Here is a 57671-nt window from a genome sequence, read left to right as displayed (position 1 = left end):
CGCCCTGCAAGGCAACCCCGAGCACTTCGACGAGCGCCTGTTCGCCACCAAACCGCATCCTGGGCAAATGCAAGTCGCCGCGTGGTTGCGCAAGGATCTGGCGATCGACGCGCCGACCGCGCCGCTGCATCGCCTGCAAGACCGCTATTCCCTGCGTTGCGCGCCCCATGTCCTCGGCGTATTGGCCGACAGCCTGAACTGGCTGCGCTCGTTCATCGAGATCGAGCTCAACAGCGCCAACGACAACCCGATCATCGACGCCGAAGCCGAACGCGTGCTGCACGGCGGGCACTTCTATGGCGGCCACATTGCGTTCGCCATGGACAGCCTGAAAAACCTGGTGGCCAACGTCGCCGACCTGCTTGATCGACAACTCGCCTTGCTGGTGGACGAGCGTTACAACCACGGTTTACCGAGCAACCTGTCCGGCGCCACCGCTGACCGGGCGATGCTCAATCACGGCTTCAAAGCCGTGCAGATCGGCACCAGTGCCTGGACCGCCGAAGCGCTGAAAAACACCATGCCGGCCAGCGTCTTCTCGCGTTCCACCGAGTGCCACAACCAGGACAAAGTGAGTATGGGCACCATCGCCGCCCGCGATGCGATTCGCGTGCTGGAGCTGACCGAACAGGTTGCCGCTGCCACCCTGCTGGCCGCCAACCAAGGCGTCTGGCTGCGCAGCAAGGCCGAGGATGCCCGTCCATTGCCGCCCGCCCTGGCCGCCATGCACGAAGAGCTCGCGAAAGACTTCCCGCCGGTCATCGAAGACCGTGCGCTGGAAGGCGAGTTGCGCCTGTGCCTGAAGCGAATTGCCGAGCAACACTGGAGGCTGCATGCGTAGCAAGGGAGTGCTTCACACCGATACGGAAATCCTCGTGCCGTTCTTTGATGTCGACACCATGAACGTTGTCTGGCACGGCCATTACATCAAATACCTGGAAGTCGCCCGCTGCGCGCTGCTGGACAAGATCGGCCACAACTACACGGCGATGGTCGAGTCGGGTTACGCGTGGCCAGTGATCGATCTGCAATTGCGTTATGTGCGCGGCGCCGTGTTCGGCCAAAAGCTGAACGTGCGCGCCAATCTGGTGGAATGGGAGAACCGTCTGAAGATCAGCTACCTGATCAGCGATCTGGACACCGGCGAACGCTTGACCCGCGCCAGTTCCGTGCAGGTCGCCGTCGACATGAGCAGCCGCGAAATGCAGTTGGCCTCACCCAAGGTCTTCACCGATGCTGTTGAAAGGATGCTCGCATGACCCTGCTGAAAACCGTCTGTAGCAGCTGCCGAGCCCGCGAGGCTGCGTTCGGCGGCGAAGCCGTCGCAAAACCTGCACATGCGGTACATCAGAAGAAACCCAGGGCGACTGCTGCGCAGCCGAACGCAGGCTTCGCCAGCTGCTACAGGATCGTGGCGGCGCTGGTATTAGCGCTGGGGTTTTCTTCGCTGGCGCAGGCTTTTGACTTGCAGCAGTTGAGCGATCAACTGGCCAAGCCAGACGTGATCCACGGCAATTTCATCCAGGAAAAACACCTGCGCGCCCTGCCTCAGCCGCTGACCAGCAAGGGCACTTTCGTCCTCGCTAAAAACCACGGTTTGCTCTGGCTGTTGAAAACCCCGCTGCAACAGGACTACCGCATCAGCGCCAAAGGCATTGCCCGGCGTGACGCCAACGGTTGGCAAATGCTGCCGAGCAAGAGTGCCGGCGCCGAGCAGAACCGCTTGTTCCTCGCCGTACTGCAAGGCGACAGCAGCGGGCTGCAACGGGATTTCGAGCTTTCACTGAGCGGCGACGCACAGAACTGGAAGCTGACGCTGACCCCGCGCTCCATGTTGCTCAAGCAGGTGTTCACTCAGATCAACATTGCCGGCGGCGAACTGGTGCACAGCATCGAGCTGCTCGAAACCCAGGGCGACAGTACGCTTTTGCGCATGCAGGACAGCACCAGCGCCCAACCGTTGAGCGACGCGGAGCAACATGACTTTGCCGAGTGAACGGAGACTTCCACGGCTGTTTCTGATCCTGCTGCTGGCGGTGCTCGCGCTCGCCGGTTGGCAATGGCGTGACGGCGCCCCGCTGTCGGCCAACCTGATGGAACTGGTGCCGGGCACGGCGCCAGACGCGCTGGAACTGCGCGCCGAACAACGCATGCAAGAACCGCTGAACCGCGAAATGCTGGTGCTGGTCGGCCACACCGATCGCCAGCAAGCCGTCGCGATGGCGCAGAAACTAAGTGAACAGTGGCAGGCCAGCGGTTTGTTCGAAAAGGTCCAATGGAACCTCCAAGCTGACCTTCCGGCGCTGCGCACACAATTGCTGCAAGGCCGTCTGGCAATGCTCTCGGCGGCTGACCGACAGCAACTGATCGAGCATCCCGACGCCTTTATCCAGCAGCGAGTACAAGCGCTGTTCGACCCCTTCACCGGGTTCAGTCTGGTGCCAAGCCAGGATGACTGGCTGGGCCTGACCGGGCGCATCCAGAACAGTCAGCCGCAGCATGGTTCGGTGCAACTGGACATCGGCAGCGGTGCGCTGGTCGCCGATGCCGACGGCAAGAGTTGGGTGCTGCTGCGCTCGCGCACCACGGGCAACGCCTTCGACATGAACCTGCCGCTGCAAGTGGCCGACCTGCTCCAGCACAGCCGTGAAGAAGCCGCCCAGGCAAACGTTCAACTGCTTGCCGCCAGCGGCTTGCTCTATGCGGCCAGTGGGCAAAAGCAAGCCACCCGGGAAATGACCTGGGTCGGTGGCGGCGCCACGGCGGGCATTCTATTGCTGTTGCTGCTGGCCTTCCGGCGCTGGCGGGTGTTGCTGGCCTTCGTCCCGGTGCTGGTCGGCATGCTCTTCGGTGCGGTGGCCTGTGTGGCGGTGTTCGGCCATATGCATGTGATGACGCTGGTGCTCGGTTCGAGTCTGATCGGCGTGGCGGTCGATTACCCGCTGCATTACCTGTCCAAGAGCTGGAGCCTGAAACCCTGGCACAGCTGGCCGGCCCTGCGCCTGACGTTGCCGGGCCTGACGCTGAGCCTGATCACCAGTTGCATCGGTTACCTGGCCCTGGCCTGGACACCGTTCCCGGCGCTGACCCAGATCGCCGTGTTCTCTGCCGCCGGTCTGCTCGGCGCTTATTTGTCCGCGGTGTGCCTGCTGCCGGCACTGCTCAAGGGCACAGACCTGCGTCCAGCGCAGTGGCCGCTGCGGGTGTGCGAGTTTTTGCTGGGGCGCCGTGAAGCGTTGCTCAAACTCGCGAGTACGCCGGTGCTGCTGGCGCTGCTGATTGCCTTTTATGTGGGCGGTCTGCTGCAGCTCGACACCAAAAACGACATTCGCCAGTGGGTCGGTGCACCGCAGCAACTGACTGACGAAGCGCAAACCATTGCACGCATCACCGGCTATCAACCTACCAGCCAGTTCTTCCTGGTGCGCGCCGCCAATCAACAGCAACTGCTGGAACGCCAAACCGCGCTGAACGAGCGGCTGGATCAGTTGGTCAACCTGGAAAAACTCCAGGGTTATCTGTCGCTCAATCAATTGGTCAGCCAACCCACCGAACAGCGGCAAGTGCGCGAAGCCCTGAACAAGTTGCCGCAGTTCTGGCAACCGCTGCTCGATGTCGGCGTGCCGGCGGAGGCACTGCAGGCAGAGCTCACGAAGTTGCAGGCACTGCCCAGCGAAGACGTCGACGCGGCGCTGGTCGGTCCGTTGGCAGAACCCTATCGCGCGCTGTGGCTGGGCCCGACCGATAACGGCGTAGCGGCGATGGTCAGTCTGCAAGGCCTGAACAACCCCTCTCTGCTGCGAGTCCAGGCACTGGATTTGCCGGGCGTAGAACTGGTGGACCGCCTCGGTGAGTTGAACAAGGTGTTCGCCGACACCCAGATCAGCGCCGCAGAGTTGAAACTCGCTTCCAGTGTGCTGATCGTGCTGGTGCTAATCCTGCCGTTCGGCTTCGGCGGCGCGCTGCGGATCGTCGCCCTGCCGCTGCTGGCTGCGCTGTGCAGCCTGGCCAGTCTCGGCTGGATGGGGCAACCGCTGACGCTGTTCAGTCTGTTCGGCCTGCTGCTGGTGACGGCCATCAGCGTCGATTACGCGATCCTCATGCGTGAACAGGTCGGCGGCGCTGCCGTGAGCCTGCTGGGCACCTTGCTGGCGGCGCTGACCACGTGGCTGTCGTTCGGTTTGCTGGCGGTGTCCAGCACGCCGGCGGTGAGCAATTTCGGTCTGTCGGTGAGCCTGGGGCTGGCCTTCAGCTTCATTCTTGCGCCGTGGGCCGGACACCAGGTTCACGCCGCCCCGGTCACGGAGTCAGCCACATGATGATCGCCGTGTTCTGGGTCATGGCCCTGGCGCTGTTCGCCGTGGCCACCCGTGTCGGTCGTCACTTCGGCGTGATCCCGATCGTCAGCCAGTTGTTGCTGGCGACCTTCGGCCTGCCGCTGCTGATGTACTTCTGGATCGAACCCCAATGGCAATTGAGCGGCGCCGCGCTGGTCGCGCCGGCCTGGCTGAAAAATGTCTACAGCCTGAGTTTTGCCTTGTTGCTGGGGCACATTCTCAGTGACGTGATCGACCTGCGACTCGACCGTCAAAGCCTGAAAATCGCCCTGCCGAGTTTCTGCATTCCGTTTGCCTGCGGACTCGCGACAGCGGTGTGGCTGTTACCGCCGCAACCCTGGATCAGTTCGCTGGCGGTCGGCCTGCTGTTCGCCATCACGGCGATTCCGGTGTTGTATCTGTACCTGCGGCACATCAAATACCCGCCTGCCGCTACCCGGCGACTGGTGCAGACCGCGATCCTCATCGACCTCACTTGCTGGACCCTGTTCGCCATCGCCCAGGGCAGCCTGCACCTGAGCAGCCTCCTGCTGCCGCTGGCCGGCGCCTGCCTGCCGTTGCTGCTGCGTCTGCTCCGATTGCGCCAACCGCTGCTGCACAGCGGTTGCTTCTTCGCACTGCTGATCGTGGCGGAACACTTCAAGCTCAATGCGCTGATTTTCGGCATCGGTTACCTGCTGTGGATGGCCGCGCTCAAAGTGCCGCTGGTGCTGCCGTTGCCGGTGATCTGGATGAGTCACTTGCAGACGTATATCGCGATCCCGCTGATCCTCACGTTCGGCATCGTGCAAATCAACGTCCACGCAGCCATGGCCAGCCTCGACTGGGTGCAACTGACGGCACTGCTGCTGTTCCCGATTGCCAGTAAGCTGCTGGGCAACTGGCTGGGCCTCGGTTGGGCCGGCGCCTCGTTTGAAGGCGCCAGTCGCTGGCGGGAAAGCGTCTTGCTGAATATTCGTGGCTTGAGCGAGATCGTCTTTCTCAACCTGCTGCTGCAACAACAACTCATCAGCCCGGCGCTGTACTTCGCGCTGATGGTGATGGGCCTGATCGCGACACTGCTGCCGGCACTCGCCGGCATGCACCGAACCCCTTTGAACATCGCCGTCCCGGCAAGGAGCCCCCGTGGCAACAGTTGAAATGGAACATCGCCAGGTCGTGGTTATCGGTGCAGGTCCATCGGGCGCCATCGCCGCCGCGCTGCTCAAGCGCAAGGGTCACGACGTATTGATGATCGAACGCCAGCATTTCCCACGGTTTTCCATCGGTGAAAGCCTGCTGTCCCACTGCCTGGATTTCGTCGAAGAAGCCGGCATGCTCGAGGCGGTGAACGCCGCCGGATTCCAGTTGAAAAACGGTGCGGCATTCGCTTGGGGCGAGCAGTACAGCGCCTTTGATTTCGGCGAGACTTTCAGTAACGGCAAGCCGACCACCTTCCAGGTCCAGCGTGCCGATTTCGACAAGCTGCTGGCTGATCAAGCCGCGCTGCAAGGCGTGGAGGTTCGCTACGGCGAAGCCATCGTCAGTGTCGATTTCACCCTGCCGAAACCGCAGCTCGACGTGCTTCGCGAAGACGGCAGCCAGTACCGCGTCGAAGCCGATTTCGTGCTGGATGCCAGCGGCTACGGGCGAGTGTTGCCGCGCTTACTCGACCTTGAAGCGCCGTCGGATTTCCCGGTGCGCCAGGCCGTGTTCACCCACGTCGAAGACCACATCGACAACCCGGCCTTCGAGCGGGAAAAAATCCTCATCACCACCCATCCGATCCACCGCGATATCTGGTTCTGGACCATCCCGTTCAGCAAAGGCCGTTGCTCGGTGGGCGTGGTCGCGGCAGCCGAACACTTCGAAGGCCGCATGGAGAATCTGGACGATTGCCTGCGAGGGTTTATCGCTGAGACCCCAAGTCTGGCCAGCGTGTTGAACAACGCCGTGTGGGATACGCCTGCTCGAACCATCGGCGGCTACTCGGCCAACGTCAAAACCCTCCACGGGCCAGGCTTTGCCCTGCTCGGCAACGCAGCGGAATTCCTCGACCCGGTGTTCTCCTCCGGCGTGACCATTGCCATGCGCTCGGCGAGCATGGCCGCTGGGGTTCTGCATCGCCAACTGCAAGGCGAAAGTGTCGATTGGCAGACTGAATTCGCCATCCCGCTCAAGCGCGGCGTCGACACGTTCCGTTGCTACGTCGAGGGCTGGTACGCCGGGACGTTCCAGGATGTGATTTACCATGAGGGCGGCTCGCCCGATATTCGCCGCATGATCAGCTCGATCCTCGCCGGTTATGCCTGGGACGAGCGTAATCCGTTCGTCGCCGAACCCAAACGCCGGCTGCGGATGCTCTCGGAGCTCTGTGCAAGGGACGCCACATGAGCTACTTGAGCGACACCTACGTCGAAGAAACCCGCTTTGGTTTCTGGTTCCTGCGCAGCCACACCTGGCAGCACCATGTTCTGCGAGTGGCAATCGCCGATTTGCGCAGCCTGTTCAGCGAAGCACCGCCGAGCAACCCGGTGCTGCTGGATGCCGGTTGCGGTCAGGGCAAGTCGTTTCAGTACTTGCGCCAGACCTTTGCCCCCCAGCACCTGATCGGTCTGGACGCCGACCCTCACAGCCTGAACCTGGCCGGCGAAGAAGCCGTTCGTCAGGGCATGGCGGTGGAGTTGATCGGCAGCGACTGCGCGAGCATCAACGTCCCGGACGCCAGCGTCGATTTGCTGTTCTGTCACCAGACCTTCCATCATCTGGTGCAGCAGGAACAGGCACTGGCCGAGTTCTACCGCGTGCTCAAGCCGGGTGGTTATCTGCTGTTCGCCGAATCCACCGAGGCTTACATTGATACCTGGGTGATCCGCTGGTTGTTCCGCCATCCGATGCACGTGCAGAAGAGCGCCGCCGGGTATCTGGACATGATTCGCCAGCAGGGTTTCGAACTCGGCCCGCAAAACGTGTCTTATCCATACTTGTGGTGGAGCCGCGCCAAGGATTTCGGCCTGTTTGAACGCTTGGGTCTGCGCCGGCCAAAGCCCTTTGGCCAACGGGAAGAAACCCTGGTCAATGTGGTCGCGCGCAAACCCCTTGAAGGTGCTGTGTGATGTTTACTCACGCTAAACCCTGTGGGAGCGGGCTTGCTCGCGAAAGCGGTGTGTCAGTCAACAATAGTGTTGGATGTGCCGACGCATTCGCGAGCAAGCCCGCTCCCACAGGGACTGCAAACATTCTGCGATTTTTGCTCCTCGGTGCAGTCCTGTTGCTGAGCGCCTGCGCCAGCCGGGCGCCGCTGCCCGAGCACACCCCGAACCTGTCGTTGCCGCTGCAATTGCACATCCAGCGCCTGGTGGCCGATCAACGGCAGGACTGGGTGCTGGTGATCCAGCGTGAAGGCCCTGGCATTCGCTGGTCGATGATGGACTTGCTGGGCATTCCACAGGCACGCCAGAAACTGGTCGATGGCGAGTGGCAGGCTGATGGTCTGCTGCCGCCCAATCCGGAAGCGCGGGAGCTGTTCGCCGCGCTGCTGTTTGCGCTGACCCCCAAAGATGAACTGTCGGGCAACTATCCCGCCGCGTGGCAGCATGGCTCGCAACGGTCCTTGCCAGCGCACTGGGAAGTCCGATATTCACAACCCATGAGTTTTGAATTGAACCTGCCCAAAGGCCCGAAATATCAAGTCACGCCGCTCAGCGGGGACGCGCCATGACCGCCTACCTGAATGCCCTCGGGGTGATCTGCGCCCTGGGCCGTGACAAGTCCGAAGTCACCCGCCACCTGTTTGCCGGTGACTGTTCGGGTATGCGCAATGAGGCTGGCTGGGTGGCGGAACGGTCGTTGCCCGTGGCCGCGGTCCGCGGCGAACTGGCGCCAATCCCGGCTGAGCTTGCGCCGCAAGGCACCCGTAATAATCAATTGCTGCTGGAAGCCGCGCTGCAAATTCGCGAAGACATCGACCAGGCGATCCAGACCTACGGCCGCGACCGCATCGGTATCGTTCTGGGCACCAGCACCTCGGGCATCGACGAAGCCAGTCGCGGCCTGGCCCATTACATCCGCGAACATCAGTTCCCGGCCGATTACGACTACCAGCAACAGGAGCTCGGCGCGCCGGCGAACTTCCTTGCCGACTGGCTGCAACTGAGCGGCCCGGCCTATGTGATCTCCACGGCCTGCACTTCCAGCGCCCGAGCGCTGATGAGTGCTCAGCGACTGCTGGAGCTGGGCATTTGCGACGCGGTGCTGTGTGGCGGTGTCGACAGCCTGTGCAAGTTGACTCTCAATGGGTTCTCGGCGCTCGAAGCAGTGTCCGGGCAACGTTGCAACCCGTTTTCGGTGAACCGTAACGGCATCAACATTGGTGAAGCAGCGGCGCTGTTTTTGATGAGCAAACGTGTCGGCGACAGCCAGCCGATTGCCCTGCTCGGCAGTGGCGCCAGCTCCGATGCACATCACATTTCCGCACCGGAACCCAGCGGCCGCGGCGCCCTGCAAGCGATGCGCAAAGCCTTGAGCCGAGCACAACTGCAACCGCAACAGATCGATTACCTGAACCTGCACGGCACCGCCACCCAACACAATGACGCCATGGAAAGCCTGGCGGTGGCGACGCTGTTCCCGGCGGGGGTGCCGTGTTCGTCGACCAAACCCATGACCGGCCACACCCTCGGCGCTGCAGGCGCTCTGGAAGCGGCGTTCTGCTGGTTGAGCCTGAGTGCAGGCAATCGCGAGCACGCCCTGCCGCCCCACGTCTGGGACGGCCAACCGGATCCCCAATTGCCAGCCCTGAATTGGGTGACCCCGGCCGATCGCCTGACGTCCATTGCACCTCGCTATCTGATGAGCAATTCCTTTGCCTTCGGTGGTAACAACGTCAGCCTGATTATCGGAGACGCCCCATGATTGACTGGCCGATCGCCGAACTGCTGCCGCACGCTGGCGACATGATCTTCATCGAGCAGATCCTGTCGTTCGATGACGAGCAGATTTACACCCGCCTCACGGTCAAACCCGATGGCCTGTTCAACCGCCCGGACGGCAGCCTGCCGGCCTGGGTCGGCATCGAACTGATGGCCCAGAGCGTCGCCGCCTACGCCGGTTGCCATGCGCGCCAGCGTGGCGATGCGGTGGAGCTGGGGTTTCTGCTCGGCACCCGCAAATTCGAATGCAACGTCGAGCACTTCCCTGCTGGCACTGAGCTGACCATCCACGGCATCCGCTCGCTGGAAGACGACAACGGCATGGGCGTGTTCGAATGCCACATCACCGCGCCCGGCATTCACGCCACCGCTCGTCTGAACGTGTTCCGTCCGCCTCAGGCCGCTCAATACCTTCATGAAACCCAAGGAACCCAGCCATGACTGAATCCGTACTGATCACCGGTTCCAGCCGTGGCATCGGCCGCGCCATCGCTTTGCGTCTGGCTCAGGCCGGGCATGACATCGTGCTGCATTGCCGCAGCGGCCTGGCGGACGCTGAAGCCGTGAAGGCCGAAATCGAAGCCTTGGGGCGCAACGTGCGCATTCTGCAATTCGACGTGTCCGATCGCGCCAACTGCAAAGCCATTCTCGAAGCCGACGTGGAAACCCACGGCGCCTATTACGGCGTGGTGCTGAACGCCGGCCTGACGCGCGACGGTGCTTTTCCAGCCCTGAGCGAGGATGATTGGGATGTAGTAATGCGCACCAACCTCGACGGTTTCTACAACGTGCTGCACCCGGTGATGATGCCGATGATTCGTCGTCGCGCCGCTGGACGGATTGTTTGCATCACCTCGGTTTCCGGGTTGATCGGCAACCGTGGCCAGGTCAACTACAGCGCTTCCAAGGCCGGTTTGATCGGCGCGGCGAAGGCGTTGGCGATTGAATTGGGCAAGCGCAAAATTACCGTTAACTGTGTCGCACCCGGCTTGATCGACACCGCGATGCTCGATGAAAACGTGCCGGTGGAAGAACTGATGAAAATGATCCCCGCACAACGCATGGGCACCCCGGAAGAGGTGGCCAGCGCGGTGAATTTCCTGATGTCGGCGGAAGCGTCGTACATCACCCGGCAGGTTCTGGCCGTCAACGGAGGCCTGTGCTGATGAAGCGCGTCGTCGTCACCGGCATGGCCGGCATCACCTCGCTGGGTAGCGATTGGGACACCATCGCCGCTAATTTCGCAGCCAACCGCAGCGGCATACGCCGCATGGACGAGTGGGATCGTTTCACCGAACTCAACACCCGACTGGCGGGCCCCATCGATGACTTCAAGGTCCCGAGCCACTGGACCCGCAAGCAATTGCGCAGCATGGGCCGGGTCTCGCGCCTGGCGGTCGGCGCGGCAGAACAGGCATTGGCCGATGCCGGTCTGTTGGGTGACCCGTCGATCAAGGACGGGCGCATGGGCGTTTCCTGCGGCTCATCCACCGGCAGTACCGACGAGATCAAGGCGTTCGGCAACATGCTGCTCAACTCGGTGGCCGAGGGCCTGAACGCCAACTCCTATGTGCGCATGATGCCGCACACCACGGCGGCGAATATCAGCATCTTCTTCGGCCTCACCGGCCGGCTGATCCCGACCTCCAGCGCTTGCACCAGCGGCAGTCAGGGCATCGGTTATGCCTACGAGTCGGTCAAGTTTGGTCGCCTGCCGTTGATGCTCGCCGGCGGTGCCGAAGAACTGTGCCCCACCGAAGCGATGGTCTTCGATGCGCTCTACGCCACCAGCCTGAAAAACGATGCACCGCAGACTTCCCCACGCCCGTACGACAGCGGCCGCGATGGCCTGGTGATCGGCGAAGGCAGCGGCATGCTGGTGCTCGAAGAACTCGAACACGCATTGGCTCGCGGTGCGCACATCCACGCCGAACTCGTCGGTTTCGGCAGCAACGCCGACGGCCAGCACGCCACCCGTCCAGAACAGGTCACCATGCGCCGGGCCATGGAACTGGCCCTGGAAGACGCCGGGCTGCAACCTTCTGACATTGGCTACGTGAATGGTCACGGCACAGCCACTGAACAGGGCGACATTGCCGAAACACTGGCAACGAGCGCGTTGTTCGGTGAGCACATGCCAATCAGCTCGCAGAAGAGCTTCCTCGGTCACACCCTCGGAGCCTGCGGTGCGCTGGAATCCTGGTTCAGCATCGAAATGATGAACCGCGACCTGTACGTCCACACCCTCAACCTCGACGACGTCGACCCGCACTGCGGCAAACTCGATTACCTGCGCGGCGAGTTCCGGCAGATGAGCAACCAGTACGTGATGAACAACAACTTTGCGTTTGGTGGGGTTAATACTTCGCTGATCTTCCGCCGCTGGTCGTAAAACACATCAAGATCTTTTGATTTTCAAGGTTTTCACTAGGCCAGGTCGAGGTTATCCAACACTCGGTTTACTGCGAGTTCTCCCAACATGATCGACTGTTGAATCCCTAGCAGTGTGTTGCTTTGCGATCCTTCCTGATACCTCGCGAAATCGCTCGCCATGACATTTGCTGATGCCAGCGATTCACAGGCGTATTCCAGCAAAGTTTGGTTGTCGATATCGGGGGCGATGAGGAAGATTTTGCTTGGTTGGCGTGGGGCATCCGGATCGGTGCCCGGTGGGTTTGTTGTTGTATTCGTCATGTTTCGGCTACCTACAAAGTGGAGCCACCGAGTCGCTACTAATCAAAAGGGTGGCAGCCGTACGCAGGTTAGTAGACCGGGAAACACGAACCGGCGCGCCCGAGAGCGCCCTACGCACAGCTACCATCAAAGTGCAGGCATGAAATTACCTGACTGTCCGGCATGCAAATGCGCATCGTGTAAACACGGGCTACTAAACCCGATCACTGGGAATCAGTGACGCGAATCAAGTTACCGATGGCCCCCAAAGCGTACAAGCCGGCGGATTCTGGAGTAGTTGTAGGCAATGCCGCAAGGCGCTGTGGCCTGTTCAAGGTAGTCCGGAAATGTCCTACACCTTTCAGCGAAGCGTCCTCTATGGCATAGACAACTGCACCTTTTTTGGTGGACTTTCGGACGCTTTCGCGAGCAAGCCCGCTCCCACAGGGATTTGCGGTGTGAACCGTTTTTTGTTCCACCACCCATTCACTGTGGGAGCGGGCTTGCTCGCGAATGACTGCGAAGCAGTCACGCCTTCAACGGCTCAACCTTACGCGTCAACAACTCCACAAACGCCTTGGCCATCGGCGACTTCTGATCCTTGCGCTGCACCAGCCACACCGCCGACACAGCCTCAGGATCGAGCAGAGGCCGATAGACCACCCCTTCGATTCGCATCCGCTGATAAGACGCCGGCAGCACGGATACACCCAACCCCGCCGCCACTAACCCGATAATCGTCATCGCCTCGCCAGCCTCTTGGGCGAAGTGCGGACTGAAACCGGCATCCCGCGCCAGGCTGAGCAATTGTGCGTACAGGCCACTGCCATAACTGCGTGGGAAAAATACGAAGGGCTCGAGGGCCAGGGACGACAGAAACAAGCCTTCCTCACTATCGGTCACTAATGGATGCTTGGAACTGAGCACCGCCACCAGCGGCTCACGCATCAGTTCTACCACGCTGAGCGAGTCCGGCAACCCAAGCGGCCGCATGATCCCGACTTCAATCGACTCATCCACCAACGCATCGGCGACCTGGGTGCTGCTCATCTCCCGCAGGTTCAGGTGCACCGCCGGGAATCGCTGGCGGAACGAAAAAATCGCCTGGGGAATGGTCGAGTTGAATGGCGCCGACGAGGTGAAGCCGATCTTCAACTCGCCCAGCTCACCAAGTTGTGCACGGCGGGCTACATCCGCTGCTTTATCAACCTGCGCCAGCACCAACCGCGCCTCTTCCAGAAACAGCCGGCCGGCTTCACTGAGCTCGACCCGTCGATTGGTGCGTTCGAACAACCGCGCGCCCACCTCCTGCTCCAGCGCCTGAATCTGCTGACTCAGCGGCGGTTGCGAGATGCCCAGCACCTGGGCGGCGCGGCCAAAGTGCAGTTCTTCGGCAACAGCAATGAAGTAGCGCAGGTGACGCAATTCCATGAAAACTCCATTAGGTCGTTAAACCTATCAATCAGGTCGAACAATATATTGGATTGAATCATTAGGCAGCTATATGCTTTTTTCATTGCCTGACCGGCTGCGTCCTCCGAGGTCCGAAGTGAAAACTGCTGTCGCTCCACTTGCCCATGAAGTTCCGCCCGCAGCGGTGGACGATGTTGTCGCCGAACTAAAGGAGATCTACATCGAAAAAGGCACACCGATGTTCATGCGCACGGTGCTGGCGCTGTTCTCCGGCGGCTTCGCGACCTTCGCTCTGCTCTATTGCGTGCAGCCGATGATGCCGCTGCTGTCCCATGAGTACTCCATCAACGCGGCCCAGAGCAGCCTGATCCTGTCGGTCGCCACCGGTATGCTCGCCATTGGTCTGCTGATCACCGGCCCGATCTCTGATCGCATCGGGCGCAAACCGGTGATGGTCGCCGCGCTGTTCGCCGCCGCGCTCTGCACAATCGCCAGTTCAATGATGCCGAGCTGGCACGGCGTATTGGTCATGCGGGCGCTGATAGGGTTGTCGTTGAGCGGTCTGGCAGCAGTCGCCATGACTTACCTGAGCGAAGAAATCCACCCGCAGCACATCGGCCTTGCCATGGGCTTGTACATTGGCGGCAACGCGATTGGCGGGATGTGCGGACGCTTGATCACTGGCGTGTTGATCGACTTCGTCAGCTGGCACACGGCGATGCTGGTGATCGGTGGTCTGGCGCTGATCGCGGCGGCGGTGTTCTGGAAAATCCTCCCCGAGTCCCGTAACTTCCGCGCCCGCTCATTGCACCCGCGCAGCCTGCTCGATGGCTTCACCATGCACTTTCGCGACGCCGGTCTGCCGCTGCTGTTCCTTGAAGCCTTCGTGCTGATGGGCTCGTTCGTCACGCTGTTCAACTACATCGGTTATCGCCTGCTGGCCGAGCCGTACCACATGGATCAGGCCTTCGTCGGGCTGCTCTCGGTGGTGTATCTGTCGGGTATCTACAGCTCAGCGAAAATCGGCGCCCTGGCCGACCAGCTCGGTCGTCGCAAAGTACTCTGGGCAACCATCGTGCTGATGATCGCCGGCCTCGCCCTGACCATGCTCACGCCGCTGCCAGTGGTGATCATCGGCATGCTGATCTTCACCTTCGGCTTTTTCGGCGCCCATTCGGTGGCGAGTAGCTGGATTGGGCGTCGTGCGATCAAAGCCAAGGGGCAGGCGTCGTCGCTTTATCTGTTCAGCTACTACGCCGGTTCGAGCATCGCCGGGACAGCGGGCGGGGTGTTCTGGCACATGGGGGGGTGGAACGGGATCGGGTTGTTCATTGGCGGGTTGCTGGTGATTGCGCTGCTGGTGGCGTTGAAACTGGCGAAGTTGCCACCGCTGGAAAATGTGAAGGCGTGACGCACAACCCTGTGGGAGCGGCGGTGCGACGATTCGACTGTCTCGCGAAAGCGGTGGGTCAGTCGGCATCGATGTTGAATGATCAACCGCTTTCGCGAGCAAGCCCGCTCCCACATTGACCGTGTACGATCTGGTACCTCATACAAAAACGCCCGGCACAAGCCGGGCGTTTTTTATTGGGCGACGATTACTCGTGGTACTGCGCCGACAGTTCATGCACCGCACGCAGGAAAGCGCCGGCGTGTTCCGGGTCGACTTCCGGGGTGATGCCATGGCCCAGGTTGAACACGTGACCGCTGCCTTTGCCGTAGCTGGCGAGGATCCGGCCAACTTCGGTGCGAATGGCTTCTGGCTTGGCGTAGAGCACGGTTGGGTCCATGTTGCCTTGCAGCGCGACTTTGCTGCCGACGCGATCACGGGCGCTGCCGATGTCGCAGGTCCAGTCCAGGCCCAATGCATCAGCGCCAGCGTCGGCAATGCTTTCGAGCCACAGGCCGCCGTTCTTGGTGAACAGGATGACCGGCACTTTGCGGCCTTCATGTTCGCGGATCAGGCCGCTGACGATTTTGCGCATGTAGGCCAGGGAGAATTCCTGGTACGCCGCCGCCGAAAGGCTGCCGCCCCAACTATCGAAGATCTGCACCGCTTGTGCGCCGGCCATGATCTGGCCGTTGAGGTAGCTGGTGACCGTCTGCGCGAGCTTGTCCAGCAGCAGGTGCAAGGCTTGCGGGTTGTCGTAGAGCATGGTTTTGGTCTTGCGGTAGTCTTTCGACGAGCCGCCTTCGACCATGTAGGTGGCCAGGGTCCATGGGCTGCCGGCGAAGCCGATCAGCGGCACGCGGCCGTTCAGTTCGCGGCGGATGGTGCTGACCGCGTCCATGACGTAGCCGAGGTCTTTGTGCGGATCAGGAATCGGCAGCGCTTCGATGTCGGCCAGGGTACTGATGACTTTCTTGAAGCGCGGACCCTCACCGGTTTCGAAGTACAGGCCTTGGCCCATGGCATCGGGGATGGTGAGGATGTCGGAGAACAGGATCGCCGCGTCCAGTTGTGGGTAGCGGTCGAGCGGCTGCATCGTGACTTCGCAAGCGAACTCCGGGTTCATGCACAGGCTCATGAAGTCGCCGGCCTTGGCACGGCTGGCGCGGTACTCCGGCAGGTAGCGACCGGCCTGACGCATCATCCAGACAGGCGTGACGTCTACGGGTTGCTTGAGCAGGGCGCGAAGGAAACGGTCGTTCTTCAGGGCAGTCATGTCGGCATCCGGAAAAAAAGTGCGGGCATTTTCTCAGAGCGTGACGCAAAAGGCACGGCAAGAGCCGTGCCTTTTGTCTATCGGGTCAATTTGTCGCGGTGGAACACGGTCTTTGCAACACCGAAAAACCAATGTGGGAGCGGGCTTGCTCGCGAATGCGGTGTGTCAGTCGACATCAATATTGACTGTTACACCGTCTTCGCGAGCAAGCCCGCTCCCACATTTTGATCGCATTCCAGTTCTGGAAAGTGATTAGACGCCCAGGTAATCCAGGATCCCTTCGGCGGCGTTGCGGCCTTCGAAGATCGCTGTTACCACCAGGTCAGAACCGCGAACCATGTCGCCACCGGCGAAGATTTTCGGGTTGCTGGTCTGGTGCTTGTACTGACCTTGTTCCGGCGCCACAACGCGGCCCTGGCTGTCGGTCTGGATGCTGTGCTGTTCGAACCACGACGCCGGGCTCGGACGGAAACCGAACGCGATGACCACGGCATCAGCCGGGATGATCTCTTCGGAACCCGGAATCGGCTCGGGGCTGCGACGGCCACGGGCGTCCGGTTCGCCGAGACGGGTCTCGACCACCTTCACGCCTTCGACGCGGTCTTCGCCGACGATCGCGATTGGCTGGCGGTTGTAGAGGAATTTCACCCCTTCTTCCTTGGCGTTCTTCACTTCTTTGCGCGAGCCCGGCATGTTCGCTTCGTCACGACGATAAGCGCAGGTCACCGACTTGGCGCCCTGGCGAATCGACGTACGGTTGCAGTCCATCGCCGTGTCGCCGCCACCCAGCACCACCACCTTCTTGCCTTTCATGTCGACGAAATCTTCCGGCGACTTTTCAAAGCCCAGGTTGCGATTGACGTTGGCGATCAGGAAGTCCAGCGCGTCGTGCACACCCGGCAAATCTTCACCGGCAAAGCCGCCCTTCATGTAGGTGTAGGTGCCCATGCCCATGAACACGGCATCGTATTCTTCGAGCAGTTGCTCGACGGTCACGTCCTTGCCCACTTCGGTGTTCAGACGAAACTCGATGCCCATGCCGGTGAAGACTTCGCGACGATTGCTCAGCACGGTCTTTTCCAGCTTGAACTCGGGGATGCCGAAGGTCAGCAGACCACCGATTTCCGGGTTCTTGTCGAACACCACCGGGGTCACGCCGCCGCGTACCAGCACGTCCGCACAGCCCAGGCCTGCCGGGCCTGCGCCGATCACCGCAACACGCTTGCCGGTCGGTATGACCTTGGACATGTCCGGGCGCCAGCCCATGGCGAACGCGGTGTCGGTGATGTACTTCTCGACCGAACCGATGGTCACCGCGCCGAAGCCGTCGTTGAGGGTGCAGGCACCCTCGCACAGACGATCCTGCGGGCACACCCGGCCGCACACTTCCGGCAGGGTGTTGGTCTGGTGCGACAGCTCGGCGGCCTGAAGGATGTTGCCCTCGGCCACCAGCTTCAGCCAGTTCGGAATGAAGTTGTGCACCGGGCACTTCCATTCGCAATACGGGTTACCGCAACCCAGGCAGCGGTGGGCCTGATCGGCCGAATGCTGGGGTTTGAAGGGTTCGTAGATCTCCACGAACTCTTTCTTGCGTTGACGCAACAGTTTCTTCTTCGGATCCTTGCGCCCGACATCGATGAACTGGAAGTCGTTATTCAGACGTTCAGCCATTGTTAAAACCTCATCAAACTCTTCAGGCGCATATCACTGCGGGTTGGCACGGGTGCTGGAAAGCAACGATTTCAGGTTGGCAGCCTTGGGCTTGACCAGCCAGAAACGACGCAGATAGTCATCGAGGTTTTCAGCGAGGTTACGACCCCACTCGCTGTCGGTTTCCTCGACGTATTCGTTCAGCACGCGTTGCAGGTGGCTGCGATAGGCTTCCATCGCCTCACCGCTGATCCGCTGGATTTCCACCAGTTCGTGGTTGACCCGGTCAACGAAGGTGTTGTCCTGGTCGAGCACGTAGGCGAAACCGCCGGTCATGCCTGAGCCAAAGTTGTAACCGGTCTTGCCCAATACGCAGACGAAACCACCGGTCATGTACTCGCAGCAGTGATCGCCCGTGCCTTCCACTACGGTGTGAGCACCGGAGTTACGCACCGCAAAACGCTCGCCCGCGGTACCGGCGGCGAACAGCTTGCCGCCAGTGGCGCCGTACAGGCAGGTGTTGCCGATAATGGCGCTGTCCTGAGTCTTGTAGACGCTGCCCTTCGGCGGAACGATGACCAGTTTGCCGCCGGTCATGCCTTTGCCGACGTAGTCGTTGGCGTCGCCTTCCAGGTACATGTTCAGGCCGCCAGCGTTCCACACGCCGAAGCTCTGACCAGCCGTCCCTTTGAAGCGGAAGGTGATCGGCGCGTTCGCCATGCCTTGGTTGCCGTGTTTGCGAGCGATTTCACCGGAGATCCGCGCGCCGATCGAACGGTCGCAGTTGCAGATATCCAGGGCGAAATCGGCGCCGCTCATGTCGTTGATGGCCGAGGTGGCCATGTCGACCATTTTCTCGGCCAGCAGACCTTTGTCGAACGGCGGGTTGCGCTCCACCTGGCAGAACTGAGGCTTGTCTACCGGGATGTGATCGCTGCCCAGCAATGGCGTCAGGTCCAGGTGTTGCTGCTTGGCGGTCTGGCCTTCGAGGATGTCCAGCAGATCGGTACGACCGATCAGCTCTTCGAGGGAGCGTACGCCCAGCTTGGCCAGCCACTCACGGGTTTCTTCGGCGACGTAGGTGAAGAAATTCACCACCATGTCGACGGTGCCGATGTAGTGATCCTTGCGCAGCTTCTCGTTCTGAGTCGCGACGCCGGTGGCGCAGTTGTTCAGGTGGCAGATACGCAGGTACTTGCAGCCCAGCGCGATCATTGGCGCGGTGCCGAAGCCGAAGCTTTCAGCGCCGAGGATGGCAGCCTTGATCACGTCGAGGCCGGTTTTCAGGCCGCCGTCGGTTTGTACCCGCACTTTGCCGCGCAAGTCGTTGCCGCGCAGGGTCTGGTGAGTTTCGGCCAGGCCGAGTTCCCACGGCGCGCCCGCGTATTTGATCGAGGTCAGCGGCGATGCGCCGGTGCCGCCGTCGTAGCCGGAGATGGTGATCAAATCCGCGTAGGCCTTGGCCACACCGGCGGCGATGGTGCCGACGCCCGCTTCTGCAACCAGCTTCACCGAGACCAAAGCCTTCGGGTTGACTTGTTTCAGGTCAAAAATCAGCTGCGACAAATCTTCGATCGAATAGATGTCGTGGTGCGGTGGAGGTGAGATCAGGGTCACGCCCGGCACTGCGTAACGCAGTTTGGCGATCAGACCGTTGACCTTGCCGCCTGGCAGCTGACCACCTTCGCCGGGCTTGGCGCCCTGAGCGACTTTGATCTGCAGCACTTCAGCGTTGACTAGATATTCCGGGGTCACACCAAAACGGCCAGTCGCGACTTGCTTGATTTTCGAGCTCTTGATGGTGCCGTAACGCGCCGGGTCTTCGCCGCCTTCGCCGGAGTTGGAACGCGCACCGAGGCGGTTCATGGCTTCGGCCAGGGCTTCGTGAGCTTCCGGCGACAAGGCGCCGAGGGAGATGCCCGCGGAGTCAAAGCGCTTGAGCACCGACTCCAGCGGTTCGATCTCGCTGATGTCCAGCGGCGTGTCCAGGGTTTTGACCTTGAACATGTCACGGATCATCGACACCGGACGGTTGTCCACCAGCGCCGTGTATTCCTTGAACTTGCTGTAGTCGCCCTGCTGCACAGCGGCTTGCAGGGTGCTGACCACGTCCGGGTTGTAGGCGTGATATTCGCCGCCGTGGACGAATTTCAGCAAACCACCTTGCTGGATCGGCTTGCGCGGGCTCCAGGCTTCGGCGGCCAGGGCTTTCTGCTCGGCTTCGATGTCGACGAAACGCGCGCCCTTGATGCGGCTTGGCACGCCACGGAAGCTCAGGTCGCAGACTTCTTCAGACAGGCCAATGGCTTCAAACAACTGCGCACCACGGTAAGACGTGATGGTCGAGATACCCATCTTCGACAGGATCTTCAGCAGACCTTTGGTGATGCCTTTGCGGTAGTTCTTGAACACTTCGTAGAGGTCGCCCAGGACTTCACCGGTGCGGATCAGATCGCCCAGCACTTCGTAGGCCAGGAACGGATAGACCGCCGAGGCGCCGAAACCGATCAACACTGCAAAGTGGTGCGGGTCGCGAGCGGTGGCGGTTTCCACGAGGATGTTGGAATCGCAACGCAGGCCTTTTTCGGTCAAGCGGTGGTGCACCGCGCCGGTGGCCAGGGAGGCGTGGATCGGCAACTTGCCCGGGGCAATGTGACGGTCACTCAGCACGACCTGGGTACGACCGGAGCGCACGGCTTCTTCAGCCTGATCGGCGACGTTGCGGATCGCCGCTTCGAGGCCGACGCTTTCGTCGTAGTTGAGGTCGATGATCGCGCGCTCGAAGCCCGGACGATCGAGGTTCATCAGCGAGCGCCACTTGGCCGGGGAAATGACCGGCGAGCTGAGGATCACGCGCGAAGCGTGTTCCGGCGACTCCTGGAAAATGTTGCGCTCGGCACCGAGGCAGATCTCCAGCGACATGACGATGGCTTCACGCAGCGGGTCGATCGGCGGGTTGGTGACCTGCGCGAACTGCTGACGGAAATAGTCGTACGGCGTGCGCACGCGCTGGGACAGCACGGCCATCGGCGTGTCATCGCCCATCGAGCCAACGGCTTCGTAGCCTTGCTCGCCGAGCGGACGCAGCACCTGATCACGTTCTTCGAAAGTGACCTGGTACATCTTCATGTACTGCTTGAGCTGATCGACGTCGTAGAACGCCGAACCGTGGTCGTTGTCTTCCATGGTCGCCTGAATGCGCAGGGCATTCTTGCGCAGCCATTGCTTGTACGGATGACGGGACTTCAAGCGGTTGTCGATGGCGTCGGTATCGAGGATCTGGCCGGTTTCGGTGTCCACGGCGAAGATCTGACCCGGGCCAACGCGGCCCTTGGCAATCACGTCTTCAGGCTGGTAGTTCCAGACACCGATTTCCGAGGCCAGGGTAATAAAGCCGTTTTTGGTGGTGACCCAACGCGCCGGACGCAGACCGTTACGGTCGAGCAGGCACACTGCGTAGCGACCGTCGGTCATTACCACGCCGGCCGGGCCGTCCCACGGTTCCATGTGCATCGAGTTGTATTCATAGAACGCACGCAGGTCCGGGTCCATGGTTTCAACGTTCTGCCACGCAGGCGGAATGATCATCCGCACGCCACGGAACAGGTCGATACCACCGGTGACCATCAACTCGAGCATGTTGTCCATGCTGGAGGAGTCAGAACCGACACGGTTGACCAGCGGGCCGAGTTCTTCCAGATCCATCAGATCGTTGGTGAACTTGGTGCGACGGGCCACGGCCCAGTTGCGGTTACCGGTGATGGTGTTGATCTCGCCGTTGTGGGCGAGGAAGCGGAACGGCTGAGCCAGCGGCCATTTCGGCAGGGTGTTGGTCGAGAAGCGCTGGTGGAACACGCAAATCGAGGTTTGCAGGCGCTGGTCGCTGAGGTCTGGATAGAAGGCGGTCAAATCCGCCGGCATCATCAGGCCTTTATAAATGATGGTCTTGTGCGAAAAGCTGCAGACGTAGTGATCGGCGTCGGCGGCGTTGGCCACGGACGAGCGACGACGGGAGGTGAACAGCTTGACGGCCATGTCCTGATCGCTCAGGCCATCACCGGCGATGAACACTTGCTCGATCTGCGGCAGGCGCTCAAGGGCCAGGCGACCGAGGACGCTGGTGTCGATCGGCACTTTGCGCCAGCCGACGAGGGTCAGGCCAGCAGCGAGGATCTCGCGGTTCATGTTCTCGCGAGCGGCTTCGGCTTTGACCGGATCCTGGTTGAAGAAGACCATGCCCACCGCATATTGCTTGGGCAGTTCGACGCCGAAGGTTTCCTGGGCGATGGCTCGCAGGAACACATCCGGCTTTTGAATCAGCAGACCGCAACCGTCACCGGTCTTGCCGTCGGCGTTGATCCCACCGCGGTGGGTCATGCAGGTCAGGGCTTCGATGGCCGTTTGCAAAAGGGTATGACTGGGCTCGCCCTGCATATGGGCTATCAGGCCGAAACCGCAGTTATCCTTGAATTCATCTGGTTGGTACAGACCTGCTTTCATAGACACTTTCTCACCAGGCTGCCTCTTTTCGAGGCAAATTTCTTTTCAATTCAACCACTTACCATCCGCGCCGAACGTACGCCAGCTTTGCGGGGGCAAAAGGGAGGTCATTGTACACACCGACACAGAGGCTCACAAATTTGACGACGAAATGTCGCAAATCTATGTCGCATTTGTGAAAGGTTTAAAGCGATATGCTGTGCTAGTCAAAACTTTTTTAATTTTGACCGCAACGACTCAAAGACTACTGTGACGCAGACACCACAAGGCACGCGGCCTGTAGAGGCGGCATGCACTTGTAGAAATTTTGAGGTGCCGGGAGAGGCGGCCTGGGTAAGGCCGCCGAATCTTCAGCGAGTTGTTGCCAGTTCCTGTTGGACGCTGGCGACAGTGCGAGGCCAAGGTTTACCAGCCTGAACCTTCGCTGGCAAGGCCTTGATGGCGGTAACGGCTGCATCGCGGTTGGCGAAGCTACCGTAAGTGATGACGTAAAGCGGCTTGCCATTGAGGACTTTCTTGAAATAACGGTACTCGCCGCCCTGCTCCTTGACGAAGGATTGCGCGGCCGCTTCGGAGCTGGTGCCGAGAATCTGCACCACGTAGTTACCCGGCGCTTGCCCTGCGTACCAGGTGCCGCCAGCGGCTTTGGCCACAGCGGCTGGTTTCTCGGCAGGCTTGGCAGCAGCAGCGGCGGCGGGCTTGGCTGGCGCTGGCGCTGGCTTCACGGCAGGCGCAACCGGGGCTGGCTTGGCAGTCGCTACCTGAGTCGGAGCAGGTACAGGCTTGGTGGCTGGCGTCGGTGCAGGACCGGCCGACAGACCTGCTGGAGGCGCGGTGGTGGTCACGGTCGGCGGCGTAGCGCTCGAACCTCCGACCGGCACACCGTCATCGCCTTCGGTGATGCCACCGGCGGCTTCGGCCAACGGACCACGCATGACCGGCTGTGAGTTGCCGACCAGCGGCAACGGCATCGGCTGCGAGTTACCGGCGAATTCGACGGCAGGCGCGCCGCCGCTGTTTGGTTGTGGCGTGCCCTGGCCGAGCGGCAGTTGCGCCTGTTCGTTGGCAGGTGCGCCAGTGGTCGGTGCTTTGCTGCGACCCGGCATCAACCAGGCGGCAGCTACCGCGACCACGACAACGGCGGAAATCGCCAATACGTGTTTCTTCGGCATGTTGAACCCCATACTTGGACGCTTCACCGCTGAGCGGCTGGCAATCATGGCTTCGATCATTGCATCGCGGGCAACCTGGTTGATGGTGCCAGGCCAACCGTCGGAGTTTTCATGAATATCAGAGATCTGATTCGCGGTGAAAAGTTCGATACCCCGGCCGGCGCCTTCGAGACGCTGGTCCAGATATTCGCGGGTTTCTTCTTCGGTGTAAGGCTGCAATTCGATGACGTGGAAACGCTCTTCCTCGAGGCTGAGCGCCTCCAGTTGAGCAATCAACGACGACTCACCGAACAGGAACACATGCGGGCGACCTTCCGGTGCACCGGCGGCCAGGGCCAGCAAGGCCTCCAGCGCGGACTCGTCGAGTTGCTCGGCGTCATCCACCAGCAAATAGACTTCCTGCCCCGTCAGCGCAAGTTGCACCACTTGAGCCAGAATCGCGCCGATCTCGGCCTGGGCAACGTTCAGCGCCTGAGCCACCTGACGCAGCACGCCGGCCGCATCACCGGCGCCACGGGCGGAAACCACCACGCTCTGCACCGATTGCTTGTTGGTGCTGGCCACCAGAGCCTGACGCAACAGCGTCTTGCCACTGCCTTGCGGGCCGGTGACGACCAGCAGCAACTGACTGTAGCGTGCCAGGTGATGCAGTTGCCCCAGCACCGGTTTGCGCTGGGCCGGGAAGAATTTGAAGCCAGGCACCCGTGGAGAAAAAGGGTCATGACTCAACTGGTAATGGCCGAGGAAAGCCTCGTCGGCGTGCAAACTAGTCATCGGGATCTTATTAACCTTTAAGCTGAGCCAGAGCGCGGTAATCCGCTCCCAGCGTGGCCTGTAAAACCTCTTTCGGATAATCGTCGGTCACCACCGCTTCGCCCATGTGGCGCAGCAGCACCAGGCGCAAACGACCGTCGATCACTTTCTTGTCAATTGCCATGTGTTCGAGAAAATCGGCTTCAGTCATCTCTTCAGGCGGAATGACCGGCAGGCCGGCACGCTGGAACAGACGAATGACGCGATCGCGCTCTTGCTCGCTGATCCAGCCCAGGCGCGCGGACATTTCCAACGCCATTACAGTGCCAGCAGCGACTGCCTCACCATGTAGCCAGACACCATAGCCCATGTGGGTTTCGATGGCATGGCCGAAGGTGTGACCCAGGTTGAGCGTGGCCCGAACTCCGGTCTCCCGTTCGTCGGCACCGACCACCGCAGCCTTGGCCGCGCAAGAGCGCTCGATGGCGTAAGTCAGGGCGACCTGATCCAAGGCGCGCAGGCGATCGACGTTGTCTTCAAGCCAGGTCAGGAACGGCTCGTCGCAGATCAGCCCGTATTTGATGACTTCAGCAAGCCCGGCGGACAGTTCGCGGGCCGGCAGGGTGTTGAGGGTGGCTGTATCGATCAGCACCACGTTCGGCTGATAGAACGCACCGACCATGTTCTTGCCCAGCGGATGGTTGATCCCGGTCTTGCCGCCCACAGAGGAGTCGACTTGCGACAGCAGCGTGGTCGGGATCTGAATGAAATCGACACCACGCTGGTAGCAGGCGGCAGCAAAACCGGCCATGTCACCAATCACACCGCCACCGAGGGCGATGACCGTGGTACGGCGGTCGTGCCGTGCGGTCAGCAGACCATCGAAAATCAGCTGCAGGGTTTCCCAGGTCTTGAAGGCTTCGCCGTCCCGCAGCACCACGGAAACCACCGAGAACTGTGCGAGGCTGCGGGTCAGACGCTCGAGATAGAGCGGCGCAACGGTCTCGTTGGAGATGATCGCCACTTGCCGTCCGCGAATATGCGGGGCCAGTAGCTCAGGCTGATCCAACAAACCTTCGCCAATATGAATCGGGTAGCTGCGCTCGCCTAGATCGACCTTGAGTGTCTGCATGTGTCCCCACAGTGAAGATGGAATCAGGCGTCCTGCCTTGAGTTAACGAATGTCCACGGCGTCTGCTGGTGTGACGCCGTTCGATAGCCATCCGCCACAACCTTGAGCGGCCATGACAGGACGCCGAGGATAGCGCATTTCGCGCTGCGCTTTAACGGGGAGGTAGCTGCTGCAAGCGTTCGAGAATATCGAGCACCACCATTCGCGGCGGCCGCTCATCGGTTTCCACCACCAGATCGGCGATTTCCCGATAAAGCGGATCGCGGATCGCCAGCAGATCCCGAAGGGTCTTGGCCGGATCGGCAGTACGCAACAGGGGTCGATTGCGATCGCGGGAAGTGCGGCCCACCTGCTGCTCGACAGACGCATGCAGATAGACCACCCGCCCCCCGGCGTGCAGCGCCCGGCGATTGGCCTCGCGCATCACCGCGCCGCCGCCGGTCGCCAACACCACGCCATCGCAGCCACACAGTTCGGCAATCATCGCCTGCTCGCGGTCACGAAAGCCCGGCTCGCCTTCCTTATCGAAAATCCACGGGATATTGGCGCCCGTGCGCAATTCAATTTCCTTATCGGAATCTTTGAACGGCAGGCGCAGCTCTTTGGCCAGCAACCGGCCGATGGTGCTTTTTCCAGCCCCCATCGGTCCAACAAGAATCAAATTTCGCACAGAATCAATGACTCACAGCAATCGCCTGGTTATTCATGATACGCGGAGTGAGAAATACCAGCAGCTCGGATTTTTTCTCCGAAACCACGTCACGCCGGAAAAGGCGGCCAAGATACGGCACATCACCGAGAAATGGCACCTTATCTACAACCTTGCTCTGAGTATTTGAGAAAACCCCGCCAATCACGATGGTCTCGCCGTCGTTGACCAAGACCTTGGCATTGACCTCGTTTTTCTTGATCGGCGGTACATCCTGCACCTTGTTCAGGTAGTCCGGTTCGTCCTTGGTGACCTTGACCTCCATGATGATCCGGTTGTCCGGGGTGATCTGCGGCGTCACCTCCAGAGACAGCGAAGCCTCCTTGAACGACACCGAGGTAGCGCCGCTGGAGCTGGCTTCCTGATAGGGGATCTCCGTGCCCTTGAGGATTTTCGCGGTTTCCTTGTCCGAGGTGACCACCTTGGGCTGCGAGACGATTTCGCCGTTGCCGGTCTTCTCCATCGCCGTCAGCTCAAGATCCAGCAGCACATTGTCGGTGATGAAGGCGATGCCGAGCCCCGAGGTGTTGGCGGCGGTACCCAGGTCGACGAATGGCGAGTTGGTGCTGGTGCTGCCAGGCGTACCGATGGTCGACGAAGCATTAGCCCCATTATTGCTGACGCCCGAGGTGTTCCAGTTGCCCTTGTTCTGCAACGAACCACCCCAACGCACGCCGAGGCTTTTGTCATAGTCGACGTTGGCTTCGACGATGCGCGCCTCGATCATCACCTGACGCACCGGGATATCCAGTTGCGCGACGATACGGCGCAGTTCGTCGAGGCGATCCTGGGTCTGGTAGGCAATGATGTTGTTGGTCCGCTCATCCACCGTGATCGAGCCCCGCTCGTCGGCTTTTGCCTCGGCACTGGTCACCGACTGGAACAGCTTGGCGATATCGGCAGCTTTGGCGTAGTTGACCTGCAACAGTTCGCGACGCAGGGGCGCCAGGTCAGCAATCTGCTTCTGCGACTCAAGCTCCTGGCGCTCGCGGGCAGCGATTTCATCGGCCGGCGCCACGAGCAGAACGTTGCCGATCTTGCGCTTGTCCAGGCCCTTGGTTTTCAACACCAGATCCAGCGCTTGATCCCACGGCACGTTCTGCAAACGCAGCGTGATGCCGCCCTGCACCGTGTCGCTGGCCACCAGATTGAGATTGGTGAAATCGGCGATCAGTTGCAGCACCGAACGCACATCGATGTCCTGGAAATTCAGCGAGAGCTTTTCACCGGTGTAGGCGAAACGTTCGGTGTTGCGTTTCTGCAAGTCATCGACGGTCATCGGCCGGATGCTGACGGTCAGCTTGTTGTCGGTCTGGTAAGTCGAATAATCGAAGGCGCCGCTGGGCTCAATGCTGATCATGGCCCGATCGCCCGTGGCGCTGGCGTTGACGAACTGCACCGGCGTGGCGAAATCCTTGACGTCCAGACGTACACGCAACGGTTCAGGCAATTGGGTCTTGGCGAAACCGAGGATGATCTTGCCGTCGCGCTCCTGAATGTCCGGGGCGATGGAAGGATCCGACAGATCGATGACCACATTGCCTTCGCCCTGAGTGCCGCGCTGGAAATCCACACCCCGGATGGCCTTACCTACCGGCGCATAGGCTTTCGCCGCGGCCGGCGTTGCAGTCGCTGCCCGCGGTGTTTTGAGCGCTGGGCTGGAGGCCGTTTTGTTGGCGCCTTGCCCGACCACCACGAATAGCGTGTTGCCTTCGACCCGTGCGTTATACGGAGTCAACTGGGTCAGATTGATGATCAGTCGTGTACGGTCCTTGGCCTGCACCACCGTGGCGCTGCGGGCGTTTCCGCCGCCCAGGTCACGATTTTTGCTTTTCAGCTGACTGACGACGCCAGGCAGATCCAGCGCAATCCGTGCAGGCGATTCCGTGGTGTAACCGTGAGGCGGCGGTGGCGGCCCATCGAACGACAACTTCAACTCGACGCGGTCCCCCGGCAGCGCGGCGACATCCAGCGCTTTGAGGTTGGCCGCTAGTACCATCGGCGACAGCAACGCTATCCATAGCGAAATACCGAAGGTTGAGAAAATCCTGTTCATTATTCGAGTTCCACTATGAGTGCTCTTTCAAAGGGATGGTCCGCGGCCGCTCCAGCCAGGCGCCTTCGCCGTCGGGAACGATTTCGACCACATCGACCTGCGAGCCGCTGATGGCGACGATCCGCCCATCGTTACGCCCCAGGTAATCGCCGACTTTCAACCGGTGCACCCCGCCCGCCCCGCGCAGCAGCGCAAAGGAGCCGGTCGCATTGGCGATCGTTCCGACCATTTCAAACTGCTCGATGTTGAAACCTTCGAGGTACTGCTTGACCCGATTCGGGTCAGGTTTGACGTTGCGCGAGCCGTGTTTCTGGCCGGCCAGATCGACTCTGATCTGTCGGGAAAACGGGCTTCGCAGGTTGGCGGCGCTGTAGGTGAATGTTGGGTAAGACCGAAATGTCGGCGTTGGTTCAATCTTGCCGGGCGCACGCAAACGCATTTCGTTCATGTACGCATCCAGGTCGCTGAAGTCATTGTCGCTGCCGCAACCGGCCAGGCTGGCGACCAGCACAACCATCGAAAAACAACGAATCGGGCTCATTTTTGCAGCCCCTTGTCGTTGTAGCGGTAGGTCTTGGCGAGGATGCTCATGCGCAATTTCGGGCCACCTTCCGGGTTGGCCGGCGCAAGGTCGAAATCATGCAGGGTGACAATCCTTGGCAGCCCGGCGACGCCGCTGACGAAGGTGGCAAGGTCGTGATAGGCACCGGTGACGGTGATCTGGATCGGCAACTCGATGTAGAACTGCTGCGTGTTCTCCGGCAGCAGTTTGATCTCTTCGAACTCCAGGCCACTGCCCAGGCCGGTGCGAGTGATGTCCTCCAGCAGACCGGGCACTTCGGTGTCACTGGGCAATTGCCGCAGCAGCACGCCAAAGGAGTTCTCCATTTCCTTCATCTGCTGCGTATACAACTCCAGATTCGCCGCCATATGGGCTTTGTTGGCGAATTGCTCCTTGAGGGTCGACTCTTCCTCGCGCTTGAGTTCGAGATGGCTCTGAAGGTCGCTGATGGAAAAACTGTAGCCCAGTGAAAGCACCAGGATCATCAGCAGGATACCCGCCAGTGCCTTGATGGCTGGCGGCCAGGAACCCATGTTATTGGTGTCAAGGTCATTGATGTCGATCTTGCGCAGGCCTTCGAACCATTCAGTCAGCCTCATTTGCCGCCCTCCGCAGCGGCGGGCTGAGTCTGACGAACGGTCAGCTGAAAGACGTTGGCCTGATCCAGCTGACCGGCGGTCGTCGCTTTGACTTCCGTGAGGCTGGGCGCATCAAACCAATCGGACGCATCCAGATTGCGCATCAGGTCTGACACACGATTGTTGGACTCCGCCGCTCCGGTGATGGACAAGGACTTGCCGGCCATTTTCACCTCAGTGAAATACACGCCGTCAGGCAGCGTCCGCGCCAATTGATCGAAAATACGCCCGCTGATCGGCCGGTTGCCTTGCAGGTCCTGAATGATGCGCATGCGCTCGACCAGTTGCTGGCGACGGGCTTTCAAATCACTGATCTGTTTAATCCGCTCGTCGACCACGGCAATCTGTTTGCCGATGTAATCGTTACGAGCCACTTGCCGATCGATAGCGCCATTGATGGCCTGGTTCGCGATCAGCACCGCGCCCACGGCCCCCACCATCACACCGACCAGCGCCAGCAAAAAGCGTTTGCGGCGCGCTTCACGCTGCTCTTCGCGCCAAGGTAAAAGATTGATCCGCGCCATCAGTCGAAACTCCTGAGGGCCAGTCCGCAGGCGATCATCAGTGCCGGCGCATCGCTGGCCAGGGCACCGGCGTTGACCTTGCTGCCCAGGGCCATGTCGGCGAATGGGTTGGCCACTTGTGTCGGCGTACCCAATCGCTGTTCGATCAACCGGTCCAGCCCCGGGACAGATGCGGTACCGCCGGCCAGCAGAATGTGATCAACCGAGTTGTACTGACCGGAGGCGAAGAAAAACTGCAACGAACGCGACACCTGCTGCACCAGCGCATCGCGAAACGGCTGCAACACCTCGCTGACGTAATCGTCCGGCAAACCACCCTGTTTCTTCGCCAGCCCCGCCTGCTCAAGGGTCAGACCATAACGTCGCTGGATTTCCTCCGTCAGTTGACGACCACCGAACAATTGCTCGCGGGTGTAGATGATCCGCCCCTGGTGCAGCACGCTCAGGGTGGTCATGGTGGCGCCGATATCGACCACCGCTACCGTCAGACGCTCCTGAGAAGCCGCCAGTTGGCTCGTCAGCAATCCGTAGGAACGCTCCAGCGCATAGGCCTCGACGTCGACCACGCGCGCCGTCAGGCCGGCCAGGGCCAGGGCCGCTTCCCGGACCTCGACGTTTTCCTTGCGACAGGCCGCCAGCAGCACATTGACTCGCTCGGGGTTGCGCGCAGAAACGCCCTGTACCTCAAAGTCGATGGCCACTTCGTCCAATGGATAAGGGATGTATTGATCGGCCTCGATTTTCAGCTGGTTTTCCATTTCGTCGTCGGAAAGACCGGCGTCCATCTCGATGGTCTTGGTGATCACCGCCGAACCGGCCACGGCCACGGCGACGTTCTTGAGGTTGGTTCTGGCCTTGAGCAGCACGCGCGCGAGGGCCTGCCCTACGCCTTCGAGCTCGGCGATATTTTTCTCGACCACCGCGTTGGTGGGCAAAGGTTCCACCGCATAGGCCTCGACCCGATAGCGGTCGCCTTGGCGGCTTAGCTCCAGAAGCTTGACCGACGTGGAGCTGATGTCGATCCCCAGAAGCGTATTGGCCTTTTTATTGAAGAGTCCTAGCACTACCAATTCCCTATGACTATCCGTGTCTTACGGACTCTGTAATATCCGTTGCGTTCAAACCACCCGTCTTGACAGCAGCGCAAATGACGCCCTCGACGGAAAAATGCTTATAATGCCCAGCGTTTTTTTCCGGTTTTTACTTCAAGCGCGGGTCGTTCCCTGTTTATCTGAACCCTGATGCCAAATTCATTCTTTGCCCTGGATGTCCAAAAGCCTTGATTCGTCTGCTGAAATTTTTCGGTTGGTCCATCGTCGCCGTTTTCTGCGGACTGCTCCTCGGTCTTAGCGGCGCCTTTCTCTACCTTAGTCCGGGTTTGCCATCCGTGGAGGCGCTGAGAAGCATCCAGTTGCAGATTCCTTTGCGGGTCTTCAGCAGCGACAACAAGCTGATCGCAGAATTTGGCGAAATGCGCCGCACACCGATCCGGTTCGCCGACATTCCCCCCAATTTCATTAATGCGTTACTAAGTGCTGAAGACGACAACTTCGCCAATCACTATGGTGTCGACCCCAGCAGCCTGATGCGCGCGGCCACCCAGCTGGTAAAAAGCGGACATATTCAGTCCGGCGGCAGCACCATCACCATGCAGGTGGCGAAGAACTTCTTCCTGACCAGCGAACGCAGCTTCTCGCGCAAAACCACCGAAATTCTCCTGGCGCTGCAGATTGAACGGCAGTTGACCAAGGACGAGATTCTTGAGCTGTACGTCAACAAGATCTATCTGGGCAACCGCGCCTACGGCATCGAGGCCGCCGCACAGGTTTACTACGGCAAGTCGATTCGTGACGTCAGCCTGGCGCAGATGGCGATGATCGCCGGCCTGCCAAAAGCCCCCTCGCGCTTCAACCCGCTGGCCAACCCGGCGCGCAGCAAGGAGCGTCGCGACTGGATCCTTGGGCGCATGTACAAGCTCGGCAAAATCACCGAAGCCGACTACACCACCGCGATCAACGAGCCGCTGAACGCCAGTTATCACGTGCCGACCCCGGAAGTGAATGCGCCGTACATCGCTGAAATGGCCCGCGCCGAAATGGTCGGCCGTTATGGCAGCGACGCCTATACCGAGGGTTTCCGCGTCACCACCACGGTGCCGAGCAACTTGCAGGAAATGGCCAACACCGCGGTTCACGAAGGGTTGATGACCTACGACCAGCGTCATGGTTATCGCGGCCCGGAGTCGCGCCTGCCGGGCAAGACTCGCGAGGCCTGGACAACCGAGCTGACCAAGCAGCGCACCATCAGCGGCCTTGAACCTGCCATCGTCACCCAGATCGACAAGACCGGCTTGCAAGTGATGACCCGTACCGGTGACGAACACGTCGGCTGGGACAGCATGAAATGGGCGCGTCCATTCCTCAACACCAACAGCATGGGCGCCAATCCGAAGCAGCCTTCGGACGTCGCCCAGGTCGGCGACCTGATTCGTGTGCAACGCCAGCCGGACAACTCGCTGAAATTCAGCCAGATCCCCCAGGCTCAGGGCGCGCTGGTTTCCCTCGATCCGCAAAACGGCGCCATTCGCTCCCTGGTCGGCGGCTTCGCCTTCGAACAGAGCAACTACAACCGCGCCATGCAGGCCAAGCGCCAGCCGGGATCGAGCTTCAAGCCATTCGTCTACAGTGCCGCGCTGGATAACGGCTATACCGCCGCCAGCCTGGTGAACGACGCACCGATCGTGTTCGTCGACGAGTACCTGGACAAGGTCTGGCGCCCAAAGAACGACACCAACACGTTCCTCGGCCCGATCCGCTTGCGTGAAGGCCTGTACAAGTCGCGTAACCTGGTTTCGATCCGGTTGGTGCAAGCCATGGGCGTTGGCAGGACCATCGACTACATCACCCGCTTTGGCTTCAACAAGCAGGACCTGCCGCCCAACCTGTCGTTGGCGCTGGGCACCGCAACCCTGACGCCGATGGAGATCGCCACCGGCTGGAGCACCTTCGCCAACGGCGGCTTCAAGATCACCCCCTACATCATCGACAAGATCGAAAGCCGCAATGGCGACACGCTGTTCGTCGCCAACCCGCCGAGCGTCCCGAAAGGCAACGTCGCCACCGACGGCATCGCCGCCCCTGTCGCGGCCAACGCCTTCACCGTCAACGCAACTCCGGGCGAAGCCTTGACCGCCCAGCCAGCGCCACAAACGCCGGCCGTGGCCGAGCGCATCGTCGATGGTCGCACCACGTTCATCCTCAACAGCATGCTCGAGGACGTGATCAAACTCGGCACCGGCCGCCGCGCCCTGGCCTTGGGCCGCAGCGATATCGCAGGCAAGACCGGTACCACCAACGAGTCCAAGGACGCCTGGTTCTCTGGCTACAACGCTGATTACGTCACCACCGTCTGGACCGGTTTCGACCAGCCTGAAAGCCTGGGTCGCAAGGAGTTCGGCGGCACCGTCGCCCTGCCGATCTGGATGAGTTACATGGGCGCCGCACTCAAAGGCCTGCCGCCCCATACGCAGGCAGAGCCGGAAGGCATCCTCAGCCTGCGAGTCGACCCGGTCAGCGGCCGTGCAGCCACCCCAAGCACGCCAGGCGCCTACTTCGAGCTGTTCAAGGCCGAAGACACGCCACCGTCGGCCAACGAGCTGGGCAACGGCACTGCGCCGGGCAGCCCACTGCCTGCGGATGAAGCGGCGCCGATCGATTTGTTCTGATCGCCTGAAGCTGCAAAAAGCCCCGCCTTCGAAAGAAGTGCGGGGCTTTTTGTTGTGGCGCCTGTCAGGCCGCCATCGCGAGCAAGCTCCCACATTGGAATGCGTACCCCTGTGGGAGCGGGCTTGCTCGCGAAGAGGCCAGCACAACCGCTGCAAAACCCACAGGCAAAAAAAAGCCCCGACTCGCAAGAGCCGGGGCTTTGTGTTGAAGCGCTAAAACGACTTAGCCGTTGAACACGTCATCCACGCTTTTCAGCGGGTAGTTCTTCGGATACGGCAGGGTCGCTACGCCGGTCTCGATCGCGGCCTTGGCCACGGCATCGGAGATCACGGTGATCAGACGGGCATCCATTGGTTTCGGAATGATGTACTCACGACCGAATTCCAGTTTGATGCCGCCGTAGGCGTCGCACACTTCCTGAGGAACCGGCAGCTTGGCCAGTTCACGCAGGGCGTTGGCCGCAGCCACTTTCATTTCTTCGTTGATGCGCTTGGCGCGAACGTCCAGGGCACCACGGAAGATGAACGGGAAGCCCAGCACGTTGTTGACCTGGTTCGGGTAGTCCGAACGGCCGGTGGCCATGATCACGTCGTCACGGGTGGCGTGAGCCAGTTCCGGGGAGATTTCCGGGTCCGGGTTGGAGCACGCGAACACGATCGGGCTGGCCGCCATGGACTTCAGGCCTTCAGCGCTCAGCAGGTTCGGGCCGGACAGACCAACGAACACGTCCGCACCTTTCAGGGCGTCGGCCAGTGTGCGTTTTTCAGTCGCGTGAGCGAAAACAGCCTTGTACTGGTTCAGGTCGTCACGGCCGGAGTGGATCACGCCGGTACGGTCAACCATGAAGATGTTTTCGATGTTGGCACCCATGCTCACCAGCAATTTCATGCAGGAGATGGCGGCAGCACCGGCGCCCAGGCAGACGATCTTGGCGTCAGCGAGGGTTTTGCCAGCGATTTCCAGGGCGTTGATCATGCCGGCCGCAGTAACGATCGCGGTGCCGTGCTGGTCATCGTGGAATACCGGAATGTCGCACTGCTCGATCAGAGCGCGTTCGATCTCAAAGCACTCAGGCGCCTTGATGTCTTCCAGGTTGATGCCACCGAAGGTGATGGAGATGCGCTTGACGGTGTCGATGAAGGCTTGCGGGCTTTCGGAGTCGACTTCGATGTCGAAAACGTCGATGCCAGCGAAGCGCTTGAACAGCACGCCTTTACCTTCCATCACTGGTTTGGAAGCCAATGGGCCGAGGTTACCCAGGCCGAGAATTGCGGTGCCATCGGAAATGACTGCAACCAGATTGCCCTTGCCGGTGTACTTGTAGGCGAGTTCAGGGTCGCGGGCGATTTCGCGGACTGGTTCGGCTACACCGGGGCTGTAGGCCAGCGACAGGTCGCGGGCGGTAGCGGTGGCTTTGGTGAGCTCGACGCTCAGCTTCCCTGGACGAGGATGGGCATGATATTCGAGAGCGGCAGTTTTCAAATCAGACATATGGGCATTCCGCTTTTTACTGTGGGACAGACGGACCGCCGAGGATACTCGTGTCGCAAAGTCCCTACAAGACTGACCGGTCACCCCTGTCAAGCGCCCGGCCCTACGACTTTGGACCAAGAGCCGCGGAACACAAGGGATATACTGTTCACAATCAGCATAAAAAATGTCTACAATTTTTTATCACTGCGCCATCTGAAGCATCGCCGGGTCGGTCAATGGCAGAAGCCAGCGCGCCTGCCCTTCTTTCAGTCCGCCACGCCGCGAACGGTCCAGCACCCAGCCGCGCGCCTCTATCTGCTTGCCCTTCAACCGCTCAAGATCCGCAATATCGAACTGGCCCAACACATTGGGTGCAACGCGCAGTACAACCGAATCCTGCAACTCGATCCAAACCCCGCCGCGATTGCGCTGAACCTTGCTCACACGACCGCTGAGCACAGCGAAACCGGAAGCGCTGATCTGCTCCGCTTTCAGTACAGGGGATTGACGCCACAACCCGAGTCCGGCCTGACGGGCGCTGTGTTCCGCCGCTTGCTGGCAGTCGACCAGATCGACATTCGGCGCGACTGCCACCTGGAAACCGAGTCCTTCAGCGAGCATCTGCGCTTCAAGGTTGGCGCCATCGGCGCTGTAGACATGGGCCAAGGTACGGCCGTAATGGTCTTTGCTTTCTTTACCGGGCAATAAACCGACCCGTCCGTCGCTGGCAGCCACCAGTGCTTCCAGGCGTTGGCGTGCCGCCACCGCGAACGGCTCGTCGGAGCGGCCTTTCTTGCCCAGTTCCGGCGTATTCAAACCGATCATGCGCACGCTGCGACCATCGCTCAGACGCAGCGTGTCACCATCCACCACCCGCTGCACCGCAATGGATGTCAGCCCGCTCGGCGCCGGGCAGAAGGCCTGGGCAGCGGAAAGCCAAATCGCAGACATAAAAAAGGCGCCCGCAAGGGACGCCTTTTTCATCAGCAAGGTAAAGCCCATGGGGCTTTGCAACCTTACTCTGCAGCAGCAGGAGCTTTGGCTTTGCCAAAAGCACCGAAACGGTCTGCGAAGCGCTGTACACGGCCGCCAGTATCCAGAGTCTTCTGCTTACCGGTGTAGAACGGGTGGCACTCGTTGCATACGTCAGTACCCAGTGGCTTGCACAGGTTCGAACGAGTTTCGAACTTGTTGCCGCAGCTGCAAGTTACTTCGATGGTTTCGTACGCTGGATGGATATCGGCTTTCATGGTGTATTCCTCAGGCTAGTGTGCCGCCACTCAACACTATTGTTGAATACCGCACATAATTAGGCCGCGGATTCTACCAGACAATGCCATTCACGCAAGCTGTCACTGAGACCGACCGTCTGCTAGGCTCCCGGCCTAATACGCGCCCTTTGTGGGAGCGGGCTTGCTCGCGAATACGGTGTGTCAGGCAACGATGATGTGTCTGATCCACCGCATTCGCGAGCAAGCCCGCTCCCACAATTAATAGGCGTCCGACTTCTTTTACTGCCCGCTTATCGAGATCCCCCCGCGTGCCCAACGCCATTCTGCGCCTCGCCTTGCCTTCGCCCCTGCGCCGCCTGTTCGATTACCGTGCCCCGGCCGGTGTCCTGCGCGCCCAGTTGCACCCCGGCATGCGCTTGCGGGTGCCGTTCGGCCGGCGGGAGATGATCGGGATTTTGGTGGAGGTCACCGACACCAGTGAAGTCCCGACAGAGAAGCTCAAGCCGGCCCTGGCACTGCTCGATGCCACGCCGCCCCTGCCGCCAGCGCTGTTCAAACTGTGCCTGTGGACGTCCCAGTACTACCAGCACAGCCTCGGCGACACCTTGAGCTGGGCGCTGCCGGTGTTGCTGCGTCAGGGTGAACTGGCCGAAGCACGGCAGGAGCGCTTCTGGTCCGCCGCGCCCGGCGCCAGCCTTGATGACCCGCGCATCGCTCGCGCCCCGCGTCAACGGGAGGCACTGGCGACTCTGGCCCAGCATCCCCACGGCGTCGCCCATCAGTTGTTGAGCAAACTGATGCTGAGCAAGGACAGCCTGGATTTGCTGCTGGCCAAGGATCTGGTGCAAGTCGAAATCCGCAAACACGCCCCCGACGCCCGCCACGAACACTGGCTGGCGCAACCGGAATTGCCGCTCAACCCCGAGCAGCGTGCGGCCTATGAGGCGATCCGCGCAGGGTTCGACAGTTATCACGCGTTCCTGCTGGCCGGCGTCACCGGCAGCGGCAAGACCGAAGTCTATTTGCAACTGATCCGCGAAACCCTTGAGGCCGGCAAGCAGGCGCTGGTACTGATCCCGGAGATCAACCTCGGCCCGCAGACCCTGGCGCGCTTCGAGCAGCGCTTCAATGCACGCATCGCGCTGATCCACTCGGCGGTCAACGATCGCGAGCGCCTCGAAGCCTGGCTCGCCGCCCGGGACGGTGATGCCGACATTATTATCGGCACCCGCTCGGCGCTGTTCACGCCGATGAAGAACCCCGGCCTGATCATCATCGATGAAGAGCACGACGGCTCCTATAAACAGCAGGAAGGCCTGCGCTATCACGCCCGCGATCTGGCATTGGTGCGCGCACGCCAGGAAAACATCCCGATTGTCCTCGGCTCCGCCACGCCTTCGCTGGAAAGCCTGCACAACGCCTACACCGGTCGTTATGGCCTCCTGCGATTAAACGAGCGTGCCGGTGGCGCCAAGCAGCCGCGCTTCCTGCGCCTGGACGTGAAAAGCCGTCCACTGGACAGCGGCATTTCCGGACCGATGCAGCAGGCCATCGGTCAGACGCTGGCCGCTGGCCAACAAGTGTTGGTGTTCCTCAACCGTCGCGGTTTTGCGCCCACGCTGCTGTGCCATGACTGCGGCTGGATGTCCGAGTGCCAGCGCTGCGATGCGCGAATGACCGTGCACCAGCGCTCAGGCGAACTGCGTTGTCACCATTGTGGCTACGTCGAACGCGTCCCTCGGCATTGCCCGAAGTGCGGCAAAGTCGATTTACGCCCCGTCGGCGCCGGCACCGAGCGCGCCGAAGAGCGGCTGTCCATTCTGTTCCCGGACGTCCCGGTGCTGCGGGTCGACCGCGACAGCACTTCGCGCAAGGACGCGATGAATCAGCTGTTCGCGACCATTCAGAAGGGCCATCCGTGCATTCTGGTCGGCACGCAAATGCTTGCCAAAGGGCATCACTTTCCACGAGTGACGCTGGTGTCGATTCTCGACGCCGATGGCGGATTGTTCTCCGGCGACTTCCGCGCCAGCGAGCGCATGGCGCAGTTGATCGTCCAGGTTGCCGGGCGCGCAGGCCGGGCGGAAGAGCCGGGTAAAGTGATCATCCAGACGCACCTGGCCGACCATCCGCTGCTGGTGCAATTGACTGAACAGGGCTATTTCGCTTTTGCCGAACAGGCGTTGAGCGAACGGCGCTCGGCGGGTCTACCGCCGTTTGCGCACTTGGCACTGCTGAGGGCCGAAGCGCATAAACCGGGGCAAGCTGAAGGTTTTCTTGATGAGGCGTGCAGCGAGGCCGAACGTTTGCTGGCCGAACAGAACCTGACCGGGATTGAACTGCTAGGGCCGGTGCCGGCGCCGATGGAACGCCGGGCCGGGCGTTATCGTGCGCAGTTGTTGCTGCAAGCGACGGCCCGGGCGCCGCTGCATCGACTATTAAGCAGCTGGCTGCTGGTGTTGGAGCAGATGCCGAGCGGGCGGGCGGTGCGTTGGTCCCTTGATGTGGATCCGGTCGATTTGTATTGAAAGATCAAGATCAAAAGATCGCAGGCTTCGCCAGCTCCTACCCTGCGATCTTTGCCGCTTTTGTCACCACATATCCATAACCTGCCCGCTATAGTTGGCAAGCCCGTCTTCGCCACGGATAATGCCCAGTTTTTCCACCAGCGCATCCAAGCGCCGCCGCGCTTGCGGTCGACAGAGAACACCATGAAAGACACCATTCGCCAGCTGATCCAACAAGCCATCACCCAACTCGTCAACGAAGGTGTGTTGCCTGAAGGCCTGTCGCCGGCGATCCAGGTGGAAAACTCCCGTGACAAGACTCACGGTGACTTCGCCAGCAACATCGCGATGATGCTGGCCAAACCGGCCGGCATGAAGCCGCGCGATCTGGCAGAGAAAATCATCGCCGCGCTGCCGGCTGACGAAAACGTCACCAAGACCGAAATCGCCGGCCCCGGCTTCCTGAACTTCTTCCAGAACACCCAGGCCCTGGCCACTCGCCTGGACGCCGCCCTGGCTGACGCCCACATCGGCGTGCGCAAGGCCGGCCCTGTGCAGCGCACCGTGGTTGATCTGTCGGCACCGAACCTGGCCAAAGAGATGCACGTCGGCCACTTGCGCTCGACCATCATCGGCGACGGCGTGGCGCGCGTACTGGAATTTCTCGGCGACGAAGTGATCCGTCAGAACCACGTCGGCGACTGGGGCACCCAGTTCGGCATGCTGATGGCCTACCTTCAGGAAAACCCGATCACCAGCGACGAGCTGTCGGACCTGGAAAACTTCTACCGCGCCGCCAAGCAACGCTTCGACGAATCCGAAGAGTTTGCTGATCGCGCCCGTGGTCTGGTGGTCAAGCTGCAAGCCGGCGACCCGGACTGCCTGGCGCTGTGGACCAAGTTCAAAGACATCTCGCTGTCGCACTGCCAGAAAATCTACGAACTGCTGAACGTCAAATTGACCATGGCCGACGTGATGGGCGAAAGCGCCTACAACGACGACCTGATCAACGTGGTCAACGACCTCAAGGCCGCTGGCCTGCTGGTCGAGAGCAACGGCGCCCAGTGCGTGTTCCTCGACGAGTTCAAGAACGCCGACGGCGACCCGCTGCCGGTGATCATCGTCAAGGCTGACGGCGGTTACCTCTACGCCACCACCGACCTGGCGGCGGTGCGTTACCGTAGCGGCAAGTTGAAGGCCGATCGCGCGCTGTACTTTGTCGACCAGCGTCAGGCCCTGCATTTCCAGCAAGTATTCCAGGTCGCGCGCCTGGCAGGCTTCGTGACGCACCCGATGGACATGGAACACATGGGCTTCGGCACCATGAACGGTAAAGATGGCCGTCCGTTCAAGACCCGTGATGGCGGCACCGTGAAGCTGATCGACTTGCTGACCGAAGCCCAGGAGCGCGCTTATACACTGGTGAAGGATAAGAACCCGGAGCTGGCCGATGACGAACTGCGCAACATCGCCAAGGTCGTGGGCATTGGCGCGGTGAAATACGCCGACCTGTCCAAGCACCGCACCAGCGACTACAGCTTCAACTTCGACCTGATGCTGAACTTCGAAGGCAACACCGCGCCGTACCTGCTGTACGCCTACACCCGCGTGGCCGGCGTGTTCCGCAAACTCGGCAAGGACTTCAGCGAAGTCGAAGGCCAGATCGTCCTCGAAGCCGCGCACGAACACGAATTGGCGGCGAAGCTCGCGCAGTTCGGCGAAGTGCTGAACAACGTTTCCGACAAAGGCACGCCGCACATCCTGTGCACCTACCTGTACGATGTCGCCGGCCTGTTCTCCAGTTTCTATGAGAACTGCCCGATCCTCAGTGCCGACACTCCGGCGCAAATGCAGAGCCGTCTGCGCCTCGCCGCGCTGACCGGTCGCACTCTCAAGCAAGGCCTGGAACTCTTGGGTCTGGAAACTCTGGAGCGTATGTAAGTTGGCTGCCAAGAAAAAACCTGCACCCAAGCGTGGCGCCAGCCGTTACCAAGCTCCTGCAAAGCAACCGATCCCGGGCTGGCTGTGGATGGCCATCGGCCTGACGGTCGGCGCGTTCATCGTTTTCCTGATGAAACTGGAACCGGGCAAGGGCAGCGAGAGCGTCAAGCGCGAGAAGCGCGAGAAGATCGAGCAGCAGAAAGCCACCAAGATCGCCGAGGCCAACAAGACCCCGCCGAGCCCGACGCAACCGGTGAAGCCGAAGTACGACTTCTACACGTTGCTGCCGGAATCGGAGGTCATCGTGCCGCCGGATGCCGTGCCGGAGAAAACCCTGCCGACGCCACAAGTGCCGGCCATTCCGACGACGCCGGTCACGCCAGAGCAAGCGGCGAAGATCGATACCGCGCGGGCTCAGGCCGCACTGGCCGGGATTACCCCGCCGCCAGCGCCACCGGTGTCCAAAGCGGCGCCAGTGACCAAGTTCTTCCTGCAGGCCGGCTCGTTCCGCAAGGAAGCTGACGCGGACAAGGTTCGAGCGCAGATTATTTTGCTGGGTCAGGCTGTGGCGGTTGAATCCGGCACCGTGAAAGACGAAACCTGGTATCGGGTATTGGTCGGACCGTTCAGCAACCGCGAACAGCTGACCACAGCCCAGAAACAACTGGCCGGCAGCGGGTTCAGCAACCTGTTGTTACAACAACGCCAAAGCCGATAAAGAACATGGCCTCACCGATTGTGTTGGGGCAGATGCCGCGGGCGGCCTGAAACATCGGGCTGCCCCATTCGCGAGCAAGCCCGCTCCCACACTGGATCTGTGTTGTTTGTAGGTTTGATGGCAAACGCAGAATCAATGTGGGAGCGGGCTTGCTCGCGAATGACGGCAGCACCCGCAACCCACCTCTTGCTGTCACCCCACCATTCGTCCCCTCTCCCTTCCTACAGTTGAAATACGCTCCACCACCCCCATATGAGTTGGCATAAGGCATTTTCGCCCCGCTGCGTGGAGACTCTCCCTTGACCACCATCGTTTCAGTTCGCCGCCACGGCAAAGTCGTCATGGGCGGCGACGGCCAGGTTTCTCTCGGCAATACCGTGATGAAAGGCAACGCGAAGAAAGTTCGCCGCCTGTACCACGGCCAGGTGATCGCCGGTTTTGCCGGAGCCACCGCTGACGCCTTCACTCTCTTCGAGCGTTTCGAAGGCCAGCTTGAGAAACATCAGGGCCACCTGGTTCGCGCCGCTGTCGAACTCGCCAAAGAGTGGCGCACTGACCGCTCCCTCAGCCGCCTCGAAGCCATGCTCGCGGTCGCGAACAAAGACGCCTCCCTGATCATCACCGGCAACGGCGACGTGGTCGAACCTGAAGAAGGTCTGATCGCCATGGGCTCCGGCGGTGGTTACGCCCAGGCCGCCGCCAGCGCACTGTTGAAGAAAACCGATCTGTCGGCCCGGGAAATCGTCGAAACCGCCCTCGGCATCGCCGGCGACATCTGTGTATTCACCAACCACACCTTCACCATTGAGGAGCAGGACCTCGCTGAGTAAGCCTGTTTTGGCCACCACGCCACGGCTCACTTTTACCTGAGGACCGCCAATTATTATGTCCATGACTCCCCGTGAAATCGTCCACGAACTCAATCGCCATATCATCGGCCAGGACGATGCCAAGCGCGCCGTCGCCATCGCGCTGCGTAACCGCTGGCGCCGGATGCAGCTGCCTGAAGAGCTGCGCGTTGAAGTCACGCCAAAAAACATCCTGATGATCGGCCCGACCGGTGTCGGTAAAACCGAGATTGCTCGTCGCCTGGCGAAACTGGCCAACGCACCGTTCATCAAGGTCGAAGCGACCAAGTTCACCGAAGTCGGCTATGTCGGCCGCGACGTTGAATCGATCATTCGTGACCTGGCCGACGCGGCGATCAAGCTGCTGCGCGAACAGGAAATGACCAAGGTTCGCCACCGCGCCGAAGACGCCGCCGAAGAACGCATCCTCGACGCCCTGCTGCCACCGGCACGCATGGGTTTCAGCAACGACGACGCCGCACCGTCGGCCGATTCCAACACCCGTCAGCTGTTCCGCAAGCGCCTGCGCGAAGGTCAGCTGGATGACAAAGAGATCGAAATCGAAGTCGCCGAAATGGCCGGTGTCGATATCTCCGCGCCACCGGGCATGGAAGAGATGACCAACCAGCTGCAGAGCCTGTTCGCCAACATGGGCAAGGGCAAACGCAAGAGCCGCAAGATCAAGGTCAAGGAAGCACTGAAACTGGTGCGTGACGAAGAAGCCGGCCGCCTGGTCAACGAAGAAGAGTTGAAGGCCAAGGCGCTGGAAGCGGTCGAGCAGCACGGCATCGTGTTCATCGACGAAATCGACAAAGTCGCCAAGCGCGGCAACACCGGTGGCGTCGACGTCTCTCGTGAAGGCGTACAGCGCGACTTGCTGCCGCTGATCGAAGGCTGCACCGTCAACACCAAACTGGGCATGGTCAAGACCGACCACATCCTGTTCATCGCGTCCGGTGCGTTCCACCTGAGCAAGCCGAGCGATCTGGTGCCTGAGCTGCAAGGTCGCCTGCCGATTCGTGTCGAACTCAAGGCGCTGACGCCTGAAGATTTCGAACGCATCCTCAGCGAGCCGCACGCGTCGCTCACCGAGCAATATTGCGCCCTGCTAAAAACCGAAGGCCTGGTGATCGAGTTCCAGCCGGACGGCATCAAGCGTATTGCCGAGATCGCCTGGCAGGTCAACGAGAAAACCGAGAACATCGGTGCCCGTCGCCTGCACACGCTGCTTGAGCGTCTGCTTGAAGAGGTGTCGTTCAGCGCCGGTGATCTGGCCAGCGTCCACGACGACAAGGCGATCCTGATCGACGCCGATTACGTCAACAGCCACTTGGGCGAATTGGCGCAGAACGAAGACCTGTCCCGTTATATCCTGTAAGCCATACTTACAAGTGAGCGCGGACCTGTGGGAGCGGGCTTGCTCGCGAAAGCGGTCTGACATTCAACATTGATGTTGAATGTTATGGCCCCTTCGCGAGCAAGCCCGCTCCCACATTTGAACCGAGCTCGCCCACACAAATGGATTGCCGGTCATGACCCAACTCCCCACCGACATCAAACTGCACAAAGCCTCGAAAACCCTGTCGCTGAAATACGCGTCCGGTGAGGAACATCACCTGCCCGCCGAGTTCCTGCGCGTGCACTCTCCTTCCGCCGAGGTCCAGGGCCACGGCAAACCTATCCTGCAATTTGGCAAGATCGGCGTAGGCCTGACCAAGGTCGAACCGGCCGGTCAGTACGCACTGAAATTGACCTTCGACGACGGCCACGACAGCGGCCTGTTCACCTGGGAATATCTGTACCAACTGGGCGTGCGCCAAGAGGATCTGTGGAACGATTATCTTGCCGAACTCAAAGCCGCTGGAAAAACCCGCGACCCGAACGAATCCATCGTCAAGCTGATGCTCTAGCTCAGGCCTTTCGCTCATTAGAGGGCATTTTCTAATTCCATCTGTTTGAATGCTCCGCTTCCGGGCCGACGATTGGCCTGCTTGCGAAAAAAATTAAACTCGGGTAACCAATGGAGCTGGCAAGGTACCTGCAGTGCTCTCTGAACTAAAAAGCAGCGATGCAGAATTAACGGTCACCCGAGCAGTAGTACCTGGCATTGGCTGTGGACTGCACAGCTGGACCCAGGTACTCGTCTCAGGACAATGGAGCGTCGTAGATGAGTAACAAGAATAACGATGACTTGAAGTATCAGGCCTCGGAAAACACTTTGGGGCTGAATCCTGTCGTTGGGCTGCGTGGAAAGGATTTACTGGCTTCTGCTCGAATGGTGCTAAGGCAGGCCATCCGACAACCGATTCACAGCGCCAGGCATGTCGCCCATTTCGGTCTTGAACTGAAGAACGTGTTGTTCGGAAAATCCGAGCTTCTACCGACAAGCGATGACCGTCGCTTCGCCGATCCGGCCTGGAGCCAGAACCCGCTCTACAAACGTTACTTGCAGACTTACCTGGCGTGGCGCAAGGAACTCCACGACTGGATCGGCGACAGCAACCTCTCGCCCAAGGACGTCGCTCGCGGGCATTTCGTGATCAACCTCATGACCGAAGCCATGGCCCCGACCAACAGTGCGGCCAACCCGGCGGCGGTCAAACGCTTCTTCGAAACCGGCGGCAAAAGCCTGCTCGACGGCCTGTCCCATCTGGCCAAGGACCTGGTGCACAACGGCGGTATGCCGAGCCAGGTCAACATGGGTGCGTTCGAGGTCGGCAAGAGCCTTGGCGTCACCGAAGGCGCGGTGGTGTTTCGCAATGACGTGCTGGAATTGATCCACTATCGGCCGACCACCGAGCAGGTGCACGAGCGCCCACTGTTGGTGGTGCCACCGCAGATCAACAAGTTCTATGTTTTCGACCTGAGCCCGGACAAGAGCCTGGCGCGCTTCTGCCTGCGCAACAATGTGCAGACCTTCATCGTCAGCTGGCGCAACCCGACCAAGGAGCAGCGCGAGTGGGGTCTGTCGACCTACATCGAAGCGCTCAAGGAAGCGGTCGACGTTGTCACCGCGATCACCGGCAGCAAAGACATAAACATGCTCGGCGCCTGCTCCGGCGGCATCACCTGCACCGCTCTGCTGGGCCACTACGCCGCGATCGGCGAGAACAAGGTCAACGCACTGACGCTGCTGGTCAGTGTGCTGGACACCACCCTGGACAGCGACGTGGCACTGTTCGTCGACGAGCAGACCCTCGAATCCGCCAAACGCCACTCTTATCAGGCCGGCGTACTGGAAGGCCGTGACATGGCGAAAGTTTTCGCCTGGATGCGCCCCAACGACCTGATCTGGAACTACTGGGTCAACAACTACCTGCTGGGCAACGAGCCGCCGGTGTTCGACATCCTGTTCTGGAACAACGACACCACACGGTTGCCCGCAGCGTTCCACGGCGACCTGATCGAGATGTTCAAAACCAACCCGCTGATCCGTCCTGACGCACTGGAAGTGTGCGGCACACCAATCGATCTGAAGCAGGTCACTGCCGACATCTTCTCCCTGGCCGGCACCAACGACCACATCACCCCGTGGAAGTCCTGCTACAAATCGGCGCAACTGTTCGGTGGCAAGGTTGAATTCGTGCTGTCCAGCAGCGGGCATATCCAGAGCATTCTGAACCCGCCGGGCAATCCGAAATCGCGCTACATGACCAGCACCGAGATGCCGGTCAAGGCTGAGGAGTGGCAAGAGAACTCCACCAAGCACACCGATTCCTGGTGGCTGCACTGGCAGGCATGGCAAGCCGAGCGCTCGGGCAAGCTGAAGAAGTCTCCGGGCAGTTTGGGCAACAAGGCTTATCCGGCGGGCGAAGCTGCGCCGGGCACCTATGTGCATGAGCGATAACTGACACACCTCGCCCTCCTGTGGGAGCGGGCTTGCTCGCGAAAGCGATTGATCATTCAACAGTGATGTCTACTGACCTGACGCATTCGCGAGCAAGCCCGCTCCCACAGGGGATCGGGGGTGAAATTGAGACAGTGACCCACAGGGCCTGAAGCATGCCGCAACCGTTCATATTTCGTACCGTCGACCTGGATGGCCAGACCCTCCGCACGGCAGTACGCCCCGGCAAGCCTCACTTGACGCCCTTGCTGATTTTCAACGGCATCGGCGCCAACCTGGAGCTGGTGTTTCCGTTTGTCGCGGCGCTGGACCCGGACCTGGAAGTCATCGCCTTCGACGTCCCTGGTGTCGGCGGTTCGTCGACGCCAAGGCGACCCTATCGCTTTCCGGGCCTGGCGAAACTCACGGCGCGGATGCTCGACTATCTCGACTACGGGCAAGTCAACGTAATCGGCGTTTCCTGGGGGGGCGCCCTCGCCCAGCAGTTCGCTTACGACTATCCCGAGCGCTGCAAGAAGCTCGTTCTGGCGGCCACGGCGGCTGGCTCGGTGATGGTGCCGGGCAAGCCGAGAGTCCTGTGGATGATGGCCAGCCCACGACGCTACATCCAGCCGTCTCACGTGATTCGCATTGCGCCGATGATCTATGGCGGGGCGTTCCGTCGCGATCCGACCCTCGCCGCCAGCCATGCCGCCAAGGTCCGCTCGGCAGGCAAACTCGGTTACTACTGGCAGCTGTTCGCCGGCCTCGGCTGGACCAGCATTCATTGGTTGCACAAAATCCACCAGCCAACCTTGGTACTGGCCGGTGACGACGATCCACTGATCCCGTTGGTCAACATGCGGTTACTGGCCTGGCGGATTCCCAACGCCCAGTTGCACATCATCGATGACGGGCATCTGTTTTTGATTACCCGGGCCGAAGCAGTGGCTCCGATCATCATGAAGTTTCTCGAGGAAGAACGTCAGCGTGCCGTGATGCATCCGCATCCGGCGCCATTGGGCGGCTAATCGGCCCATTGTCGGTCAGGAAGACGCAGCGCCGCGCAACAATCCGCAACAGCGTCTATGGTGTTCTGGTTCGGTGTATCTGTATTTGGCCTGAAGACGAAGGAGTGTTGATTCATGCGCGAAAAACCAGCGAGGGAATTTTTGACCACTCCCGCCGCGTTCATCAACGCACAGAGTGCGATTACCGGCCTGCGTGGTCGGGATCTGTTTTCCACCCTGCGCAGCGTTGCCGTCCATGGTTTGCGCAACCCGGTGAACACTGCCCGACACGCCTTGAAGCTGGGCGGTCAACTGGGCCGCGTGCTGCTGGGCGAAACCCTGCACCCGATCAATCCGCAGGACAATCGCTTTGCCGACCCGGCGTGGAGCCTCAACCCTTTTTATCGCCGCAGTTTGCAGGCCTACCTGAGCTGGCAGAAGCAGGTCAAACACTGGATCGACGACAGCAACATGACCCCGGACGATCGCGCCCGTGCCCACTTCGCGTTCGCCTTGCTCAACGACGCCATGGCACCGTCCAACAGCCTGCTTAATCCGCTGGCGATCAAGGAGATCTTCAACTCCGGCGGCAACAGCCTGGTGCGAGGGATCGGCCACCTGGTCGACGACTTCCTGCACAACGACGGCCTGCCCAGACAAGTCACCAAGCAAGCTTTCGAGGTCGGCAAAACGGTCGCCACCACTACGGGCTCCGTGGTGTTTCGCAATGAGCTGCTGGAGTTGATCCAGTACAAGCCCATGAGCGAGAAGCAGTATTCCAAACCGCTGCTGGTGGTGCCGCCACAGATCAACAAGTACTACATTTTCGACCTGAGCCCGCAGAACAGCTTCGTCCAGTTCGCCCTGAAGAACGGCCTGCAAACCTTCATGATCAGTTGGCGCAATCCGGATGTACGTCATCGCGAATGGGGGCTGTCGACGTACGTTGAAGCCGTGGAAGAAGCGATGAATGTATGCCGGGCGATCACCGGTGCTCGTGAGGTTAACCTGATGGGCGCCTGCGCAGGCGGGCTGACCATCGCCGCCCTGCAAGGTCACTTACAGGCCAAGCGGCAACTGCGGCGAGTGTCCAGCGCAACGTACCTGGTTAGCTTGCTCGACAGTCAGATGGACTCGCCTGCGACCCTCTTCGCCGACGAACAGACGCTTGAAGCGTCCAAGCGTCGCTCCTATCAGAAAGGCGTGCTGGACGGCCGCGACATGGCCAAGATCTTCGCCTGGATGCGCCCCAACGATTTGATCTGGAGCTATTTCGTTAACAACTACCTGTTGGGCAAGGAGCCGCCAGCGTTCGACATCCTTTACTGGAACAACGACAACACACGTTTGCCGGCAGCCTTGCATGGCGACTTGCTGGACTTCTTCAAACACAACCCGCTGAGTCATCCGGGAGGTCTGGAGGTGTGCGGCACGCCGATCGACTTGCAGAAAGTCAACGTCGACAGCTTCAGCGTCGCGGGCATCAATGACCACATCACCCCGTGGGATGCGGTGTATCGCTCGACCCTGCTGCTGGGTGGCGAGCGACGCTTCGTGTTGTCCAACAGCGGTCATGTACAGAGCATTCTCAACCCACCATCAAACCCGAAAGCCAACTTCGTCGAGAGCACGAAGCTGAGCAGTGACCCGCGGGCCTGGTATTACGACGCCAAGCAAGTCGACGGCAGTTGGTGGACCCAATGGCTGGGCTGGATTCAAGAACGTTCAGGCGCGCAAAAAGAAACCCACATGGCGCTCGGCAACCAGAACTATCCACCGATGGAAGCAGCACCCGGTACTTACGTGCGTGTGCGCTGACGTTCAATGAACCATTAAGAAGACTGGATGAAAACCCGCGACCGGATTCTCGAATGTGCTTTGCAGTTGTTCAATCAGAAGGGCGAGCCGAACGTCTCCACCATGGAGGTTGCCAACGAAATGGGCATCAGCCCGGGCAACCTCTACTACCATTTCCACGGCAAGGAGCCCCTGATTCTCGGACTGTTCGAGCGCTTCCAGGCCGAACTGGCGCCCCTGCTCGATCCACCGGCCGATGTGGAACTGGCACCGGAAGATTACTGGTTGTTCCTGCACCTGATCGTCGAGCGCCTGGCCCATTACCGATTTCTGTTCCAGGACCTGTCGAACCTCGCCGGGCGCTTGCCGAAACTGGCCAAGGGCATACGCAACCTGCTCAATGCGTTGAAGCGCACACTGGCTTCGTTGCTCGCACGATTAAAGGCTCAGGGGCAATTGGTCAGCGATACCCAGGCATTGGGGCAGCTGGTGGAACAGATCACCATGACGCTGCTGTTCTCGCTGGACTATCAGCGGATTCTTGATCGCGAGGGTGAGGTGAGATTGGTGGTGTACCAGATCATGATGCTGGTGGCGCCGCATCTGTTGCCGCCGATCAAGGTGGCGACGGAGCAACTGGCCCTTCAATACCTCGAAGAACACGAATAACCCCTGTGGGAGCGGGCTTGCTCGCGAAAGCGGTTTATTATTCAAAAATGATGTCGACTGACCCACCGCTTTCGCGAGCAAGCCCGCTCCCACAGTGGATCTGCGGTGTTCATTAATCTATGCATAAAAAAACGCCCGACCTTTGCAGGCCGGGCGTTTTCTTGAGCCCTGAAAATCAGGACTGACTGGTTGGCGTCGAAGGAGCTGGCGCGACAGTCGGGGTTGCAGCAGGGGTCGGCGCAGTAGCGGAGTTCGATGCACTGACCGGGGCCGGGGTTGCCGGTTTGGCGGCAGCCACTGCTGGTTTTGGTGCAGCCGCTTTCGCAGCTGCCGGCTTTTTCACCGCTGGCTTCTTCGCTGCGGCGGGTTTGGCCGCTGCAGTTTTGGAAGCCGGTTTAGCGGCTGGTTTTGCTGCCGCTTTGGCTGCAGGTTTCGCTGCGGCAGTTTTGGCCGCTGGTTTGGCAGCCGGTTTAGCGGCAGCTTTAGCCAGTGGTTTGGCAGCCGACTTCGCCGCAGGTTTGGCCGCCGCGGTTTTCGCCGCAACAGGCGCCACCTTGGCACCGGTGAGTTTTTCGATTTGCTTGGTCAGGGTATCGACCTTGCTGTGCAGTGCTTTGACTTCATTGCGGCTCGGTACACCCAGGCGCGAAATGGCGCTGTTCAGACGCTTGTCGAAAGCCCCTTCCAGCTCATCCCACTTGCCCAGTGCGCGATCTTTCACGCCGCTGATGCGCGACTTGGCCGACGAAGCAGAGTCCTTGGCAGCATCGACTTTTTTGCCGACAGCGCTTTTGGTGAGCTTCTCGGCTTTCTCGCCGTCTTTAACCAATGTATCGAAGAGTTTGCTGCCGTCACTGTCGATCTTCGAGTACACGCCTAAACCAGCCAGCCAGATTTTGCGGGAGTAGTCTTCGACTTTCCCGATCCACGAGCTGCCTTCTTTTTCGGTGTTCTTTTTACCAGCCATCCCGTTCTCCTTAAGATTTACGCGCGACGCGTTCGAGCAATGCCGTCAGCTCATCGAGCTTGGCAGAGAGTGTCTCAACGTCATGTTTAGACGGAATGCCGATACGATTCAAGGTACTTGCGACACGCGAGTCAAAAGCCTTCTCGACCTTGTCGAGTTGAAGTTCGACCTTACCTTTGAAAGTAGTGACTTCACTCTTGGCTTCATCGATCTCGGCATTCGCTGCTTCAAGTTTCTCGGCAACTACCTTTTTGCCTTGCTTTTCAACAGTTTGACCAGCCTTGATCAACTCTTGAAAGTACTCGCTGCCCTCTTGGCCGACCTTGGTGTAGGCACCCAGGCCTGCCAGCCAGATCTTGCGGGCATAAGATTTAACGTCGCTCAGAGCAGTCGTCGAAGCGTCGATTTTTTTCTTCAAAATAACTTTGGCCATGGTGCACCTCACGCGCAGAAGGTTTGAGGAACTGCCCGCGAAAGAGTCGGGCTCAGGCACAAAGTAGTGAGAATAATTAGAAACGGCACCCTAACAACTGACACACATCGGTGATGCCTTCTTTCCGGGATCAGGCCAACGCTTTATCGAGGGCCTTTTCGATTTCCGATTTGATGGTGCCGCTCATGGCCGACATCAACAGGCCAAGTTCGACATCGACCTTGATCGAATCCTCGCCCACATACACCGCGCCTTTCACACCGGAACGTTTGAGGTTCAGGGTGTCGCCGGACCATTGCGGCTCCAGGCCATATTGATCGGACAGTTTCTGCGCCAACTTGTCGGCCTTCTCGCGGGCCGCTTCTTTACCCAGGCCATGGGCACGCTCAACACTAATACGGGCCATCAAATGACTCCTGCTTTATGGATAATTTCCTGAAGCATCTTGACCGCTGCTGCGGCAAAACGTCCCGGTGGTTACCTATCTTACCTGCAGCCTTGCCAAGACAAAGCAGGCCACCGGGATTAGAATGTCCCGCATTCTCTTCTGGTGACAGCGATATGACTGATCAGCGCAAAGGCAGCGATGCCGAACCCACCACTCACTTCGGTTTCAAAAACGTTCCGGAAAGCCAAAAAGCGGAAAAAGTCGCTGAGGTTTTCCACTCGGTAGCCGCCAAGTACGACTTGATGAACGACCTCCTGTCGGGCGGCATGCACCGTCTGTGGAAGCGTTTCGCGATCGAGCTGTCGGGCGTTCGCACCGGTAACCGCGTGCTGGACATCGCCGGCGGTACCGGCGACCTGACAAAAAAGTTCTCGCACCTCGTTGGCCCGACCGGCCAGGTCGTGTTGGCCGACATCAACGAATCCATGCTCAAAGTCGGTCGTGACCGCCTGCTGGATCTGGGTGTGGCCGGCAACGTCGAATTCGTTCAGGCCGACGCTGAAAAGCTGCCGTTCCCGGACAACCATTTCGACTGCGTGACCATCGCTTTCGGCCTGCGCAACGTGACCCATAAAGAAGACGCCCTGCGTTCGATGCTGCGCGTGCTGAAACCGGGCGGCCGTTTGCTGGTGCTGGAGTTCTCCAAGCCGACCAATGCACTGATGTCCAAAGCCTACGACGCCTACTCGTTCGCCTTCATGCCGCTGATGGGCAAGCTGATCACCAACGATTCGGAAAGCTATCGCTACCTGGCCGAATCGATCCGCATGCACCCGAATCAGGAAACCCTGAAGTCGATGATGGTCGAGGCCGGTTTCGACCGCGTGACCTACCACAACATGACCGCAGGCATCGTCGCCCTGCACCGCGGCATCAAACCCTGATGTTGCTGGCCGGCCTGCTCGCCAGCGTTGAACTCGGTCTGAACCGGGTGCTGCGTCTCGACAGCACGGCGCTGCCGCGGCTGGCGCATTTGAGTGGCAAGGTGATTGCGGTCGACTGCCGCAGTCCGGCGTTGCAAGTGTTCATCCTGCCCAGCGACGAAGGCTTGATGCTGGCGTCCCACTGGGAAACCGGCGCCGACTGCACCTTGCGCGCACCGGCCTCCAGCCTGTTGAAACTGGCCATGAGCAAGGACAAAACTTCGGTCCTGCATGCTCCTGAAGTCGAACTCGACGGCGACAGCGGCGTGCTGCTGGAGCTGGCGGCGATCCTTCAGGACCTTGAACTGGACTGGGAGTACGAACTCTCGCGCTGGCTGGGACCTGTCGCCACGCAACTGCTCGGCGGTCACCTGCGCAGTCGCGCACGCTTTTATCAGCAAGGGTTCGCCAGCCTGAATCAGAACCTTGGCGAGTACCTGGCCGAAGAATCGCGCACCCTCGTCGGTCAGCGCGAAGCTGAAGCCCGTTTCAGTGAACTGGACCAGATCAAACTCGATCTGGAACGTCTCGAGGCGCGTTTCGAGCGCCTTTCCCGATCCCTCGACCCAAGCGATAACGCATGAAGCTGCTTGCCGTCCGCCGTTTGTTGCGCATCCAGCGCGTTGTGATTCGCTACCGCCTCGATGACCTGTTGTTCGCCCTGCCACTGCCGTGGTTTCTGCTGGCGCTGCGCTACGCCTTGCCGTGGCGCTGGTTCCCGCGCAAGACGCTGGACCTGAGCCGTGGCGCGCGATTGCGTCTGGCGTTACAGGACCTGGGGCCGATTTTCATCAAGTTCGGGCAAATCCTGTCCACCCGCCGCGACTTGCTGCCGGAAGACATCGCCGATGAGCTGATGAAGCTGCAGGACCGCGTGCCGCCGTTCGACTCGCAAGTGTCGGTCAATCTGATCGAAGAACAGCTCGGCAAAAAGATCAGCGAAGTCTTCAGCCGCTTCGACGTCGAACCGCTGGCCTCGGCCTCGGTGGCGCAGGTGCATGCCGCGCAGTTGAAAACCGGCGAAGAAGTAGTGGTCAAGGTCATCCGCCCGGGCCTTAAACCGATCATCGCGCAGGATCTGGCGTGGCTGTTCATCCTCGCCCGCGCCGCCGAAAAACTCTCGGCCGACGCGCGCCTGCTGCACCCGGTGGACGTGGTCCTGGACTACGAAAAAACCATCTACGACGAACTCGACCTGCTGCGTGAGGCGGCCAACGCCAGCCAGCTGAAGCGCAACTTCGACGGCTCGCCATTGCTCTACGTGCCGCAAGTCTATTGGGACTGGTGCCGGCCGAAAGTGCTGGTGATGGAGCGCATCTACGGTATCCAGGTCACCGATCTGACGACGCTGGCTGACCAGCGCACCGACATGAAAATGCTCGCCGAACGTGGCGTGGAGATCTTCTTCACCCAGGTGTTCCGGGACAGTTTTTTCCACGCCGACATGCACCCCGGCAACATCTTCGTCAGCACCGTGAACCCGTGGAGCCCGCAGTACATTGCGATCGACTGCGGCATCGTCGGCAGCCTGACCCCGGAAGACCAGGACTACCTGGCGCGCAACCTGTTCGCGTTCTTCAAGCGTGATTACCGTCGCGTCGCGCAATTGCACATCGATTCGGGTTGGGTGCCGGCGGAAACCAAACTCAACGAATTCGAAGCGGCGATCCGCACCGTGTGCGAGCCGATCTTCGAAAAACCGTTAAAAGATATTTCTTTCGGTCAGGTGCTGATGCGCCTGTTCCAGACCGCCCGGCGCTTCAACATGGAAGTGCAGCCGCAGCTCGTTTTGCTGCAAAAAACCCTGTTGAACATCGAAGGCCTGGGCCGTCAGTTGTACCCGGACCTCGATTTGTGGAACACCGCCCAGCCGTTCCTCGAACGCTGGATGCGCGAGCGCGTCAGCCCCAAAGCCTTGCTCGGCAACGTGCAGAGCCAGTTCGAGCAGTTGCCGCACCTGGCCAACATGGCCCGCGACCTGCTCGAGCGCATATCCCAGCCTCACGCCTACGACCCGCCACCACCGTGGCACCGCCGCAAGGACGATTGGCTGCTGCGACTGCTCGGCTGTGCGCACCTGGCCGGCGGCACCATACTCGCTGCCGGTGGGCCGCTGAACGAACTTGGTCATTGGCCGGCCGGGATCATGGTGGCCGTCGGCTTGTATCTGGTCGTTCGCCGATAGCCAGCGCCCCCGCACGCTGGCACACTGTTTCAACGCCTGCCCGACTAATGAAGTGTTGGGCCCGCTGTCGGAGTCGAAGATGAAAAACTGGCTGGACGAGATCAAGTGGGACGCCGATGGCCTGGTGCCGGCGATTGCCCAGGATCACAAGACCGGGCGCGTCCTGATGATGGCCTGGATGAACCGTGAAGCGCTGGAACTGACCGCTGCCGAGAACCGCGCCATTTACTGGTCTCGTTCCCGCGCCAAGCTGTGGCGCAAGGGCGAAGAGTCCGGCCACGTGCAAACCCTGCTTGAGATGCGCCTGGACTGCGACGCGGACGTGATCATCCTGATGGTCGAGCAGATCGGCGACATCGCCTGTCATACCGGCCGCCAAAGCTGCTTCTACCGCGTCTTCGAGAACGGCGACTGGAAAACCGTCGACCCGGTGCTCAAGGACCCGCACGCCATCTATTCCGCAGGACACAGCCATGAGTGACACTCTGACCCGTCTGGCCCAAGTGCTGGAAGAGCGCAAAGGCGCCGCCGCCGACAGCTCGTATGTCGCCAGCCTGTACCACAAGGGCTTGAACAAGATTCTGGAAAAAGTCGGCGAAGAGTCGGTCGAAACCATCATTGCCGCCAAGGATGCCGCCATCAGCGGTGACTGCAGCGATGTGATCTACGAAACCGCCGATTTGTGGTTCCACAGCATGGTCATGCTCGCCCAACTGGGGCAGCATCCACAGGCTGTACTCGATGAACTGGACCGTCGTTTCGGTCTGTCCGGACACGCCGAGAAAGCCTCGCGTCCGTCCGCCTGAACAACTATTAGAGAGGAGCAGCAACATGGGCATTTTTGACTGGAAACACTGGATCGTCATCCTGGTTGTTGTCGTGCTGGTGTTCGGCACCAAGAAACTGAAAAACCTGGGCACTGACGTGGGTGAGTCGATCAAGGGCTTCAAAAAAGCCATGAACGATGAAGACAAGCCAGCTGACCCGACGGTAACGCCGGCCCAACCGGTTCCACCCGTTCAGCCACAGACCACACAGTCTGTGAACCAGCCGCACACCATCGACGTGCAGGCGCAAAAAGTCGAAGAGCCGATCCGCAAAGACGTGTGAGCACTGACTAATGTTTGGTATCAGCTTCTCTGAACTGCTGCTCGTCGGCCTAGTGGCCCTGCTGGTGCTGGGCCCCGAGCGTCTGCCGGGTGCTGCACGCACCGCCGGCCTGTGGGTCGGCCGTCTGAAGCGCAGCTTCAACGCGATCAAACAGGAAGTTGAACGTGAAATCGGCGCCGACGAGATTCGTCGGCAACTGCACAACGAGCACATTCTGTCGCTGGAGCAGGAGGCGCGGAAGATTTTCACGCCGACTCAGCAGGAGGCTACACCGGTTCAGCCGGTTGAACCTGTGGCGGAGCAGACGATTCATGCTCCGATTGCAGCGGAACCTGCCCCAGTTGTAGCGGCGGTAGAACCTGCACCCGTAGAACCTGTTGCTCCTGCCGCCGTGCCGTCAACGCCGGCTCCTCACGACACCACTTTGCCGCCGCGAGCCCCATGAGCGATCGCCCCGAAAACGACCAGCACATGCCGCTGGTTTCGCACCTCACCGAGTTGCGTACCCGCCTGCTGCGTTGTGTAGCGGCGATCTTCATCATCTTCGCCGGGTTGTTTGCCTTTACCCAGCAGATCTACACCTTCGTCTCCACGCCGCTGCGCGCGTACCTGCCGGCCGGTGCGACGATGATCGCCACCGACGTGTCGTCGCCGTTCCTGACGCCGCTGAAGCTGACGATGATGGTCTCGCTGTTCCTGGCGATCCCGGTAATCCTGCATCAGATCTGGGGCTTCATCGCACCGGGCCTGTACAAGCACGAAAAACGCATTGCCGTGCCATTACTGGTCTCGAGCATCCTGCTGTTCTATACCGGCATGGCGTTCGCCTACTACCTGGTCTTCCCGCTGATCTTCAAATTCTTCGCCGCCGCCACCCCGGCCGGCGTGGAAATGATGACCGACATCACCAGCTACCTCGATTTCGTCATGACGCTGTTCTTCGCCTTCGGCGTGGCGTTCGAAATCCCGGTGGCCGTGGTGCTGCTGGTGTGGATCGGCGTGGTCGACGTCAAATACCTGAAGAAAATCCGTCCGTACGTGGTCATCGGCTGCTTCGTGGTCGGCATGATCCTGACGCCGCCGGACATCTTCTCGCAGACGCTGTTGGCGGTACCGATGTGGCTGCTGTTTGAAATCGGCATCCTGTTCGGCAGTCTGGTCAGTAAACGCGGCGAGCACCCGGACGACCAACCGGCTGACGATCACAACGACCAGCCGCCAGCGACCCAGCCGTGAACCTGCTGTTGCTCGAAGAGGCCGATTTCATTGCGGCCGACCGGGCGATCCTGCGTGATCGCCGGTTGACGCACATGCAAGAAGTCCACCGCTCGGTTGTCGGCGACAGCCTGCGGGTCGGGCGCATCGGCGGGCTGATGGGTTCGGCCGAACTGCTGCGCCTGGACGCCGATGAAGCCGAATTGCGCGTCACCCTCGACCAGCCAGCACCCGCCAAGCTGCCACTGACCCTGATACTGGCCCTGCCACGCCCGAAAATGCTCCGTAGGGTGTTTCAGACCGTGGCGGCCATGGGTGTGCCACGAATCATTCTGGTGAACAGCTATCGCGTCGAGAAGAGCTTCTGGCAAACCCCGTTCCTGGAGCCCGAGGCGATTCGCGAGCAGTTGATCCTCGGCCTCGAACAGGCCCGGGACAGTGTGTTGCCGGAAATCGTCATTGAGAAACGCTTCAAGCCGTTCGTCGAAGACCGTCTGCCGGCAATCACCGAGGGCACCCTCGGCCTGGTCGGCCACCCCGGCCATTACCCGCCCTGCCCTCGCGGCCTGACCGAACCGGTGACCCTGGCCATCGGCCCCGAAGGGGGCTGGATTCCTTACGAAATCGACCTGCTCGGCAAGGCCGGCCTGCAACCGGTGCAGCTCGGCGACCGCATCCTGCGGGTCGAAACCGCCGTCACTGCGCTGCTCGCACGCCTCTTCTAAACACCGCAGTAGCAGCTGGCGAAGCCTGCGTTCGGCTGCGAAGCAGTCGCCAATCCGGCGTACTCGGTAAACCTGAAAGACCGCGGCGCCCGATTTGCGACTGCTTCGCAGCCGAACGCAGGCTTCGCCAGCTGCTATGTATGGACTCGCCCCCACTGTCTACCCGCTTTTGAAAAACCGCCGCCCCGTTGCATCTATGTATCAGGCCTATTCGAAGAAGCCGT

At 60.5% G+C, this 57671-nt stretch carries 52 protein-coding genes (1 of these 52 running past the window's edge); 33 read left to right on the top strand and 19 right to left on the bottom strand.

Going from position 1 to position 57671, the window contains the following annotated elements; genetic code table 11:
- The 12 genes from hutH to FQ187_RS21750 form a co-directional block, all read left to right on the top strand.
- Nucleotides 1-841 carry the 3' portion of a histidine ammonia-lyase gene (gene hutH, locus FQ187_RS21805; protein WP_149631050.1) on the top strand. It extends 704 nt beyond the left edge of the window, so only the last 841 of its 1545 coding nucleotides appear in the window; its start codon lies beyond the left edge, outside the window; its stop codon occupies nt 839-841.
- Nucleotides 834-1259 carry a thioesterase family protein gene (locus FQ187_RS21800; RefSeq protein WP_149631049.1) on the top strand — a complete coding sequence of 142 codons (426 nt, stop codon included), beginning with the start codon at nt 834-836 and terminating at the stop codon, nt 1257-1259. Before hutH ends, FQ187_RS21800 begins: the two co-directional genes overlap by 8 nt.
- Nucleotides 1256-1996, top strand: a complete 741-nt coding sequence (locus tag FQ187_RS21795; protein ID WP_256667396.1) for an outer membrane lipoprotein carrier protein LolA — start codon at nt 1256-1258, stop codon at nt 1994-1996. The genes FQ187_RS21800 and FQ187_RS21795 overlap by 4 nt, the downstream gene beginning before the upstream one ends.
- The gene (locus FQ187_RS21790; protein WP_149631048.1) at nt 1980-4319 is read left to right on the top strand and encodes an MMPL family transporter; all 2340 of its coding nucleotides are present in this window, start codon (nt 1980-1982) and stop codon (nt 4317-4319) included. The genes FQ187_RS21795 and FQ187_RS21790 overlap by 17 nt, the downstream gene beginning before the upstream one ends.
- Complete coding sequence (locus FQ187_RS21785; protein WP_149631047.1) at nt 4316-5476, top strand: sodium:proton antiporter; 1161 nt, start codon at nt 4316-4318, stop codon at nt 5474-5476. Before FQ187_RS21790 ends, FQ187_RS21785 begins: the two co-directional genes overlap by 4 nt.
- Nucleotides 5463-6710 carry an NAD(P)/FAD-dependent oxidoreductase gene (locus FQ187_RS21780; protein WP_149631046.1) on the top strand — a complete coding sequence of 416 codons (1248 nt, stop codon included), beginning with the start codon at nt 5463-5465 and terminating at the stop codon, nt 6708-6710. Before FQ187_RS21785 ends, FQ187_RS21780 begins: the two co-directional genes overlap by 14 nt.
- Nucleotides 6707-7432 carry a class I SAM-dependent methyltransferase gene (locus FQ187_RS21775; protein ID WP_149631045.1) on the top strand — a complete coding sequence of 242 codons (726 nt, stop codon included), beginning with the start codon at nt 6707-6709 and terminating at the stop codon, nt 7430-7432. The genes FQ187_RS21780 and FQ187_RS21775 overlap by 4 nt, the downstream gene beginning before the upstream one ends.
- A 122-nt stretch (nt 7433-7554) precedes the next feature.
- Nucleotides 7555-8037 carry a DUF3261 domain-containing protein gene (locus FQ187_RS21770; protein ID WP_149631064.1) on the top strand — a complete coding sequence of 161 codons (483 nt, stop codon included), beginning with the start codon at nt 7555-7557 and terminating at the stop codon, nt 8035-8037.
- On the top strand, nt 8034-9230 hold the full coding sequence (locus FQ187_RS21765) for a beta-ketoacyl-[acyl-carrier-protein] synthase family protein (RefSeq protein ID WP_149631044.1): 1197 nt from the start codon (nt 8034-8036) through the stop codon (nt 9228-9230). Before FQ187_RS21770 ends, FQ187_RS21765 begins: the two co-directional genes overlap by 4 nt.
- Nucleotides 9227-9688: a hotdog family protein gene (locus tag FQ187_RS21760; protein WP_008149597.1), complete on the top strand. Its 462-nt coding sequence runs from the start codon at nt 9227-9229 to the stop codon at nt 9686-9688. Before FQ187_RS21765 ends, FQ187_RS21760 begins: the two co-directional genes overlap by 4 nt.
- Nucleotides 9685-10413, top strand: a complete 729-nt coding sequence (gene fabG / locus FQ187_RS21755; protein ID WP_149631043.1) for a 3-oxoacyl-ACP reductase FabG — start codon at nt 9685-9687, stop codon at nt 10411-10413. The genes FQ187_RS21760 and fabG overlap by 4 nt, the downstream gene beginning before the upstream one ends.
- A complete protein-coding gene (locus tag FQ187_RS21750) occupies nt 10413-11639 on the top strand; it encodes a beta-ketoacyl-ACP synthase (RefSeq protein WP_149631042.1) in 1227 nt (408 codons plus the stop codon). Before fabG ends, FQ187_RS21750 begins: the two co-directional genes overlap by 1 nt.
- Before the next feature lie 35 nt (nt 11640-11674).
- On the opposite strand, the gene FQ187_RS21745 is transcribed toward FQ187_RS21750, so the two are convergent.
- Both FQ187_RS21745 and FQ187_RS21740 read right to left on the bottom strand, forming a co-directional pair.
- Nucleotides 11675-11941, bottom strand: a complete 267-nt coding sequence (locus FQ187_RS21745; protein WP_149631041.1) for a DUF6124 family protein — start codon at nt 11939-11941, stop codon at nt 11675-11677.
- A 507-nt stretch (nt 11942-12448) separates the two neighbouring features.
- Entirely contained in the window at nt 12449-13351 is a 903-nt protein-coding gene (locus tag FQ187_RS21740) for a LysR family transcriptional regulator (RefSeq protein ID WP_149631040.1), read from the bottom strand.
- Between the two features lie 118 nt (nt 13352-13469).
- Here FQ187_RS21740 and FQ187_RS21735 point away from each other — a divergent pair, with 118 nt between their 5' ends.
- The gene (locus tag FQ187_RS21735; protein WP_149631039.1) at nt 13470-14744 is read left to right on the top strand and encodes an MFS transporter; all 1275 of its coding nucleotides are present in this window, start codon (nt 13470-13472) and stop codon (nt 14742-14744) included.
- A gap of 187 nt (nt 14745-14931) precedes the next feature.
- Here FQ187_RS21735 and hemE read toward each other — a convergent pair whose 3' ends face one another.
- The 11 genes from hemE to FQ187_RS21670 all read right to left on the bottom strand — a co-directional run bounded on the left by hemE (nt 14932) and on the right by FQ187_RS21670 (nt 30759).
- Nucleotides 14932-15999: a uroporphyrinogen decarboxylase gene (gene hemE / locus FQ187_RS21730; RefSeq protein ID WP_046045624.1), complete on the bottom strand. Its 1068-nt coding sequence runs from the start codon at nt 15997-15999 to the stop codon at nt 14932-14934.
- A 252-nt stretch (nt 16000-16251) separates the two neighbouring features.
- The gene (locus FQ187_RS21720) at nt 16252-17670 is read right to left on the bottom strand and encodes an FAD-dependent oxidoreductase (protein ID WP_008149580.1); all 1419 of its coding nucleotides are present in this window, start codon (nt 17668-17670) and stop codon (nt 16252-16254) included.
- A 33-nt stretch (nt 17671-17703) separates the two neighbouring features.
- Nucleotides 17704-22149, bottom strand: a complete 4446-nt coding sequence (gltB, locus tag FQ187_RS21715; protein ID WP_149631037.1) for a glutamate synthase large subunit — start codon at nt 22147-22149, stop codon at nt 17704-17706.
- A 350-nt stretch (nt 22150-22499) separates the two neighbouring features.
- A complete protein-coding gene (locus tag FQ187_RS21705) occupies nt 22500-24095 on the bottom strand; it encodes an SPOR domain-containing protein (RefSeq protein ID WP_149631036.1) in 1596 nt (531 codons plus the stop codon).
- Between the two features lie 10 nt (nt 24096-24105).
- Entirely contained in the window at nt 24106-25206 is a 1101-nt protein-coding gene (gene aroB, locus FQ187_RS21700; protein ID WP_149631035.1) for a 3-dehydroquinate synthase, read from the bottom strand.
- 151 nt (nt 25207-25357) lie between these two features.
- Nucleotides 25358-25876, bottom strand: coding sequence for a shikimate kinase AroK (gene aroK / locus FQ187_RS21695; protein ID WP_010464421.1), 519 nt, complete (start codon nt 25874-25876; stop codon nt 25358-25360).
- A gap of 4 nt (nt 25877-25880) precedes the next feature.
- Nucleotides 25881-27971, bottom strand: coding sequence for a type IV pilus secretin PilQ (gene pilQ, locus FQ187_RS21690; RefSeq protein ID WP_149631034.1), 2091 nt, complete (start codon nt 27969-27971; stop codon nt 25881-25883).
- A 13-nt stretch (nt 27972-27984) separates the two neighbouring features.
- Complete coding sequence (locus FQ187_RS21685; protein WP_134101035.1) at nt 27985-28512, bottom strand: pilus assembly protein PilP; 528 nt, start codon at nt 28510-28512, stop codon at nt 27985-27987.
- A complete protein-coding gene (pilO, locus tag FQ187_RS21680; RefSeq protein ID WP_149631033.1) occupies nt 28509-29132 on the bottom strand; it encodes a type 4a pilus biogenesis protein PilO in 624 nt (207 codons plus the stop codon). The genes FQ187_RS21685 and pilO overlap by 4 nt, the downstream gene beginning before the upstream one ends.
- Nucleotides 29129-29695, bottom strand: a complete 567-nt coding sequence (locus FQ187_RS21675; protein WP_149631032.1) for a PilN domain-containing protein — start codon at nt 29693-29695, stop codon at nt 29129-29131. The genes pilO and FQ187_RS21675 overlap by 4 nt, the downstream gene beginning before the upstream one ends.
- The gene (locus FQ187_RS21670; protein WP_149631031.1) at nt 29695-30759 is read right to left on the bottom strand and encodes a pilus assembly protein PilM; all 1065 of its coding nucleotides are present in this window, start codon (nt 30757-30759) and stop codon (nt 29695-29697) included. Before FQ187_RS21670 ends, FQ187_RS21675 begins: the two co-directional genes overlap by 1 nt.
- A 218-nt stretch (nt 30760-30977) precedes the next feature.
- On the opposite strand from FQ187_RS21670, the gene FQ187_RS21665 reads away from it, so the two are divergent.
- A complete protein-coding gene (locus FQ187_RS21665) occupies nt 30978-33419 on the top strand; it encodes a penicillin-binding protein 1A (RefSeq protein ID WP_371925549.1) in 2442 nt (813 codons plus the stop codon).
- A 223-nt stretch (nt 33420-33642) separates the two neighbouring features.
- Here FQ187_RS21665 and FQ187_RS21660 read toward each other — a convergent pair whose 3' ends face one another.
- The 3 genes from FQ187_RS21660 to rpmE all read right to left on the bottom strand — a co-directional run bounded on the left by FQ187_RS21660 (nt 33643) and on the right by rpmE (nt 36143).
- Nucleotides 33643-34911: a malic enzyme-like NAD(P)-binding protein gene (locus tag FQ187_RS21660; RefSeq protein WP_033055361.1), complete on the bottom strand. Its 1269-nt coding sequence runs from the start codon at nt 34909-34911 to the stop codon at nt 33643-33645.
- A gap of 183 nt (nt 34912-35094) precedes the next feature.
- Complete coding sequence (locus FQ187_RS21655) at nt 35095-35895, bottom strand: thermonuclease family protein (RefSeq protein WP_129439165.1); 801 nt, start codon at nt 35893-35895, stop codon at nt 35095-35097.
- A 14-nt stretch (nt 35896-35909) separates the two neighbouring features.
- Entirely contained in the window at nt 35910-36143 is a 234-nt protein-coding gene (gene rpmE, locus FQ187_RS21650) for a 50S ribosomal protein L31 (protein WP_028621753.1), read from the bottom strand.
- A gap of 290 nt (nt 36144-36433) precedes the next feature.
- Here rpmE and FQ187_RS21645 point away from each other — a divergent pair, with 290 nt between their 5' ends.
- The 10 genes from FQ187_RS21645 to FQ187_RS21600 all read left to right on the top strand — a co-directional run bounded on the left by FQ187_RS21645 (nt 36434) and on the right by FQ187_RS21600 (nt 49441).
- Complete coding sequence (locus tag FQ187_RS21645; RefSeq protein ID WP_149631029.1) at nt 36434-38653, top strand: primosomal protein N'; 2220 nt, start codon at nt 36434-36436, stop codon at nt 38651-38653.
- Between the two features lie 183 nt (nt 38654-38836).
- Nucleotides 38837-40573: an arginine--tRNA ligase gene (gene argS / locus FQ187_RS21640; protein ID WP_149631028.1), complete on the top strand. Its 1737-nt coding sequence runs from the start codon at nt 38837-38839 to the stop codon at nt 40571-40573.
- 1 nt (nt 40574) lies between these two features.
- A complete protein-coding gene (locus FQ187_RS21635; RefSeq protein WP_149631027.1) occupies nt 40575-41291 on the top strand; it encodes an SPOR domain-containing protein in 717 nt (238 codons plus the stop codon).
- 299 nt (nt 41292-41590) lie between these two features.
- Nucleotides 41591-42121, top strand: a complete 531-nt coding sequence (gene hslV, locus FQ187_RS21630; protein WP_007899242.1) for an ATP-dependent protease subunit HslV — start codon at nt 41591-41593, stop codon at nt 42119-42121.
- A 55-nt stretch (nt 42122-42176) separates the two neighbouring features.
- The gene (hslU, locus tag FQ187_RS21625; protein WP_149631026.1) at nt 42177-43517 is read left to right on the top strand and encodes an ATP-dependent protease ATPase subunit HslU; all 1341 of its coding nucleotides are present in this window, start codon (nt 42177-42179) and stop codon (nt 43515-43517) included.
- Nucleotides 43518-43671: 154 nt separating this feature from the next.
- Nucleotides 43672-44049 carry a gamma-butyrobetaine hydroxylase-like domain-containing protein gene (locus FQ187_RS21620; RefSeq protein WP_008149540.1) on the top strand — a complete coding sequence of 126 codons (378 nt, stop codon included), beginning with the start codon at nt 43672-43674 and terminating at the stop codon, nt 44047-44049.
- A 257-nt stretch (nt 44050-44306) separates the two neighbouring features.
- A complete protein-coding gene (gene phaC / locus FQ187_RS21615) occupies nt 44307-45986 on the top strand; it encodes a class II poly(R)-hydroxyalkanoic acid synthase (RefSeq protein WP_149631025.1) in 1680 nt (559 codons plus the stop codon).
- A gap of 155 nt (nt 45987-46141) precedes the next feature.
- Nucleotides 46142-46996, top strand: coding sequence for a poly(3-hydroxyalkanoate) depolymerase (gene phaZ, locus FQ187_RS21610; RefSeq protein ID WP_149631024.1), 855 nt, complete (start codon nt 46142-46144; stop codon nt 46994-46996).
- Nucleotides 46997-47110: 114 nt separating this feature from the next.
- Nucleotides 47111-48793: a class II poly(R)-hydroxyalkanoic acid synthase gene (phaC, locus tag FQ187_RS21605; RefSeq protein ID WP_149631023.1), complete on the top strand. Its 1683-nt coding sequence runs from the start codon at nt 47111-47113 to the stop codon at nt 48791-48793.
- Between the two features lie 27 nt (nt 48794-48820).
- Nucleotides 48821-49441 (top strand): TetR/AcrR family transcriptional regulator, encoded by a 621-nt coding sequence (locus tag FQ187_RS21600; protein ID WP_033055348.1) that lies wholly within the window; start codon nt 48821-48823, stop codon nt 49439-49441.
- Nucleotides 49442-49616: 175 nt separating this feature from the next.
- On the opposite strand, the gene FQ187_RS21595 is transcribed toward FQ187_RS21600, so the two are convergent.
- From FQ187_RS21595 to FQ187_RS21585, 3 genes are all read right to left on the bottom strand, one after another.
- Entirely contained in the window at nt 49617-50408 is a 792-nt protein-coding gene (locus tag FQ187_RS21595) for a phasin family protein (RefSeq protein WP_149631022.1), read from the bottom strand.
- A 10-nt stretch (nt 50409-50418) separates the two neighbouring features.
- A complete protein-coding gene (locus FQ187_RS21590) occupies nt 50419-50841 on the bottom strand; it encodes a phasin family protein (protein ID WP_149631021.1) in 423 nt (140 codons plus the stop codon).
- Between the two features lie 130 nt (nt 50842-50971).
- Nucleotides 50972-51247, bottom strand: coding sequence for a polyhydroxyalkanoic acid system family protein (locus FQ187_RS21585; protein ID WP_149631020.1), 276 nt, complete (start codon nt 51245-51247; stop codon nt 50972-50974).
- A gap of 155 nt (nt 51248-51402) precedes the next feature.
- Between FQ187_RS21585 and ubiE the strand changes: the two genes are divergently transcribed.
- The 9 genes from ubiE (at nt 51403) to FQ187_RS21540 (ending at nt 57447) form a co-directional block, all read left to right on the top strand.
- Nucleotides 51403-52173, top strand: coding sequence for a bifunctional demethylmenaquinone methyltransferase/2-methoxy-6-polyprenyl-1,4-benzoquinol methylase UbiE (ubiE, locus tag FQ187_RS21580; RefSeq protein ID WP_007948968.1), 771 nt, complete (start codon nt 51403-51405; stop codon nt 52171-52173).
- Entirely contained in the window at nt 52173-52796 is a 624-nt protein-coding gene (locus tag FQ187_RS21575; protein ID WP_129439187.1) for an SCP2 domain-containing protein, read from the top strand. Before ubiE ends, FQ187_RS21575 begins: the two co-directional genes overlap by 1 nt.
- Nucleotides 52793-54397, top strand: a complete 1605-nt coding sequence (ubiB, locus tag FQ187_RS21570) for a ubiquinone biosynthesis regulatory protein kinase UbiB (RefSeq protein ID WP_149631019.1) — start codon at nt 52793-52795, stop codon at nt 54395-54397. The genes FQ187_RS21575 and ubiB overlap by 4 nt, the downstream gene beginning before the upstream one ends.
- A 79-nt stretch (nt 54398-54476) precedes the next feature.
- Nucleotides 54477-54878, top strand: coding sequence for a phosphoribosyl-AMP cyclohydrolase (hisI, locus tag FQ187_RS21565; RefSeq protein ID WP_149631018.1), 402 nt, complete (start codon nt 54477-54479; stop codon nt 54876-54878).
- On the top strand, nt 54871-55203 hold the full coding sequence (locus FQ187_RS21560) for a phosphoribosyl-ATP diphosphatase (RefSeq protein WP_007899279.1): 333 nt from the start codon (nt 54871-54873) through the stop codon (nt 55201-55203). The genes hisI and FQ187_RS21560 overlap by 8 nt, the downstream gene beginning before the upstream one ends.
- A 25-nt stretch (nt 55204-55228) precedes the next feature.
- Nucleotides 55229-55507 (top strand): twin-arginine translocase TatA/TatE family subunit, encoded by a 279-nt coding sequence (locus FQ187_RS21555; RefSeq protein WP_129439192.1) that lies wholly within the window; start codon nt 55229-55231, stop codon nt 55505-55507.
- 10 nt (nt 55508-55517) lie between these two features.
- Entirely contained in the window at nt 55518-55952 is a 435-nt protein-coding gene (gene tatB / locus FQ187_RS21550) for a Sec-independent protein translocase protein TatB (protein ID WP_149631017.1), read from the top strand.
- Nucleotides 55949-56743 carry a twin-arginine translocase subunit TatC gene (gene tatC, locus FQ187_RS21545; protein WP_149631016.1) on the top strand — a complete coding sequence of 265 codons (795 nt, stop codon included), beginning with the start codon at nt 55949-55951 and terminating at the stop codon, nt 56741-56743. Before tatB ends, tatC begins: the two co-directional genes overlap by 4 nt.
- Nucleotides 56740-57447 carry a 16S rRNA (uracil(1498)-N(3))-methyltransferase gene (locus tag FQ187_RS21540; protein WP_149631015.1) on the top strand — a complete coding sequence of 236 codons (708 nt, stop codon included), beginning with the start codon at nt 56740-56742 and terminating at the stop codon, nt 57445-57447. The genes tatC and FQ187_RS21540 overlap by 4 nt, the downstream gene beginning before the upstream one ends.
- Nucleotides 57448-57671 lie beyond the last annotated feature (224 nt).

The organism is Pseudomonas sp. ANT_J28 (assembly GCF_008370005.1).
Taxonomy (GTDB): Bacteria; Pseudomonadota; Gammaproteobacteria; order Pseudomonadales; family Pseudomonadaceae; genus Aquipseudomonas; species Aquipseudomonas frigoris.
Note: the sequence above shows the minus strand (reverse complement) of the source record. Positions and strands in the feature narration are given on the sequence as shown.

What these genes read in the sequence shown, in the direction of transcription:
- FQ187_RS21800 (WP_149631049.1), top strand. Translation starts at nt 834, where the DNA reads ATGCGTAGCAAGGGAGTGCTTCACACCGATACGGAAATCCTCGTGCCG.
- FQ187_RS21795 (WP_256667396.1), top strand. Translation starts at nt 1,256, where the DNA reads ATGACCCTGCTGAAAACCGTCTGTAGCAGCTGCCGAGCCCGCGAGGCT.
- FQ187_RS21790 (WP_149631048.1), top strand. Translation starts at nt 1,980, where the DNA reads ATGACTTTGCCGAGTGAACGGAGACTTCCACGGCTGTTTCTGATCCTG.
- FQ187_RS21785 (WP_149631047.1), top strand. Translation starts at nt 4,316, where the DNA reads ATGATGATCGCCGTGTTCTGGGTCATGGCCCTGGCGCTGTTCGCCGTG.
- FQ187_RS21775 (WP_149631045.1), top strand. Translation starts at nt 6,707, where the DNA reads ATGAGCTACTTGAGCGACACCTACGTCGAAGAAACCCGCTTTGGTTTC.
- FQ187_RS21765 (WP_149631044.1), top strand. Translation starts at nt 8,034, where the DNA reads ATGACCGCCTACCTGAATGCCCTCGGGGTGATCTGCGCCCTGGGCCGT.
- FQ187_RS21760 (WP_008149597.1), top strand. Translation starts at nt 9,227, where the DNA reads ATGATTGACTGGCCGATCGCCGAACTGCTGCCGCACGCTGGCGACATG.
- fabG (WP_149631043.1), top strand. Translation starts at nt 9,685, where the DNA reads ATGACTGAATCCGTACTGATCACCGGTTCCAGCCGTGGCATCGGCCGC.
- FQ187_RS21750 (WP_149631042.1), top strand. Translation starts at nt 10,413, where the DNA reads ATGAAGCGCGTCGTCGTCACCGGCATGGCCGGCATCACCTCGCTGGGT.
- FQ187_RS21745 (WP_149631041.1), bottom strand. Translation starts at nt 11,941, where the DNA reads ATGACGAATACAACAACAAACCCACCGGGCACCGATCCGGATGCCCCA.
- FQ187_RS21740 (WP_149631040.1), bottom strand. Translation starts at nt 13,351, where the DNA reads ATGGAATTGCGTCACCTGCGCTACTTCATTGCTGTTGCCGAAGAACTG.
- hemE (WP_046045624.1), bottom strand. Translation starts at nt 15,999, where the DNA reads ATGACTGCCCTGAAGAACGACCGTTTCCTTCGCGCCCTGCTCAAGCAA.
- FQ187_RS21720 (WP_008149580.1), bottom strand. Translation starts at nt 17,670, where the DNA reads ATGGCTGAACGTCTGAATAACGACTTCCAGTTCATCGATGTCGGGCGC.
- gltB (WP_149631037.1), bottom strand. Translation starts at nt 22,149, where the DNA reads ATGAAAGCAGGTCTGTACCAACCAGATGAATTCAAGGATAACTGCGGT.
- FQ187_RS21705 (WP_149631036.1), bottom strand. Translation starts at nt 24,095, where the DNA reads ATGACTAGTTTGCACGCCGACGAGGCTTTCCTCGGCCATTACCAGTTG.
- aroB (WP_149631035.1), bottom strand. Translation starts at nt 25,206, where the DNA reads ATGCAGACACTCAAGGTCGATCTAGGCGAGCGCAGCTACCCGATTCAT.
- pilQ (WP_149631034.1), bottom strand. Translation starts at nt 27,971, where the DNA reads ATGAACAGGATTTTCTCAACCTTCGGTATTTCGCTATGGATAGCGTTG.
- FQ187_RS21685 (WP_134101035.1), bottom strand. Translation starts at nt 28,512, where the DNA reads ATGAGCCCGATTCGTTGTTTTTCGATGGTTGTGCTGGTCGCCAGCCTG.
- pilO (WP_149631033.1), bottom strand. Translation starts at nt 29,132, where the DNA reads ATGAGGCTGACTGAATGGTTCGAAGGCCTGCGCAAGATCGACATCAAT.
- FQ187_RS21675 (WP_149631032.1), bottom strand. Translation starts at nt 29,695, where the DNA reads ATGGCGCGGATCAATCTTTTACCTTGGCGCGAAGAGCAGCGTGAAGCG.
- FQ187_RS21660 (WP_033055361.1), bottom strand. Translation starts at nt 34,911, where the DNA reads ATGTCTGATTTGAAAACTGCCGCTCTCGAATATCATGCCCATCCTCGT.
- FQ187_RS21655 (WP_129439165.1), bottom strand. Translation starts at nt 35,895, where the DNA reads ATGGGCTTTACCTTGCTGATGAAAAAGGCGTCCCTTGCGGGCGCCTTT.
- rpmE (WP_028621753.1), bottom strand. Translation starts at nt 36,143, where the DNA reads ATGAAAGCCGATATCCATCCAGCGTACGAAACCATCGAAGTAACTTGC.
- argS (WP_149631028.1), top strand. Translation starts at nt 38,837, where the DNA reads ATGAAAGACACCATTCGCCAGCTGATCCAACAAGCCATCACCCAACTC.
- hslU (WP_149631026.1), top strand. Translation starts at nt 42,177, where the DNA reads ATGTCCATGACTCCCCGTGAAATCGTCCACGAACTCAATCGCCATATC.
- FQ187_RS21620 (WP_008149540.1), top strand. Translation starts at nt 43,672, where the DNA reads ATGACCCAACTCCCCACCGACATCAAACTGCACAAAGCCTCGAAAACC.
- phaC (WP_149631025.1), top strand. Translation starts at nt 44,307, where the DNA reads ATGAGTAACAAGAATAACGATGACTTGAAGTATCAGGCCTCGGAAAAC.
- phaZ (WP_149631024.1), top strand. Translation starts at nt 46,142, where the DNA reads ATGCCGCAACCGTTCATATTTCGTACCGTCGACCTGGATGGCCAGACC.
- phaC (WP_149631023.1), top strand. Translation starts at nt 47,111, where the DNA reads ATGCGCGAAAAACCAGCGAGGGAATTTTTGACCACTCCCGCCGCGTTC.
- FQ187_RS21600 (WP_033055348.1), top strand. Translation starts at nt 48,821, where the DNA reads ATGAAAACCCGCGACCGGATTCTCGAATGTGCTTTGCAGTTGTTCAAT.
- FQ187_RS21595 (WP_149631022.1), bottom strand. Translation starts at nt 50,408, where the DNA reads ATGGCTGGTAAAAAGAACACCGAAAAAGAAGGCAGCTCGTGGATCGGG.
- FQ187_RS21590 (WP_149631021.1), bottom strand. Translation starts at nt 50,841, where the DNA reads ATGGCCAAAGTTATTTTGAAGAAAAAAATCGACGCTTCGACGACTGCT.
- FQ187_RS21585 (WP_149631020.1), bottom strand. Translation starts at nt 51,247, where the DNA reads ATGGCCCGTATTAGTGTTGAGCGTGCCCATGGCCTGGGTAAAGAAGCG.
- ubiE (WP_007948968.1), top strand. Translation starts at nt 51,403, where the DNA reads ATGACTGATCAGCGCAAAGGCAGCGATGCCGAACCCACCACTCACTTC.
- FQ187_RS21575 (WP_129439187.1), top strand. Translation starts at nt 52,173, where the DNA reads ATGTTGCTGGCCGGCCTGCTCGCCAGCGTTGAACTCGGTCTGAACCGG.
- ubiB (WP_149631019.1), top strand. Translation starts at nt 52,793, where the DNA reads ATGAAGCTGCTTGCCGTCCGCCGTTTGTTGCGCATCCAGCGCGTTGTG.
- hisI (WP_149631018.1), top strand. Translation starts at nt 54,477, where the DNA reads ATGAAAAACTGGCTGGACGAGATCAAGTGGGACGCCGATGGCCTGGTG.
- FQ187_RS21560 (WP_007899279.1), top strand. Translation starts at nt 54,871, where the DNA reads ATGAGTGACACTCTGACCCGTCTGGCCCAAGTGCTGGAAGAGCGCAAA.
- FQ187_RS21555 (WP_129439192.1), top strand. Translation starts at nt 55,229, where the DNA reads ATGGGCATTTTTGACTGGAAACACTGGATCGTCATCCTGGTTGTTGTC.
- tatB (WP_149631017.1), top strand. Translation starts at nt 55,518, where the DNA reads ATGTTTGGTATCAGCTTCTCTGAACTGCTGCTCGTCGGCCTAGTGGCC.
- tatC (WP_149631016.1), top strand. Translation starts at nt 55,949, where the DNA reads ATGAGCGATCGCCCCGAAAACGACCAGCACATGCCGCTGGTTTCGCAC.